This window comes from Fusobacterium sp., from assembly GCF_029258315.1.
In the GTDB taxonomy this organism is placed as follows: Bacteria; Fusobacteriota; Fusobacteriia; order Fusobacteriales; family Fusobacteriaceae; genus Fusobacterium_B.
Genome location: NZ_JARHZE010000008.1, coordinates 1 through 47,418, shown reverse-complemented (window position 1 = coordinate 47,418; position 47,418 = coordinate 1). Strand labels below are relative to the sequence as shown.

At 30.3% G+C, this 47,418-nt stretch carries 42 protein-coding genes and 1 riboswitch; of the genes, 10 read left to right on the top strand and 32 right to left on the bottom strand.

Annotated elements, in window-relative coordinates; all coding sequences use genetic code 11:
- From Q1J48_RS00700 to Q1J48_RS00655, 10 genes are all read right to left on the bottom strand, one after another.
- Positions 1 to 830: carbohydrate ABC transporter permease (locus Q1J48_RS00700; RefSeq protein ID WP_300360611.1), on the bottom strand; the 830-nt coding region annotated here is incomplete at its 3' end.
- A 1-nt stretch (position 831) separates the two neighbouring features.
- Positions 832 to 1,710, bottom strand: coding sequence for a carbohydrate ABC transporter permease (locus Q1J48_RS00695; RefSeq protein WP_300360610.1), 879 nt, complete (start codon positions 1,708 to 1,710; stop codon positions 832 to 834).
- On the bottom strand, positions 1,710 to 2,957 hold the full coding sequence (locus Q1J48_RS00690) for an ABC transporter substrate-binding protein (protein WP_300329682.1): 1,248 nt from the start codon (positions 2,955 to 2,957) through the stop codon (positions 1,710 to 1,712). The genes Q1J48_RS00695 and Q1J48_RS00690 overlap by 1 nt, the downstream gene beginning before the upstream one ends.
- A gap of 163 nt (positions 2,958 to 3,120) precedes the next feature.
- Positions 3,121 to 4,452: an MATE family efflux transporter gene (locus Q1J48_RS00685; protein ID WP_300360609.1), complete on the bottom strand. Its 1,332-nt coding sequence runs from the start codon at positions 4,450 to 4,452 to the stop codon at positions 3,121 to 3,123.
- 279 nt (positions 4,453 to 4,731) lie between these two features.
- Positions 4,732 to 5,874 (bottom strand): pyridoxal phosphate-dependent aminotransferase, encoded by a 1,143-nt coding sequence (locus Q1J48_RS00680; protein WP_300360608.1) that lies wholly within the window; start codon positions 5,872 to 5,874, stop codon positions 4,732 to 4,734.
- 27 nt (positions 5,875 to 5,901) lie between these two features.
- Positions 5,902 to 6,606 carry a 2,3,4,5-tetrahydropyridine-2,6-dicarboxylate N-acetyltransferase gene (dapD, locus tag Q1J48_RS00675; RefSeq protein WP_300330300.1) on the bottom strand — a complete coding sequence of 235 codons (705 nt, stop codon included), beginning with the start codon at positions 6,604 to 6,606 and terminating at the stop codon, positions 5,902 to 5,904.
- A gap of 104 nt (positions 6,607 to 6,710) precedes the next feature.
- Positions 6,711 to 7,415: a 4-hydroxy-tetrahydrodipicolinate reductase gene (gene dapB / locus Q1J48_RS00670; protein ID WP_300330303.1), complete on the bottom strand. Its 705-nt coding sequence runs from the start codon at positions 7,413 to 7,415 to the stop codon at positions 6,711 to 6,713.
- Positions 7,406 to 8,293, bottom strand: a complete 888-nt coding sequence (gene dapA / locus Q1J48_RS00665; RefSeq protein WP_300360607.1) for a 4-hydroxy-tetrahydrodipicolinate synthase — start codon at positions 8,291 to 8,293, stop codon at positions 7,406 to 7,408. Before dapA ends, dapB begins: the two co-directional genes overlap by 10 nt.
- 9 nt (positions 8,294 to 8,302) lie before the next feature.
- On the bottom strand, positions 8,303 to 9,298 hold the full coding sequence (locus Q1J48_RS00660; protein ID WP_300330309.1) for an aspartate-semialdehyde dehydrogenase: 996 nt from the start codon (positions 9,296 to 9,298) through the stop codon (positions 8,303 to 8,305).
- Positions 9,299 to 9,317: 19 nt separating this feature from the next.
- On the bottom strand, positions 9,318 to 10,520 hold the full coding sequence (locus Q1J48_RS00655; protein ID WP_300330313.1) for an aspartate kinase: 1,203 nt from the start codon (positions 10,518 to 10,520) through the stop codon (positions 9,318 to 9,320).
- Positions 10,521 to 10,644: 124 nt separating this feature from the next.
- Positions 10,645 to 10,817: riboswitch (Lysine riboswitch) on the bottom strand.
- A 176-nt stretch (positions 10,818 to 10,993) separates the two neighbouring features.
- Here Q1J48_RS00655 and Q1J48_RS00650 point away from each other — a divergent pair.
- The 6 genes from Q1J48_RS00650 to Q1J48_RS00625 all read left to right on the top strand — a co-directional run bounded on the left by Q1J48_RS00650 (position 10,994) and on the right by Q1J48_RS00625 (position 15,963).
- Positions 10,994 to 12,184, top strand: a complete 1,191-nt coding sequence (locus Q1J48_RS00650) for a M20 metallopeptidase family protein (RefSeq protein ID WP_300360605.1) — start codon at positions 10,994 to 10,996, stop codon at positions 12,182 to 12,184.
- Positions 12,185 to 12,366: 182 nt separating this feature from the next.
- Entirely contained in the window at positions 12,367 to 12,840 is a 474-nt protein-coding gene (locus Q1J48_RS00645) for a hypothetical protein (protein WP_300360603.1), read from the top strand.
- Between the two features lie 30 nt (positions 12,841 to 12,870).
- Entirely contained in the window at positions 12,871 to 14,190 is a 1,320-nt protein-coding gene (locus Q1J48_RS00640; RefSeq protein ID WP_300360601.1) for a toxin-antitoxin system YwqK family antitoxin, read from the top strand.
- 25 nt (positions 14,191 to 14,215) lie between these two features.
- Entirely contained in the window at positions 14,216 to 14,740 is a 525-nt protein-coding gene (locus Q1J48_RS00635; protein ID WP_300360599.1) for a hypothetical protein, read from the top strand.
- Between the two features lie 36 nt (positions 14,741 to 14,776).
- Positions 14,777 to 15,451 (top strand): hypothetical protein, encoded by a 675-nt coding sequence (locus tag Q1J48_RS00630; RefSeq protein WP_300360597.1) that lies wholly within the window; start codon positions 14,777 to 14,779, stop codon positions 15,449 to 15,451.
- Between the two features lie 17 nt (positions 15,452 to 15,468).
- The gene (locus Q1J48_RS00625; protein ID WP_300330331.1) at positions 15,469 to 15,963 is read left to right on the top strand and encodes a hypothetical protein; all 495 of its coding nucleotides are present in this window, start codon (positions 15,469 to 15,471) and stop codon (positions 15,961 to 15,963) included.
- A gap of 111 nt (positions 15,964 to 16,074) precedes the next feature.
- Here Q1J48_RS00625 and Q1J48_RS00620 read toward each other — a convergent pair whose 3' ends face one another.
- On the bottom strand, positions 16,075 to 17,190 hold the full coding sequence (locus Q1J48_RS00620) for an NAD/NADP-dependent octopine/nopaline dehydrogenase family protein (RefSeq protein WP_300330334.1): 1,116 nt from the start codon (positions 17,188 to 17,190) through the stop codon (positions 16,075 to 16,077).
- 61 nt (positions 17,191 to 17,251) lie between these two features.
- Positions 17,252 to 18,718 (bottom strand): YfcC family protein, encoded by a 1,467-nt coding sequence (locus Q1J48_RS00615; RefSeq protein ID WP_300360613.1) that lies wholly within the window; start codon positions 18,716 to 18,718, stop codon positions 17,252 to 17,254.
- A 175-nt stretch (positions 18,719 to 18,893) separates the two neighbouring features.
- Here Q1J48_RS00615 and Q1J48_RS00610 point away from each other — a divergent pair, with 175 nt between their 5' ends.
- The gene (locus tag Q1J48_RS00610) at positions 18,894 to 19,556 is read left to right on the top strand and encodes a response regulator transcription factor (RefSeq protein ID WP_300330337.1); all 663 of its coding nucleotides are present in this window, start codon (positions 18,894 to 18,896) and stop codon (positions 19,554 to 19,556) included.
- The gene (locus tag Q1J48_RS00605; RefSeq protein ID WP_300360596.1) at positions 19,553 to 20,857 is read left to right on the top strand and encodes a sensor histidine kinase; all 1,305 of its coding nucleotides are present in this window, start codon (positions 19,553 to 19,555) and stop codon (positions 20,855 to 20,857) included. Before Q1J48_RS00610 ends, Q1J48_RS00605 begins: the two co-directional genes overlap by 4 nt.
- Positions 20,858 to 21,029: 172 nt before the next feature.
- Here the strand turns inward: Q1J48_RS00605 and Q1J48_RS00600 are convergent, their stop codons facing one another.
- The 20 genes from Q1J48_RS00600 to Q1J48_RS00505 all read right to left on the bottom strand — a co-directional run bounded on the left by Q1J48_RS00600 (position 21,030) and on the right by Q1J48_RS00505 (position 45,218).
- Positions 21,030 to 21,347 carry an energy-coupling factor ABC transporter substrate-binding protein gene (locus tag Q1J48_RS00600; protein WP_300330343.1) on the bottom strand — a complete coding sequence of 106 codons (318 nt, stop codon included), beginning with the start codon at positions 21,345 to 21,347 and terminating at the stop codon, positions 21,030 to 21,032.
- Between the two features lie 9 nt (positions 21,348 to 21,356).
- Positions 21,357 to 22,079, bottom strand: coding sequence for an energy-coupling factor ABC transporter permease (locus Q1J48_RS00595; protein ID WP_300330346.1), 723 nt, complete (start codon positions 22,077 to 22,079; stop codon positions 21,357 to 21,359).
- 10 nt (positions 22,080 to 22,089) lie between these two features.
- Positions 22,090 to 22,917 carry an energy-coupling factor ABC transporter ATP-binding protein gene (locus tag Q1J48_RS00590; protein WP_300360595.1) on the bottom strand — a complete coding sequence of 276 codons (828 nt, stop codon included), beginning with the start codon at positions 22,915 to 22,917 and terminating at the stop codon, positions 22,090 to 22,092.
- A gap of 9 nt (positions 22,918 to 22,926) precedes the next feature.
- Positions 22,927 to 23,778 carry a cobalt ECF transporter T component CbiQ gene (gene cbiQ, locus Q1J48_RS00585; RefSeq protein WP_300360594.1) on the bottom strand — a complete coding sequence of 284 codons (852 nt, stop codon included), beginning with the start codon at positions 23,776 to 23,778 and terminating at the stop codon, positions 22,927 to 22,929.
- Between the two features lie 227 nt (positions 23,779 to 24,005).
- Positions 24,006 to 25,355: a butyryl-CoA:acetate CoA-transferase gene (locus tag Q1J48_RS00580; protein WP_300330354.1), complete on the bottom strand. Its 1,350-nt coding sequence runs from the start codon at positions 25,353 to 25,355 to the stop codon at positions 24,006 to 24,008.
- A 240-nt stretch (positions 25,356 to 25,595) separates the two neighbouring features.
- Positions 25,596 to 27,233 (bottom strand): Na/Pi cotransporter family protein, encoded by a 1,638-nt coding sequence (locus tag Q1J48_RS00575; protein WP_498040958.1) that lies wholly within the window; start codon positions 27,231 to 27,233, stop codon positions 25,596 to 25,598.
- A gap of 37 nt (positions 27,234 to 27,270) precedes the next feature.
- A complete protein-coding gene (locus Q1J48_RS00570; protein ID WP_498040957.1) occupies positions 27,271 to 28,908 on the bottom strand; it encodes a Na/Pi cotransporter family protein in 1,638 nt (545 codons plus the stop codon).
- A gap of 83 nt (positions 28,909 to 28,991) precedes the next feature.
- Positions 28,992 to 31,652 carry a valine--tRNA ligase gene (locus Q1J48_RS00565; RefSeq protein ID WP_300360593.1) on the bottom strand — a complete coding sequence of 887 codons (2,661 nt, stop codon included), beginning with the start codon at positions 31,650 to 31,652 and terminating at the stop codon, positions 28,992 to 28,994.
- A 33-nt stretch (positions 31,653 to 31,685) separates the two neighbouring features.
- Complete coding sequence (gene yihA, locus Q1J48_RS00560; RefSeq protein WP_300360592.1) at positions 31,686 to 32,303, bottom strand: ribosome biogenesis GTP-binding protein YihA/YsxC; 618 nt, start codon at positions 32,301 to 32,303, stop codon at positions 31,686 to 31,688.
- Between the two features lie 23 nt (positions 32,304 to 32,326).
- Positions 32,327 to 34,642 carry an endopeptidase La gene (gene lon, locus Q1J48_RS00555; protein ID WP_300330362.1) on the bottom strand — a complete coding sequence of 772 codons (2,316 nt, stop codon included), beginning with the start codon at positions 34,640 to 34,642 and terminating at the stop codon, positions 32,327 to 32,329.
- Complete coding sequence (gene clpX, locus Q1J48_RS00550) at positions 34,632 to 35,906, bottom strand: ATP-dependent Clp protease ATP-binding subunit ClpX (protein ID WP_300330365.1); 1,275 nt, start codon at positions 35,904 to 35,906, stop codon at positions 34,632 to 34,634. The genes lon and clpX overlap by 11 nt, the downstream gene beginning before the upstream one ends.
- 14 nt (positions 35,907 to 35,920) lie before the next feature.
- Positions 35,921 to 36,532, bottom strand: coding sequence for an ATP-dependent Clp endopeptidase proteolytic subunit ClpP (gene clpP, locus Q1J48_RS00545; RefSeq protein WP_300330402.1), 612 nt, complete (start codon positions 36,530 to 36,532; stop codon positions 35,921 to 35,923).
- Between the two features lie 63 nt (positions 36,533 to 36,595).
- Positions 36,596 to 37,885, bottom strand: coding sequence for a trigger factor (gene tig / locus Q1J48_RS00540; RefSeq protein ID WP_300330367.1), 1,290 nt, complete (start codon positions 37,883 to 37,885; stop codon positions 36,596 to 36,598).
- 29 nt (positions 37,886 to 37,914) lie between these two features.
- Positions 37,915 to 39,603 carry a single-stranded-DNA-specific exonuclease RecJ gene (recJ, locus tag Q1J48_RS00535; protein ID WP_300330370.1) on the bottom strand — a complete coding sequence of 563 codons (1,689 nt, stop codon included), beginning with the start codon at positions 39,601 to 39,603 and terminating at the stop codon, positions 37,915 to 37,917.
- An 11-nt stretch (positions 39,604 to 39,614) separates the two neighbouring features.
- A complete protein-coding gene (gene rbfA / locus Q1J48_RS00530; protein ID WP_300330374.1) occupies positions 39,615 to 39,977 on the bottom strand; it encodes a 30S ribosome-binding factor RbfA in 363 nt (120 codons plus the stop codon).
- A gap of 27 nt (positions 39,978 to 40,004) precedes the next feature.
- Positions 40,005 to 42,119: a translation initiation factor IF-2 gene (gene infB, locus Q1J48_RS00525; RefSeq protein ID WP_300330377.1), complete on the bottom strand. Its 2,115-nt coding sequence runs from the start codon at positions 42,117 to 42,119 to the stop codon at positions 40,005 to 40,007.
- A gap of 17 nt (positions 42,120 to 42,136) precedes the next feature.
- On the bottom strand, positions 42,137 to 42,661 hold the full coding sequence (locus tag Q1J48_RS00520; protein ID WP_300330405.1) for a DUF448 domain-containing protein: 525 nt from the start codon (positions 42,659 to 42,661) through the stop codon (positions 42,137 to 42,139).
- Entirely contained in the window at positions 42,645 to 43,697 is a 1,053-nt protein-coding gene (nusA, locus tag Q1J48_RS00515) for a transcription termination factor NusA (RefSeq protein WP_300330380.1), read from the bottom strand. The genes Q1J48_RS00520 and nusA overlap by 17 nt, the downstream gene beginning before the upstream one ends.
- 26 nt (positions 43,698 to 43,723) lie before the next feature.
- Complete coding sequence (rimP, locus tag Q1J48_RS00510) at positions 43,724 to 44,233, bottom strand: ribosome maturation factor RimP (protein ID WP_300330383.1); 510 nt, start codon at positions 44,231 to 44,233, stop codon at positions 43,724 to 43,726.
- A gap of 214 nt (positions 44,234 to 44,447) precedes the next feature.
- Entirely contained in the window at positions 44,448 to 45,218 is a 771-nt protein-coding gene (locus Q1J48_RS00505; RefSeq protein ID WP_300360590.1) for a YlmH/Sll1252 family protein, read from the bottom strand.
- 197 nt (positions 45,219 to 45,415) lie between these two features.
- On the opposite strand from Q1J48_RS00505, the gene Q1J48_RS00500 reads away from it, so the two are divergent.
- Both Q1J48_RS00500 and Q1J48_RS00495 read left to right on the top strand, forming a co-directional pair.
- Positions 45,416 to 46,669 (top strand): serine/threonine protein kinase, encoded by a 1,254-nt coding sequence (locus Q1J48_RS00500; RefSeq protein ID WP_300360589.1) that lies wholly within the window; start codon positions 45,416 to 45,418, stop codon positions 46,667 to 46,669.
- A gap of 2 nt (positions 46,670 to 46,671) precedes the next feature.
- Positions 46,672 to 47,418: MlaA family lipoprotein (locus Q1J48_RS00495; protein ID WP_300360588.1), on the top strand; the 747-nt coding region annotated here is incomplete at its 3' end.

Below are 47,418 nucleotides of genomic sequence, written 5' to 3'. Positions count from 1 at the left end.
GAACCTTTTGTTAAACCTGAAATTAAATATCTTCTAAATACAAATGAGAATATCATTGGAGGTATTATTGTTAAGATACCAGCTGAGGCTATCTGTCCATAAAGTATCATATCCTTTGAAGAAAATTCTGCAAGTAAGACTGTCAATGGTTTTACATCTCTTGATGCTGCTAAAATCAAAGGAAGTTGGTATTGGTTCCAAGCTTTTAAAAATATTATCAACATTCCTGTTAATATTATAGGATATACATTTGGAATTAAGATATATATCAAAACTTGAAATCTATTACAACCATCAACTAGTGCCATCTCCTCTATTTCAATTGGAAATTCTTTAAAATAATTCATAGATATCCAAGTGATAAGAGGTAGGAATGATGAAATATACACAATAGCCAACCAAAAAATATTATTTAATATTCCATACTCTGAAAATATTGTATATAGAGGTATTATTGTAGTAAAAACAGGTATTATTATTGTGGAAATAAGAAGTCCCATTATTTTTAAAATAATTTTCCCCTTATGTCTTGCAAAAACATAACCAGTTACAACAGCTAGAGGTGTTCCTATTATCACAGTTATCGCACTTGTTATAAAGGAGTTTTTCATAGATAATAGAAAACTACTCCCCTCTTTTGTTGAATATGTTAATAATTTTTTATAATTTGAAAAATCAAATTTTTGAGGCAAGAAAACTGCCTTTCCAGTAAAAATATCTTTCTCTGAACTTAAACTTATAATTATACACCAAACTATTGGAACAAGAACTATTATTAAAAATATTAGAACTCCCAACCAATAAAAAATATTTTCTTTTTTTATCTTCATCTTAAGCAGTTCTCCTCTTTAAAACTTTTATATAAATCAATCCTAGTATTCCACAGATTATTGTTATTGTATAGGATATTGCACTTCCATACCCTATATTAAAAAATGAAAAAGTTTGGTTATAATTATATATCATATATGTTTCACCTAATTTTCTAAATCCTACCAAGGCCACTATCTCATCAAAAACATTTATCCCTGTCAAAACAAGATTTGTTATCACTATTAAAAAAGTAGGAAAAAGTATAGGTATCATTATACTTTTTATCTGTTCAAAAGTTGTAGCTCCATCTACCTCTGCTGCCTCAAAAATATCTTCTGGTATAGCTTTTATATTTGCCAAAAGTAAAATTGTACAAAAAGGTATAGTTCTCCAAGCCACTATCAATCCAATTATTATTAAGGCTCCATATCTAGTATTTAGCCATAAAATTGGTGAGTCTGTTAAATTAAAATAATATAAAATTTTATTTACTAAACCAAATTCTGGATAGAAAATAAATTTCCAAATAACTCCATTAACCACAGGAGGTAAAACCCAAGGAATTATTGCAATGGCTGTTAATATATTTGTTAATTTATTTTGTCTATTTAGTATCAAAGCTGTTAAAAAACTAAATATTATCCCTACTATTAAAATAATTCCTACCACTATTCCTGTATTTATTAATACATCATAAAAGTTTCCGTCCTTTAAAATATCAACATAATTTTGAGTACCTATAAATTTTCTTGCATATGGTTTTGTTAACTGGTATCTTTGAAAACTATACATCAAAGTTAAAAAAACTGGATATAAAACTGTACATATCATAATTAATATTGATGGTAAAATTAAAAAGTATGGAAAACTTCTACTCCCTAACTTTTTTATATTCATTAGTTATTTTTGACCAATTCCTTAATTTTCTTATCAATCTCTTCTAAAGCTAATTCTGGAGTTATATTTCCACTAGCCATTTTGTTTATTGTATTATAAATAGCATTACTCATTTCAGCATAATAAGCTGGTACACCAGTAGGGAATGGTGATTTTATTAATAATGAAGTTTCTTTCATTGCTCCAGAGTTTTTAATCTCTCCTGCATCAATAACCTCAGTAAGAACTGAAGTTCTTGTTGGAATAGTACTCATCTCTTTAAAGAAAGCTCTTTGTGAATTTTTTGAAGTATACCACTCTACAAATTTCTTTGCAGCCTCTTTATTTTTTGAAAGAGAAGAAACACCAACAGCCTCTGTTAATGCCATAGTTTGAGTTGCCTTTCCATCTTTACCCGGAGGTAGGATAACCTCTATCTCTCCTATTACTTTTGATTGTTTTGGATCAACAGCTCTTGCTATAAACGAAGTTGGTCCAACCATAAATCCTGAGTCTTTAGATAATAGCTCTCTATATGTATCTATTGCACTCATTGTTAGGTTTGCTGGATTTATCATTTGAGATTTTACCATCTCATCTATAAATCTTAAAGACTCTAAAGCATTCTCTCTATTTAATGTTCCATCTTCATTGAAAACTTTTCCATCTCTTAAATATGTTAACCAAATAAATGAAGTTGTTGTACCCTCATTGGCATTTAATGGGAAAGTGTATGGGTATTTTAAAATATTTTTTTCTTTTAAAATCTTCATATTCATAACTACATCATCCCAAGTTTTTGGTTCTTCTAATCCAGCTTTTGAGTAGATATCTTTGTTATAATAAGCTATACGGAAGTCGTTTGCATATGGTATAGCTAAAACTTTACCATTTACAATAAAAGTATCCAAACTAGGAATATCTTTTATATCCTCTTCTTTTACATCCAATGGCTCCAACCAATTGGCACTATTAAACTCCCCTATCCAAGACCAGTCAACCTCAAAAACATCTGCTGCTGCTTTTTTCCCACTGGCTGCAATAGCTATTTTATTTCTCATATCATCCCAAGAAACTGTTTCTACATTTACCTTTATTCCACTCTCTTTTTGAAATTCATCAAGCATCTCTTGAGGAGGAACTCCCCAGTCTGGTATCATAAATGATATTTCATTATTTAAATTATTTTTTGTATCTTTCTTCTCTGAACATCCATTAAAAATAATAGTCAATCCAAGTAAAAGTCCTATATATAATCTCTTTTTCAATTTATCCACCTCTCTTCATAAAGTTTTCTCTATTTTAATTATAAATTTTTCTACTATAAAAGTAAAGAATTAAATAAAAAACTTTTTTACTTTTAATAAAAAAAGGAATTTATAAACCATTTTACAAAAATGATTAACCAAATTCCCTTACTTTTATTTTTTATTATACAAATTTTTTATTTTTCCATTTTTTACTTGTCCATCTTATAAACATTGCTATACCTCTTGACCATTCATCAAGAGCATTTGCTAACCATATCCCAACTAAGCCCCAGCCAAGTTTTATTCCTAAAACATATGAGAATGGAACTGCCACTATAAAGATAAATATAATCCCTATAAACATTGGAAATTTTATATCTCCAGCAGCATGAAGTGAGTTTATAATAACTATATTAAACACCCTTCCTACTTCTAATAATATCATCCAAGGGAAAACTTTTAAAGATGCCTCTAATATATAAATATCATTTGTAAACATTCTCATAATAGGAGTTCTAAATAATGCTATTAAAGAGGTTACCACAAAAGATAAAACTATTGAAATTTTTAAGCTTCTTAAACATTTTTTATAAGCATCATCCTCTTCACCAGCTCCAACTAACTGTCCAACTTGAATTGCTGTGGCGTGTCCCAATGATATTGAAAAAGTCATTATGAAGTTTGCAAGTAACATTAAATATGTTCTTGAAGTTATCATAGTTGTACCCATATTATTTATCATTGCCATTATCATAAGCTGTCCTATATTCCAAGCAAAGTTTTCTCCAGCTGTAGGTATCCCTATTGACAAGATATTTTTTACCATATAAACTGGGAAAGGTTTAAAATATTTTTTTCTAAATTTAAATTTGCAGTATCTACTCATAACTATAAATCCAACTATGCAACCAAAGAATCTTGAAACAACTGTTGAAATTCCAACCCCTGTTGGTCCAAGTATAGGTGCTCCAAACCAACCAAAAATAAACATCCCATTTCCAAAAATATTTAAAAGGTTTACCCCTATATTAACATAAAGCATAAGTTTTGGATTTCCATGGCTTTTCATTATAGCTCCACAAGTTAATGTTATAGCCTGAAACACACATAGTCCCCCAACAAGTTGGAAATAGTATTTTACCATGTCTGAAAGCTCTATTGGTAAGTTTATCTTCCTCATAATAAACTCCCAGAATATAAAATAAAGAGCTCCCATTATAACACCAAGTATCAAATTTAGAACTAAGGAAACTGTTATTACCTCTTGAACTTTTTCCTTATTTCTTGCCCCAATAAATTGAGCACAAAGTATAGAAGTTGCCAAGTTGATAAAACCAAAGATAACGTTTTGAATATTTAAAACTTGGCTTATCCCTCCAACTGCTCCAACTGCCTCATCACTATATTGCTTTAACATTATTGTATCTATATTTCCTACTATGGTTATAAGAAGAAGTTCTAGGAAAATAGGTAATGTTAAAGAGATTAAAGATTTTACTTTTATTTTGCTCATCTCTCCCCCTAAATTTTTTCGAAAAAAAATAAGGACATCTATAAATATTTTATAAAATATTTAAAAAGAAATCCTTTTTTAAATTAATATTATTAAAAAATAAATTTTATAAAACATATAAAATTTTATTTTAAGAAATAAACTATTAATTTTTAATCTTCTAATAATTTTAACAAAAAAAACTCTTTTTTTCAAGAAAAATTTTTCTTTTAATCAACTTATTTAAGTAATATAAAATAACCTTAATACTAAAAAGTATCAAGGTCATTTATCTAAAAATTATTTTTTATGATTGTCTAAATATTTTTTCAATCTGTCTGCTGTTTCTCCAAGAGTTGGGATATCAGCTATTAAAGAAATTCTAAAGTATCCCTCATTTCCAAATGAAATTCCTGGAACTAAAGCTACTTGAACCTCTTTTAATACATCCATAGTAAACTCAAACGAATCTAAATCTGAGAACATAGTGTATTTTACAAATAGATAGAAAGCTCCCTTAGGTTTTACAACTTCAAATCCTAAATCTATAAGTCTTTTGTATAAATACTCTGCTCTTTCTTGATAGATTTTTCTTACATGACTTCTATCACTATATTTTGTGATAGCTGACTCTGCTGCTGCTAGAGATACTGCAACTGGAGATCCTAATGTGAATAAAGTAGCATTTACAAATAATTTTCTATACTCTAATGGGAATATAGTATATCCTACTCTCCATCCAGTCATTGAGTGTGATTTTGAGAATCCATTTACTATTATTAATTTATCTTTAATTTTTGGGAAACTTGCAAATGAAGTGAAGTCCACAAAAGATAATTCATTATAAATTTCATCAGCTAAGATAAATATATCCTTATCAGCTACATAATCTACTATTTTCTCGATCTCTTCTCTACTCATTACATTTCCAGAAGGGTTAGATGGGTTACAAATTAAGATTACTTTTGTCTTATCTGTAACATACTGAGCTAATAATTCTGGTGTTATTGTAAAGTTTGTTTTAGAAGTATCAACAAAAACAGGTTTTGCATAAGTCATTGTTATCATTGGTAAATATCCTGGATAATATGGTTTGAATATTATTACCTCGTCACCAATGTTAAGTAGTGTTTTAAAACATGAAGAAATAGCTTCAGAAGCTCCTATATTCATTACTACGTTGTCTGCTACATAAGAACACCCATATTTCTTATTGTAGTAATCAGCGATTATTCCTCTTAACTCAACTCCTCCTCCTGTTGGTGGATAACTTAATTTGTGAGTCATAGCATATTGACATGCGTCTTCTACTATTCCTTTCTCTGTACTTAAGTCTGGCTCTCCAATAGTTAAGTTAATTGAATTGTCATATTTTTTAGCTTCCTCATTTAATACTCTGATTAATGAATATTGAATTTTAGCTACATTCTGGTTTACTTGCATCTTGCCTCCTATTTATTTTTCGACAGCCTATTTTCTCAGGTCGTCAACTAATTGCGTTTTTTCCAAAGTCTTTTCATCCACTGTTTTTATTATTCTTGCTGGGTTTCCAGTTACAACAGCCCCTGCTGGAACATCTTCAATTACAACAGCTCCTGCTCCAACAACAGCTCCTTTTCCTATTCTAACTCCCTCTATAACAACAGCGTTTGCTCCTATTAAAACTCCATCTTCTACTATTACTGGAGTTGCTGAAGGTGGTTCTACTACTCCTGCAAGAACAGCTCCTGCTCCTATATGGCAGTTTTTACCAACAGTGGCTCTTCCTCCAAGAACAGCTCCCATATCGATCATAGTTCCATCTCCTATGATAGCCCCGATATTTATTACAGCTCCCATCATAATAACAGCATTATCTCCGATAGTAACCTTATCTCTTATTATTGCTCCTGGCTCTATTCTAGCATTGATATTTCTCTTATCAAGCATAGGAACTCCAGAGTTTCTTCTATCGTTTTCTATATATACATCTTTTATTGTATCTTTATTTGCTTCTAGTAATTTTTCTACTTCTGATGATTCTCCTATAACTATATAAGATCCGTCACCTTTAAATATTTTTGCTTCTACTTCTGTACTTAGTAATTCACCATTTATATATGCCTTTACTGGTGTACTTTTTTTCGAATTTTTTATAAAAGCTATTATTTCAGTAGCTGTATTTACTCCGTTCATTCTTCCTCCTAGTTAATTGTGGCTTTTGTTGAAAAAATACTTCTTCCCACTCAAACCACCGTGTAAAATTATATCATACAAATTTAAATCTGTCTTGTCATTTTTTATAAATTATTAAATATGTCTTTCATTTCATAAAGTCCTGGTTCTTTATTAACCAAAAATTTTGCAGCTTTTATTGCTCCTATTCCGAATATCTTCTTAGAAAGTGCTGTATGTTTGATCTCTATTATTTCATCATTCCCACAAAATAGAACAGAATGTTCACCAACAATAGTTCCGCCTCTCACTACACTGACACCAATTTCATTTTTTTCTCTTTTTTTAATTCCCTCTCTTCCATAAACTTTTTCCATCTTTTCTGAGCAACCTTTTTCGATCACATCTAAGATTGTTTTTGCAGTTCCACTTGGAGAATCTACTTTTTTATTATGGTGTTTTTCTATAAGTTCTATATCATAATTTCCATATAAAATAGGAACTATTTTTTCTAATATATCTTGCATAAGATTTACACCTAGAGACATATTAGAAGATAATAAGATTGGAATATTTTTAGAAACTTCTACTATCTTATTATATATTTCATCTGTATATCCTGTTGTTGCTATTACAAGAGGAATTTTTTTCTCATTTGCATAGTCAAGAAGAGTGTTTAATCTTGAAAAATGTGAAAAGTCTATTATAACATCTCCCTCTTCATTTGTTAACTCATCAGCAAAACCAGTTACTTTTATATCAGTGTCTTCAGTAGCTAATTCTCTTACAACACTTCCCATAGCTCCTGTTCCGTGTATAATTATTTCCATTTTTTTACCTCGTGTCTATCAATTATTGAATGTAATTTTTCTATATTTTCTTGATACATTTCTCCTAGTGGTAGTCTACATCCTCCAACTTCATAACCTAAATAGTTCATAGCCTCTTTAACAGGAACTGGATTTGTTTCTATAAACATACCATTTGAAAGTTCATTATATCCAAGTTGTAATCTACAAGCCTCTTTTGAATCTCCATTTAAGAAACTCATTACCATATTATGAATAACTTCTGGAATAATGTTAGCTGAAACTGATATTACACCTTTTCCACCTAAAGATAGAATAGGAACTGTCATATCATCATTTCCTGAATAGATATCAAGTTCAGGAACTTGTCTTGCTATCTCAGCTGCATAAGATATATTTCCACTTGCCTCTTTTATAGCCACTATATTTTTAAATTTAGCTAATTCTTTAACTAAAGATACTGATAAGTTTACCCCTGTTCTTCCTGGAACATTATATAAAATTATTGGAAGTTCAACACTTTCAGCTATCTCTTTATAGTGTCCATAAATTCCTCTTTCATTTCCTTTATTATAGTAAGGAGTCACCACTAAAAGTCCGTCTACACCTAAAACTTCAACTTTTTTACTAAACTCCACTGCTATCTCTGTTGAGTTAGAACCTGTTCCAGCTATTACAGGTATTCTTTTGGCTATTTTATCCACAGTAAATTTTATAACATTTAATCTTTCAGACTCTGTCATTGTAGATGCTTCTCCAGTTGTCCCAGATATTACAATAGCATCAGTTTTATTTTCTACATGATACTCTAAAAGTTCTCCTAATTTTTTATAATTTACTTGATTGTTTTCATCAAATGGAGTTACAAGTGCTACTCCTGAACCAACAAATATTGACATTTTTACCTCCTAAGCCAATTTATTTTTTATATCTCTAAATAATTCTGCTATCTGTACAGCATTTGTTGCTGCACCTTTTCTTATATTATCAGCTACTGTCCAAAGGTTTACACTATTTTCTGTACTGAAGTCTCTTCTGATTCTTCCTACTAGTACTTTATCTTGACCAGTGGCATCACTTGCTAAAGGATACTCATTATTTTTAGGATTATCCACTAAAATAATTCCCTCATATTCTCCTATAACTTTTTTTACATCTTCTATATCAAATTCTTTTTCTAGCTCTGCTGTTATTGAAACTGAGTGAGAGTTTATTACTGGAACTCTTACACAAGTAGCTGTTACTGGTAGATTTGGCAATCCTAAAATTTTTCTTGTTTCATTTATCATTTTTATCTCTTCTTTAGTATATCCATTATCTAAGAAACTATCTATATGAGGTAAACAGTTGTTAACTATTTGATGTGGATATACTTTTGGCTCAAGACCTTTTAATCCATTTTCTAAGTCTTGAACACCTTTTTGTCCTGTTCCTGATACAGCTTGATATGTATTATAGATTACTCTTTTAAGTCCATATTTATCTGCTAGAGCTTTAAGTGGTGCCATACATTGAATTGTTGAACAGTTTGGATTTGCTATTATTCCGTGATTTCCAAAAGCTGCATCTTTATTTACCTCTGGTACTACTAATGGAACTTCGGGATCCATTCTCCAAGCTGAAGAGTTATCCACTACAAGACAACCTTTAGAAGCTGCTATTGGAGCAAATTTTTTACTAACATCTCCACCAGCTGAGAAAAGTGCTATATCGATCCCTCTGTCAAAACTTGTTTCTGTTAATTCCTCTACTGTATATTCTTTTCCTCTGAAAATTATTTTTTTACCAGCACTTCTTGCTGAAGCAAATAAAAATAATTCTGTTATTCCTAAATCTCTTTCTTCTAAAACTTTTAAAAATGTACTTCCTACTAATCCTGTTACTCCTACAATTGCTACTCTCATTATTATATCCTCCCAAAAATTATAAATTAAATTCTCTCGCTACTCTTTCAACTGCTACATTTATATCTTTTCTATTTATACTACAAGAAACGCTTATCTCTGATGTTGTTACTTGATAGAAATCAACTCCAGCCATACTTAAAGCTTTAAAGAATTTTCCTGATACACCAGAGTTATTTATCATTCCTACACCAACTATTGAAATCATAGCCATATTATCTTGATAATCCAATTCACAATTTATATCCTCTTTTATTCTTGAGATTGCTTGTTCTAGTAAGTATCTCTCTCCCTCAACACAACTAAATGAAATTTTTGCCATTCCATCATTAGTTACATTTTGAGAAATCATATTTATATTTAATCCAACTTCATTTATTATAGAAAATATTTTTGCTATTCTCTCACTAGAATATTCTATTTTTGAAAGTGTTGTTACTATTATCTCCCTTGTTACGCTTATTCCTGTTACTAATTTATCCTCTAAAATATCGTTCATATCCATTATCCAAGTTCCTCCTGTTTCGCTTAAAGTTTTTCCAACAAATATAGGTATATTATATTTTTTACCAATTTCAACTGCTCTTGTTTCCATTATTCCAGCACCTAAATTGGCCATTTCCATCATCTCTTCATAAGAAATTTTATCTAAAAATTTTGCCTCACTATATAATCTAGGATCTACACTATAAATTCCCTCTACATCTGTGTAGATTTTACATTCACAATTTAAAGATACTGCTAATGCCACAGCACTTGTATCAGATCCCCCTCTTCCTAGTGTAGTAATATCACCATTATCGTTTATCCCTTGGAATCCTGCCACTATTACTACATTATCATCTTTTAGATATTCCTCTATTCTTTCAGTATCAATTTTTTTTATCTTACTTTTTGTATGAACTCCCACTGTTTTTACATTGGCTTGATACCCAGTAAGTGATACTGCTTTTTGTCCCATAGAATTAATTGCCATAGAAAGCAGAGATACAGTTTGCTGTTCTCCTGTTGAAAGAAGTGAGTCAAGCTCTCTTTGACTTGGAGTTTCACTTATCTCTTTTGCCATAGCTATTAAAGCATTTGTTGTTTTTCCCATTGCAGAAGCTACAACTATCACTTCATCATATTTAGTTTTTTTCAAGTTAACTATATATTCAGCTATTGCTTTTATCTTTTCGATAGTTGCCACACTTGATCCACCATATTTTAGTACTACTCTCATAAAAATATCTCCTTTTTACTTTTTTAAATAAAAAAACCAACAGACCGATCTGTTGGTTAATATTTTCATAATTTTTACTAAAATATATAAATATACTTAAGATTTAAAAGAATGAATAAATTACTCAACAGAAAGCACAACATTGAAATTCAATGACAGTTTTATGAATATTTTCCATAAACCCAACTTAGCTAAGTACCCAACTCAACTAAATTTCGGCGATTTACCCTTTTATTATATATCATAGCTAGGTAACTCCATATAATTACTCTTGTCAATCGCTCCTCAATCCGTTTTTGTTCTATTGTTGTAATTCTATAACAAAACTTTCAAAAATAAAAATATATATTTTATATACATTCTCTTAATTTGATATATATACACTATTTTTTAACTTTATTTTAAATTTATTTGTTTTAAAAAATTTTTTTTGCTATAATTTTTAATAATCAACTTTTCAGGAGGAAATTTTTATGATAAATAATATTTTAGAAAATATTGATAAATATAATACTTGGTTTATAAATAACAGAAGGGAATTGCATAAAATCCCTGAACTTGATTTTGATTTACCTGAAACTACAAAATACATCACTTCTATTTTAACTGAACTTGGTGTCAATTACAAGACAAATATAGGAAAAAGTGGAATTATAGCAAATTTTTATGGAAAAGATAATTCTATAACAATAGCCTTAAGAGCTGATATTGATGCTCTTCCTATTTTAGAAACTTCTGACTGCCCGTATAAATCTCAACACGAAGGAAAGATGCACGCCTGTGGACATGATGTCCATTGTTCTATTCTTCTTGGAGTTGCTAAAATTCTCTCTGAAATAAAAGATGATTTGCCTTGCAATGTGAGACTTATATTCCAACCAGCTGAGGAAACTACTGGGGGAGCTTTACCTATGATAGAAGATGGGGCTCTTGAAGGAGTAGATGCTATTTTTGGTATCCATGTAGATCCTTTTATAAATTCTGGAGAGATTGGAATTAAATATGGACCAATGTTTGCTGCCTCAACAACTTTCAAAATAAATATTCTTGGAAAAAGCACTCACGGAGCCTTCCCACATAATGGAATTGATGCCATTGTAACTGCTAGCCAAGTTATAAGTTCTATCCAATCTATTATCTCAAGAAATACTGATGCAAGAGATTCAGCAGTTATAACTTTTGGAACTATTAACGGAGGAACAAAAGAAAATATTGTAGCTGATGAAGTTTCTTTAACTGGTATCATTCGTACTCTTTCTCAAGAGATGAGAACTTTTATTAAAGAAAGAGTTAAAGATATGAGTGAATTTGTATGTAAAGGATATGGAGCAAAAGCTGAAGTATTATTTAAAGATAGTTACAATGCTTTGATTAATCACGAAGAGTATGTTGACATTGTGAAAAAAAGTGGTATAGAGTTACTCGGTAAAGAAAAAATTATCACTAGAAAATATTCTGAAATGGGAGCCGAAGATTTTGCTTATTATTTAGAAAAAGTTCCCGGAGCTTTTTTCTTTTTAGGAATTAGAAACGAAGATATTGGAGCTATTGAGCCACTACATAATGATAAATTTATGGTTGATGAAAGTTCTATTATTGTTGGAATAAAAATGCAAATCTTAAATATTTTCAATGCCTATGAACATCTAAAAGCTAGTAAGTAACAGTTGATTTTTAATATTTTTTATAGTATAATTATAAAAAATATTTACATATCAAAATTAAATATTTGACTTTATATTTAAAATACTTCTTTAACTTAATTTAAGGAGATGATGCTTATGACTTAATTATTTATTCCTATAAATAATTTTGTTATGAGCATTTTTTTATTTGAGGTGATAGAATGCTAAGAATAATTGGAATTATACTTATTTTTATAGGATGTTTTAATCTTTACCAATATAATAAAACTATGAAAGAAAATTTTTATACAAAGGGAACTCTTACTGAATTTTATTATTCCCCATCTAGAAATAGACATTATCCTATATTTAGATATGTAGTTAATGGAGTCACTTATAATGAAGAGTACAGAGGAAAGTACACAAACAAGGAAAAAATAGATGAGTTAAAAAATATAAATCCTGATGAAGTTCCAGAAAAAACTAAAAAATTTATAAAAAAATTAAAAAATATAAATTTTATTGAATATGAAATAGGAAAAGAGTATAAATTAGTTGTAAATAAAAATAATCCTAAAGAATTTTGGATAGCTGATGATGGAGCTAATAAAGGAAGAGAATATATTTTAATAATAATAGGAAGTATATTTTTAGTAATATCCTTTCTTTCCAAAGCTATCAAAATAATATTTTAAAACTCTTTATAAAATTGATTGGAGGAAAATATGAAAATAAAAATAATTTTAGGAACTATATTATTTCTTTGTGTTACTTCTGGAACCTATATTTATTATAATAGATATTCATTTTTTAAATATCTTCCTGCTATTGAAGATAATGAAAAAGTGAGAAATATAAATGGTAAACTTTCTGTTGAAGATGGAAAACCTTTTACTGGAAGACTAAAAAAAACAAATGATGAGTATATGGACATCTATTCATATAAAGATGGTGAACTTAATGGATTAAATGTTATATATTTTAAAAATCAGATAAAAGAGATTGGACATTGGAAAGATGGAAAACAAAATGGAAATTTTAAACTATATACAGAAGAGGGAGTTTTAGTTGATAATACCAATTTTAAAGATGGTGAAAGAGATGGGGTTACAGAACACTATTATAATGATAACGGAAATTTAAGACTAAAAACTAATTTTAAAAATGGGGTTATTGAGGGAGAATATATTGCTTACTATCCTAATGGAAAAATTTTATCTAAAACAACTTATAAAAAAGGTAATCCAATAGGTGAATATAAAGAATACTATGATAATGGAAATTTAAAGCTAGAAGGTAGTTTTAATGAATCTGGACAAAACGGCTGTTGGAAATTTTATTCTGAAAATAAAATCCTAAAAAATATAGCTAATTTTAAAGATGGAGCTCTTAATGGTATAAAAGAAGATTACTATGACAATGGAAATTTATGGACAAGAAAAGAGTTTAAAAATAATATCGAAGAGGGAATTTATGAAGTTTACTATGAAGATGGTACTCTTCAATCTAAAGGAAAAATAAAAAATGGGCAGGTGATAGAAGAAGAAAGAGATAATAAAAATAGTGATGATATGATTAGTATAAAAGAGATCTCAGAAGATGAAGAAGTAGACAAACAACTTGAAAAAGGAATGGAGGAGTTAGGAAAAACTATGGGTGAAGCTCTTAACTCTATGGTAGAAACTGCTTTAATTTCAAATCTTGTCTATATGAATCTTTTAAATGCTGAAAACCTTGCAACATCTGAGGATAAAATAACCATAGATGAAAATATTGATATTTCATTTAAAACTAATTTTAAAAATGGAGTTTATAGTATAAATGTTCCTTTTAAAAATGACTATCTATGGATTGAAATGAAAGAAAATAAAAAAGGAAAACATAGTTTAAAAACTACTGATTATGAAAAATTTAGAAAAACTAATAAAAATATGAAAATAGATCTTAAAGAGATAATCTACCCTACAATAGATGATTTCTATGAGGAAAATAATAAAAAACCTAAGTTCTTTGATGTAACTATTTCTATAAAAAATCATTCTTAAAATTTCTATATAACGAGGTGATAAAATGAAAAAATTTATTTTTGTTTTAAGTTTACTTTTATCTGCTCTATCTTATTCAGAAGAGAAATCTCCTATAACTAAAGCTGTATCGTCTGTGGTATCTGAAACAGTGTCCACAGGAAAAAATATCTTAAAAGGGGTAAAAGATGGTATAGATTCTGGAAGAAAAGAGGGAGAAAGTTTAGATGAGGCTTTAATCATTTACAATAAAGAACTTTTTGAAAAATATGTAAAGGTTTCAGTTCTATCAGTAAAAAAAGATGAAACAGGATACAAGGTAACAGTTGGATTAAGAAATGAAACAGATAAAATGATAAGGCTAACAAATCTTCACGAGAAAAAAACTCTTCAACTTTTAGACACTGAGGGATTTGCAGTTTTTGCTCTAGGTCCATTTGATGATATTAATATTCCAACTAAAACAGCAGTTAAAAATACTTTCTGTTTTCCAGCTGATGGAGTACCAAAAATTATAAAAATATATGAAAGTGAAATTCAAATAAATGACAGTGTAATTGATATAAAATAGATAGAAAATAAAATTTTAATATAGAGGTGAGGATAGATGAAAAAAATTTTTATTCTTATAATCTGTTTTTTAATATCTTTTTCTGTAATCTATTCTAAAGAGGGTGAAAATAAAATGTCTAAGGATAATTCTAAATTTGAAATTCAAGTTAATGATATATCTTTCACTATTCCAAACACTCTAAAAAAATTTCTAAATGATGGTTGGAATATCACCGATAAAAAGCCGTATTTTTTAAATCCTTTGGTTGGAGAGGACTACTATGATATACGTACTGATTGGTCTCTGTCCAAAGATGGTAAAAGTATTATTAAAGGGGGATCTATCATCAGACTTTTAGAAAAAAATGGTATCCTTTTGGAAGTTACAATAAAAAATCCTGATATACCTGAAGAAAGTGAAAATTATAAAAAGATAGAAGAGGGGATAGTAAATTCTATTATTGTTTTTTATGATAAATCACATTCTAATATTAAATTAAACAATAAGGAGGTCAGTAGCTTATCACAAGAGAACTTAATAAAAGATTATCCTCAAAGTGATGGCTGGATACACGTCCCTACAAATTATAGAAATCACCCTGAATTTAATGTCTCAACAGAGTATACTATTGTTAAAAGTGTCAATGATTTTGAAAAAAATATCACTGTTTATTTTGATTTAGAAGATAAACCTTTCAAAATAAGTATATCTGATGAAACATTTTTTTAAATTTAAAAGGAGAAAAAATGAAAAAATACTTACTACTGATATTTTTATTACTATCTTCCATTTCATTTGCTAAATGGGAAATTGAAAGAAATGAAAATAATAAAAATATAATAGTTACCTCATCTATTAATTCTGAACCAAAACAGAGTGGAAAAATTTATATATCAAAGAATAGTTTGAAGGGTTCTCTTACTTATTATTCTATGACTTTACTTGTGGATAAATGCAAACCATCTCCTATTGAAAATAATCAAGATGATTCTTTGGAAAAAATAAAAGTAAATGTAAAGATAGGATATTTGGATGAAGTAGAATACCCGGGACTTGTAAATAAAAATAAACCTTATGAAATATATTTAATTTTTATAAGTAATGAAATGGAATTATTAAAAGGGTCTAAAACTTTAAGGATTAATTATGAAGGGGAAAACTCCACTTCTTGTTGGCTTGATTTTGATTTATCTGGTTTAGATGAGGCTTCTAAATCTTTAAAAACTAGACTAATATTTTAATGGGCAGTTAAAACTGCCTATTTTTTTATGCAATATAAAAAGCGCCCTCAAAAATTTGAAGACACTTTTTATTATTACTATCGGGAAGTTAAACTTTATTATTATAATTTATTAAAAGCTTTTTAGCATTTCTACAAATTCATCATGTTTTACATTAGCAAATCCCATTTTTTCAAGAGTACGTCCCTCTTTGAAATAGTCAACATCATTATAAGCTGATGCTATTTTTATACAAGATTCAACAACTGGTACATCTATTCCTGAAAGTTTAGCTAATTCATAGCAAGGAACTAATAAGTAAGCAACATCTTCAGTTATGTATCTTGAGCTAGAACTATTTGGGGAATTGTTTATTTTTCCGTGGGTAGTGGAATCTCTGTTGAAAGCATATACTGTTTCATACTCAGTTCCATAAAGGGCATTCATTGCATCTAGTTCTGTTCTTAAAGATAATCCTAAAGCTTGTCCAACACTTAAACGTTCCTTGTCCATTTTGGCAGCTGCTCTAGATGTAGCTGGACTGCAACAATCTCTATAATAGTTGAAGTTTCCATTGAAGTTCTCTAGTAATCCCATATTTAGAGTTGTTAATAGTGGATGTCCACCGAAGTTTATATTTTCTAGTCCAGCAGTTATTGGGTTTGATAATACCTCTACTGGTATTGGTAAAACCTCTGCTAATTTTTTCTCTATTAATGATTTATCTTCTGTATTAGCCATTATACTTAATGGAAGGAATTTTTTTATTCCCATTATTGTTATTACTCCTGGTGTAACTATTCTACAAGCCCAAGGAATTGATATTGCATCAGCAAAGTTTATTCTTACATCTTTTTTGTCGCTCTCTCTTAACATTTTTGAAAGAACTAAACTTCCATAGTTTCCTGGCATTAATAATATTGTTTGTCCATCTTTTAAATAAGGTATCATTGATTCAAATAATTTCTCTTGTGCAAATGAAGGACATACCATAACAAATATATCTGCAAATTCCATTGCTTTCTTTATTTCAGTAGTTGCTAGTTGAATATTAGCAAATCCAGAACATAACATATTACATCCGTGTGATTCATTTAAAGCTTTTATTCCTCCAGCTTCTTGTATAGCTTTTATTTGTTTATCAAATTTAGGGTCATCATATATACATACGTCGTGTCCTAATTTTGTGAAATGATATGCTGCTGTTACTCCCCCGTTTCCTGCTCCAATTACTGTTACTCTACTCATAATAACCTCCTGATTTTATATTATCTTTTTTATTTTTATTTGTAATTCTTGTTTCCTAAGTTTATAGCATATTGCTTATTGTTAATATTGTGATTGTTATTACAATTATTCCTACGAAGAATGGAATTATATGTTTTAGCCATCTTTCATATGGAACATTTGTTAAAGTTAAAGCCCCCATTAAAACTGCTTGTGTTGGAGAAATGAAATTCATTGTTTCAGCTCCAGCTTGACAAGCCATTACTACATACTCTCTACTTATTCCCATAAAATCCCCAAGAGGTGCTAATATTGGAATTGTTGCTGTTTGTAGTCCTGATGATGATGGTATAAGTAATGATACTGGTATATATAAAAGATATGTTATTGCTGGGAAAATCTCTGCTTTTAAGTTTAAAAGTACGCCCTCTCCATAATTAAGAATTGTATCTATTATCAATCCATTTTTCATAACTACTGAAAGTCCTTTTGCTACTCCTAGAATTAACGCAACGCTTAAAATATCTTTTGCTCCTGCTACAAATAAACTAACTATTTTCTTTTCTTCATATCCGTAAAGTTTTCCTATTAAGGCAGCCCCTACCATAAATAGCATTGTCATCTCTGAAAAATGCCAAGTTCCTAAAGGTTTACTAAATCCTATAAGTGCTTTGATGATTTTTGAACTCATTAAAAGGTTGTGGAAATCTTCAAAGATATAAATATTAAATTTATCAGCCCAAGGAATAATAGAGATTATCATTATCACAAACATTGTTATAAAAACTGTCATTACTCTTTTACGTTTAGAGTCAAACTCTAAAACTTCTGAAGAGTCTTTTCTAAATTTGCTTTCTGTTACATCCTTAATATCATAAACTATTGATTTTTTAGGATCTTTTCTCACTCTCTCTGCATATCTCATTGTAAATGCTATTGCAAATATCAGATATGTTAAGAATAAAGCAAATCTAACAAAAATTCCGTCGCCCAAAGATATTCCTGCAAGGTTAGAACCGATTCCAACTGAGAATGGATTTATTATCCCTCCTGCTATTCCGATTCCTGCTCCCAAGAATATTACCATAATCCCCGTTACAACATCATATCCAGCTGCTAACAAAACTGGTAAAATTATTGGATAAAAAGCTATTGTTTCTTCTGCCATTCCATATGTAGTCCCCCCGAAAGCACATATGGTCATTATCACTGGTATTATTACTTTTTCTCTACCTTTTAATCTACCTGTTATTTTTGATAAAGAGGCATCTATCGCTCTTGTTTCAAATAAAACTCCTAAACACCCTCCAAGTACAAGTACAAAAAGAATAATATCTATCGCACTACTGAAACCTTTTATTGGTGCCATTAAAATATCCCATAGCCCTTGAGTATTTGATGCTACCACTTTGTAAGTTCCTGCCACTGGAGTACCATTTACATATTCATACTGCCCTGCTGGAATTACAAAGGTTAATAATGCAACGATACCTGTCAGTAAAAATAAAATTGTAAATGACGTCGGCATCTTAAAACCTTTTTTCTTCATTTCCACTTCACCCCTCCCTTTGATTTGTCTATATGATACAAAATCAATGTATAAAAAATATAACAACAATCTAGAAAAAAAAGTTTTTTTGTGTTAGAATGTATAAAAATTGTATCGAACTTTAATACAATATTTAATTTTTTTACAGAAACAATTGAACAAGAAGGGATTTACTATGAATGAAGAAATTTGCTTAGTTGAAGATGAAAAAGATTTAAATCAAATGTTGACATTTTATCTTAAAAACTCCAACTATAATGTTACATCTTGTAAAAATATGCAAGAAGCTTTAAATGTAATTGATAAAAAATTCAAACTATGGATTTTAGATATTATGCTACCTGATGGGAATGGTCTAGAACTTATGAAGATGTTAAAACAGAAGTCTCAAGATAACCTTGTAATAATAATCTCTGCTAAAGGGGATTGTTTTGACAGGGTTACTGGGTTTGAAATCGGTTGCGATGATTATATCTCCAAACCTTTTTTACCTACTGAATTGATTTACAGAGTTAAAAATCTAATAAAACAAAATCGAACTGTTGAGTCTGATGAGATTGTTTTCATTGATCCATACACTATCAACTTTACAAAGAGAACTATAAATGAAAGTGAAAATTATATTGAAATTACAAGTAGGGAGTTTGAAATTATAAATTTCTTTATTAAAAATAAAGGTAAGGCTATTTCAAGAGAAACTTTATTAAATGAAATTTGGGGCAATGATTACTTTGGAAGTGATAGAACTGTTGATAATTATATAAAAAATATTAGAAAAAAATTACCAAAATTAAAAATTGAAACTATCTATGGATTTGGATATAGGTATAATATATGAAAAAACTAAAAAATATCAGAACTAGAATAATATTTTTTACTACTATTTTTATAGTTTTTATATCAATCACTTCTATCTCTATTGTTTATTACTGGTCATTTGTGCATTTCAGTAAAATTTTTGAGGACAGAGTTATATCTAATTATGCACTTAATCAAAAAAAAGATCTTGGAATTGAAAATGAATGGATACTAGGAGTCACTACAAATAGTATTGATGTAGTTCAGAGTATTCACGGAGAAAAAGTTGCTGATATTATAGAAAATAATGCAAAATCTCAAAAAGAGATAAGCAAACTTTATAAAGATAAAATAGATGGAAAACATCTTCTTTATACTATTGAGTTAGAATTAAAAAATGGGGAAACTATCTATGAATATTCTGTTGTAAAAAATATTTATGCTGATATTTTTCCAAAAATTTGCCTTTGGTTTTTAGGATTTATACTATTCTTAGTAGGTGTATCTATTTGCTATACTTATTTTGTAAGTAAAGAGCTTTATATGGATATAAAAAAACTTAGAGAGTATACTAAGAAAATAACAGAGGGAAAAAAGGTTAAAGATATACCTATAAAGACAACAGATTTAGAGTTTCAACACCTTATATCTGATTTAAAAATTATGAAAGAGACTTTGGATAAAGAAAGTGCTTTGAGACAAACAACCTTACAATATATATCCCACGAGATGAAAACACCTCTTATGATAATAGAAGGTTACACTACATCTGCTATGGATAATCTTTATCCTAAGGGGGATTTAAATTCTACTCTTGAAACTATTATCACCCAAACTCATAGAATGAAACAAAAAGTTCAGGACTTAATAACTATTATCCATTTGGAGTTTGCTAATAATTTTGATGAAAATATAGAGGAATTTAATTTTTCAGAGGTTGTTTTAAAAGTTTTAGATCTTTTGGCTGTGAAAGAAAGTTCTAAAAAATTTAGTTTAGCTATTGATAAAAATATAACTTTCAAAACGAATAAAGAAAAAGTGAAAATTTTAGTAGAAAATTTAATAACTAACCAATTAAAATATTCTGAAAGTTTTTTCTCAATTTCAACTAAAACAGTTGGAGAAAATTTATACCTTTATTTTTATAATGATGGTACTTCTGTTCCTGAAAAAGAAAGAGAATTTTTATTCTCTCCTTTTATAAAAGGGTATAATGGGGGAAGTGGACTTGGACTTTCTATCTGTAAATCTATTGTTGAATACTTAGAAGGGGATATTTATCTTGCTGAAACTAAAACAGGTACTCTGTTTGTTATAAAACTTCCTAATAAAATTAACTAATAGTATCTTGCACCTAAAATCTTTAAAATTAGATTGAGGGTGCATTTTTTATAAAATTATTTTCTAAAAAATAGATTATAATTTCATCAATAATAAAAAAAGCTAAAGAAATAAAAAATTTCTCTAGCAATTTTTAAAATTTATTTTTTTATTTTTATAATCTCAAAATATTTTATAAATCTTCGTCCTCTTTACCTAATCTCTTTCTCTCTACCATACGCCCCATATAGAAAGCTATTATTCCAACACCTATAGCAGTTTGTAGACAGAAAAATAAACTTTCAACCTCTCCAGGTAACTCTCCACCTATTGCTTTTTCAAGGATTGGTTCAAACCAAGGCTCATATCCTTCGTGTATACTCTCTATCATAACACTTCCAGCGTCATCAGATCCACCAAACTCTGCATCTTTTAATAAAAATATTGGAGATATTGCCATAAGCATTACTACCAACAATAAACTTACCACTAATTTTTTATCTTTACTCATCTTTTCCTCCTAAAATTTTATATTTCTTAACTCTTTTCTAGCATATTTTTCTAAACCGATTATTATAATAACTGTTAATATTCCCTCGATAATTGAAAGAGGTAGTTGTGTTGGTGCAAAAACTCCTAAGAATTTTACAGCTGATACTAAAACTCCACCATTTTCTGAAGGGAAAGCCATTGCAAGTTGTAAACTTGTTACACAGTAAGTTGCTAGATCTCCTAACATAGCCCCTAAAAATATAGCAATTCTTTTATTTACTTTCATTCTTAAACATAGTTTATAGATGATAAAAGTTATTATTGGTCCTGCTATACTCATAGAAAAAGTGTTAGCTCCTATTGTAGTTATTCCTCCGTGAGCTAATAAAAGAGCTTGGAAAAGTAAAACTATAAGTCCAAGAACTGCCACTATTGAGGGTCCAAAAAGTATTGCCCCAAGTCCTGTTCCTGTCATATGAGAACAACTTCCTGTTACAGAAGGGATTTTTAAAGATGAGATAACAAATATAAAGGCCCCTGCCATAGCTATTAAAGTTATATTTCTTGGGTTTTCATTCAATCTACTTTTTATAGATTTCATTCCATATAAAACAAAAGGTAGGGATACAACTATCCAAAGTAAACTGTATTTTACAGGTAGGTATCCTTCCATTATATGCATTGCATTTGCACTAGAAAATATTAATACCATAAATGCTGGTAATAAATTTTTTAAACTTAATTTTTTCATTTCTTCTCCTTTAAATTAATTTTTTTAATTCTTCAATATCCTTTGGTAAAATTTCTTGAGGCTTTATTATATTTTTTCTAACTAACTCCTCATAGATTTCAAAAACAATCGGCTTTTTTAAATTTGCTTTTTTTAAAAGTTCATCATTTGAAAATATCTCTTTAGGTGTTCCATCCCCAATTATATTTCCATCAGAAAAAATTACCACTCTATCTGCAAACTTAAAAGCAAAATCTATATCGTGAGTTGATAGAAGTATTGTTTTATTTTCTTTTTTCAATCCATCTAAAATATCCTCCAATATCCTTATATTAAATTGATCAAGCTCAGCTGTTGGCTCATCAAAAATAAATATATCTGGTTTCATAGCCACAATATCAGCTATACAAAGTCTTTTTTTCTCTCCACCACTCAAGTAGTGTGAAGGGGTGTCCAAATATTTTTTTAAGTCCATCTTTTCAGCTATCTCCTCTATCCTACTTAGCACCTCTTTTTTATCAAGTCCTAAGTTTATAAGTCCAAAGGATAGTTCATCAAATACAGTAGCTCCTATTATTTGATTATCTGGATTTTGGAAAACTATTCCAATCTTTTTTCTAAGATAATTTAAATCCTCTTTCTTTTTACCAATCTCTCTTTCTCTCAAATAAATTCTTCCACTATCAAATAAATAAACCCCGTTTAAATTCATAAAAAAGGTTGTTTTACCTGATCCATTATTCCCTAAAACTGCTATCTTTTCACCAGAAAATATCTTAAGGTTTATCCCTTTTAAGATCTCCCTCTCTTCATTATATGAAAATCTTAGATCTTCAACTCTTATTACTTCATCTTTCATAATTTTTTATCACCTAACTACCAAACAAATTCCTATCAAATAAATAATAGATAACACCATTCCAATAAAAACTTTTTTATTAATTTCTTTATCTCTCTCTAAAAATTTTATCTCCCCTCTATAACCTCTTGACTCCATAGAATCATAAAACATCTCTGCTTTTTTTAAAGAGATCAATAAAAGATTTGAAATAATCTTTCCAAAAGAAAATAATGAGGTTCTATAATTTATAAATCCAAGTCTTGACTCAATGGATTTTCTCATCTCCCTTTGAGTGTCTGTCAAAATAAAAATAAATCTATAAATTAGATACATCAACTCAACAATCACCTTTGGACACTTTGATTTTTTCATAACCAATATTATCTCATTTATAGGGGTTGATAGGGCTAGTAGATACATAGCAGATATTCCACCAAAAGATCTAAAGAATAAAACTATACTCTTTTCTATATTTTTATCTGTTGTATAGATAAAAAAATCGTTTATTCTTAAGTAATATCCCTCTGCTATCTCCCTTGAAAAATTTAGATTTATAGCTATTATACTGATTATTAAAAAGAACATTGGTATTTTTAAAAATTTCAGATATTTTTTTAGTGGGATTTTTCCTAAAAAGATTGTTATAAATCCACCTATCAATATCACTGAAATTGATAAAAAAATATTTGATGTACTGATACATAAAATTAATAATATCATTGAATAATATACTTTTAGATAAGGATTCCAATTATTTATTTTTGAGTTATAGCTATAATATTCTAAATTTTTTTCATTATCTTTTTTATAGATCTCATTTTTTTTCTTTAAATAAAAAATTAATAAAAAAATTGTTATTATTATAATTAATTTTTCCATAAATCTCTCCAAAATAAAATGCACACAACCTATAAAGAATTGTGTGCACTATAAAAATTTCATATTTAAATACTATTTCAAATATGATAATTTCCACATTTCCCCACCCAAAAATATGGTTAATATTATGCGACCTGACTTAATATAGATTGCTCTATAAACACAGTAGGGGTAAGCCTGTACTGGATTTTCACCAGTTTCCACATCTTCTAATCTTTAAATTTTAATTATTTTTTGTTTGATTTTCTCCAGATTTTCATTTTTTCAGCTTCTTTTATAAGCTCTTCTCTGAAATCTGGGTGAGCAATGTTGATTAAAGCCTCAGCTCTTTGCCAAGTTGTTTTACCTTTTAGGTTAGCTTTACCATACTCAGTTACTACAAAGTGAGTATTTGCTCTTGTGTCTGTTACTATTGTTCCCTCAGTTAAAGTTGGACGAATTCTTGATTGAAGTTTTCCATCTTTTCCCATAAATGATGATGAACAACAGATGAAAGATTTTCCACCTTTTGATAAGTAAGCTCCTAGAACGAAGTCTAATTGTCCTCCAGCTCCACTTATATGTTTTGTTCCTGCTGATTCAGCATTTACTTGTCCAAATAAGTCTAAGTCAACAGCGTTATTTATTGATATAAAATTGTCTATTTGAGATACTACTCTTACATCATTTACATAATCAACTGGTGCTGCCATTATTTCAGGGTTATCATTTAAATATTCATATAACTCTTCTCCTCCAGCAGCGAATGCAAATGTTTGTCTAAATCTATCTATATTTTTCTTAGATCCTGTTATTTTTCCAGCTTTTGCCATTTCAACGAAAGAGTCAACATACATTTCTGAGTGAACTCCTAGATCTTTTAAATCAGATTTTGCTATTAAAGATCCTACTGCTGTTGGCATTCCACCGATTCCTAATTGGATACAAGATCCGTCTTCTAACTCTTCAACTATTAATTTTGCAACTGCATTGTCTACATCTGTTGCTTCTCCAGGTCCTGGAAGTATTGATACTTTTGGATTATCTCCCTCTACTATCATATCTACTTGAGATACATGGATAGCATTCTCATATCCTCCTTGACAAACTGGTAAGTTTTTATTTACTTCAACTATAACAACTTTTGCGTTTTCACACACAGCCATAGAGTGGCTTGGGCTTACGCTGAAATTAAAATATCCAAATTTATCCATTGGTGTAACTTGTAATATAGCTACATCTATTTTTTGGAATCCTTTTCTATAAAATCCAGGTACTTCTGAGTATCTGATTGGTGAATAAAATCCTTGTCCAGCTCCTATTCTTTTTCTTTCAATTCCACTTGCGTGCCAAGAGTTCCAAGTGAAGTGATTTTCTCCACCTTCGACTTTAAATATTTCAGGTTGTTTTAATAAAACTCCTCCGAAAATATTTACATCTTCTACCTCTGTAATTCTTTTTGCAAACTCTCTGTCTACTGCATCTGTTGTAGTTCCACACCACCCATAATCAACGAAATCTCCTGATTTGATTACTCTAGCAGCTTCTTCAGCAGAAACTAATTTGCTTTTGTACTCATTTTCATAATTTGTTAACAAGATGATACCCTCCTTAAAAACTTTTTGTATTTTAATTTCTTCTATAACATTTTAACATAAATATTGATATAATACAATTTTTAATTAATAAAATATTTTTTGTATTTTTTTCAAATACTTTTAGTTAAATTAATTTTTAAAATAAAAATATTTGTTAAATTTTAAATACCATTTATTTAGTAAAAAAGAAAAAGACCTTACAAACTGAGATTAAAATCATTAGTTTGTAAAGTCTATTCATTAATTATTAGTTTCTCTTAAATATAATTCTATTATATTAGAAATATGATCTCTTAGCCTTCTGTAATAATTTAATAAATCAAGATATCCTATACTTTGAGTTACTGATATATCCAATGTTGAAATTTTTTCCAAATGTAAATCCTTAGCTGCTCTATATTCTTCTAGTATCACACTACATTTTTCGTTTGCTATTGCAAATATAGTCTTATCTTTATTTTTAAATCCTACATTTATTAATTCATATAAGTCTACTATGTGGCTGTTTAAAGTTTTTAATTTTACTCTTTCAACCTCTGTTAATTTTATTTCAGATTCTGCAAATCTATTTAAAATCTTTCCTATTCTAACTCCATAGTCACTTATTGTTTCGTATTCATCACTTATCTCTATATTTTTTCTAGTGTCATCTTTCATCTCTGAACTGATATCCACTGATAATATACTGTAACCTATATCTGTTATCTCTTTTTGGAATAAATCCATTCTCTCTTCAATCTCATATAATCTCTTTAATTTATCATCTGATAAAAATTCTTTACCCTCTAAATAGAAGTTAAGTAAGATATCTAACATCTCTTTTATCTCGCCATTCATATGTATAACTTCTTGTTTAGATTGTTCTATTACAACAGTAGGAGTCTGTATCATCAATTTATCAAGTTGAGTTACTTTTTCTACACCTTTTCCGTCATCTTTTACAACCTTATACAAAAATTTACCTAAATATCCAACAAATGGCGTGAATAAAATTACGTTGATTATATTAAACATTGTATGAGCTGTGGCTATTCCAAAAGCTAGGTTCTCTTGTGGATTAGCTACAATATCCAATATTTTTAAATAAATAGGGAATATTGATATTGCCCATATCACCCCAACTATATTTATAATTGAGTGTGCATAAGCTGCTCTCTTAGCATTTGGATTTGCTCCTATTGAAGCTAAGAAAGCTGTTATTGTTGTACCTACATTTTCACCTAGTACAAGTGCTACTGCTGTCGGATAAGTTATCAATCCTTGTGATGCTAAAGTTATTGTAATTCCTAGAGTAGCTGCTGATGATTGAACTAAGGCTGTTATAAAAGCTCCAACTAATGCAGCTTTAAAAGCACCAAAATATGAGTCTGCTGTAAATAAACTAAATAAATTTACAAACTCTGGCATTGATCTTATTGGTTTTAAACCTGTACTCATAAGTTCAAGTCCAAAGAAAATAAGTCCAAGTCCCAATACTGTTGAAGCTTTTACTTTAGTCTTTTCGTTTTTACTAAACATATAAGCTATTGCTGCAACTCCTGCTATTGGTAAACCAAACTTTCCTATATTAAGTGCTAACAACCAACCTGTAACTGTTGTCCCTATGTTTGCCCCTAGTATTAAACCTAAAGCTTGATTTAAGCTTAATAGAGAAGCATTTACGAATCCAACTGCCATTACTGTACTCACTGAAGAAGATTGAACTAACATTGTGATAAATATCCCTGCCATTATAGCAAAGATTCTATTTTTTGTTAAAACAGTCAATATCTTCTTTAATTTCTTTCCAGCAATTTTTTGCATTCCACTGGACATATTATCCATTCCATAAAGGAACAGCCCCAGACCACCAACAACCTTCATTAAAATTTCTAACATTATACCCTCCCAAGTATTTAACCATTAAATTTTTTAGCTATTCATCATCTTCTACTAAATATAACTCAATTATGTTAAATATGTGATCTCTTAATCTTCTATAATAATTTAATAGATCAAGATATCCTATACTTTGAGTTACTGTTATATCTAATGTCGAAATTTTTTCTAGGTGTAATTCTTTTGCGGCTCTATATTCTGCTAGTATCATATTGCATTTTTCATTTGCTATTGCAAATATAGTCTTATCTTTATTTTTGAATCCTACATTTATTAGTTCATATAAATCAACTATATGACTGTTAAGATTTTTTAATTTTTCTCTTTCTACACTTGTAAGTTTTATTTCTGATTCTGCAAATTTATTTAAGATTTTTCCTATTCTGACTCCGTAATCACTTATTGTTTCATACTCATCACTGATCTCTATATTTTTTCTAGTATCATTTTTCATCTCAGAACTGATGTCAACTGATAATATGCTGTAACCTATATCTGTTATCTCCTTTTGATATAAGTCCATTCTCTCCTCTATAACATTCAATCTTTTTAATTTATCATCTGATAAAAATTCTTGTCCTTCCATATAAAAGTCAAGTAAGATTTCTAACATCTCTTTTATCTCGCCATTCATATTTATGACCTCTTGTTTAGATTGCTCTATTACAACAGTAGGAGTTTTTACCATCAACTTATCAAGTTTTGTAACTTTTAAAGTTCCTTTTCCATCATCTTTTACTATTTTACATAAAAATTTACCCAAGTATCCAACAAATGGTGTAAATAAAATTACGTTGATTATGTTGAACATTGTATGAGCTGTGGCTATGGCAAAAGCTAAGTTCTTCTGTGGATTAGCAACACTATTTAAAAATTTTAAGTAAAGAGGGAATATAGCTAAAGCCCAACAAACCCCCAATATACTTATTATAGAGTTAGCATAAGCTGCTCTCTTAGCATTTGGATTTGCTCCAAGAGATGCTAAGAAAGCTGTTATTGTTGTACCTATGTTTTCTCCTAACACAAGAGCTACTGCTGTTGGATAAGTTATCAATCCTTGTGATGCTAAAGTTATAGTGATTCCTAAAGTAGCTGCTGATGATTGTACTATTGCTGTTATGAATACCCCAACCAATGCTGCTTTTATAGCTCCTAAATATGAGTCAGCTGTAAATAAACTAAATAAACTTACAAATTCTGGCATTGATCTAATTGGTTCTAACCCTTTACTCATAAGTTCAAGTCCAAAGAAAATAAGTCCAAGTCCTAATACTGTTGAAGCTTTCATCTTTGTTTTCTCATCTTTTGAGAACATTCTAAAGATTGCTGCCATACCAGCTATTGGTAAACCAAATTTTCCTATATTAAGTGCTAATAACCAACCTGTAACTGTTGTACCTATCTTTGCTCCAAGTATTAAACCTAAAGCTTGGTTTAAGCTTAATAATGAGGCATTAACAAATCCAACTGCCATTACCGTACTTACTGATGAAGATTGAACTAATACTGTAATAAATACTCCAGCTATTATAGCAAAAAGTCTATTTTTTGTTAAAATAGTTAAAATCTTTTTTAATCTTTTTCCTGCAATTTTTTGCATTCCACCAGACATATTTTCCATCCCATAAAGAAACAGACCTAGTCCACCTACGACCTTCATTAAAATTTCTAACATTATACCTCCCAAGTATTTTGCATTTATCCCTTTAACTAGAAATTATCTTGTGTGTTCATAAAACATATCAAAGCCTAAGTTGATTACTCCCCTTTTAACTCTTTTATATTTTCCATTATTTTGTCATATTTGTCTTGATATTCTTTTTGTATTCTTCTGTCTCTCTCTAATATGTGTGCTGGTGCTTTTGATGTAAATTTCTCATTAGATAGTTTTGCATTCATCTTTTCTAATTCTTTTGAAACTTTTTCTAATTGAGCTTCTAATTTTTTAACCTCAGCATCAATATCTAAAAGTCCTGTAAGAACCATATAAACTTCTGAATCTTTTGCAACTCTAAATCCGCTTTGTGCTGGTTTCTCTACATCTTTACCATATTCGATTTCTTCTAAATTACATAATTTTGTTATGAATTTATAGTTTTCTTCTATTGTTTTTAATTCATTTTCATTTGATGATTTAATAACAACTTTTGCAAATTTAGCTGGAGAAATTCCTGCCTCTGCTCTTATATTTCTTAAAGATGATACTATCTCTTGAATATATGCAAATGATTTTTCAACTTCAAGATCTAATACTTTCTCATCACATACAGGATATTCTTGTAACATTACAGTTTCTCCTGATGTTTTTATTATTTGCCAAATCTCTTCTGTGATAAATGGCATGAATGGATGTAAAAGTCTCATTCCAGCTTCTAATATTGTCCATAGAACATATTGAGCTGTTGTTTTAGAATCCTCATCTTCTGAGTTGTATAATCTAATTTTTGCTAACTCTACATACCAGTCACAGAAATCCCCTCTTAAGAATTCATAAACTGATTTTGCAGCTTCGTCTAATTGGAATCTGTCTAACTCATCAGCTACATTTTTAGCTGTTTCGTTTAATCTTGAGAATATCCATTTATCAACAAGTTCATATTTTAATTTAGATTTATCTACTTTTGTTACATCAAAACCTTCTAGGTTCATAATAACAAATCTTGATACGTTCCACATCTTGTTAGCGAAGTTTCTTCCCATCTCTAACAATTTTTCAGAGAAGTGAACGTCTTGTCCTTGAGATGTGTTGTAAAGCATTGTAAATCTTATAGCGTCAGCTCCATATTTTTCGATTAGATCTAATGGATCTGGAGAGTTTCCTAAAGATTTAGACATCTTTCTTCCTAAGTCATCTCTAACTATTCCATGAAGATATACATTGCTAAATGGTTTTTCACCTTGAGTGTACTCTCCAAACATTATCATTCTAGCTACCCAGAAGAATAATATATCTGCTCCTGTTACTAATGTTGAAGTTGGATAGAACATCTCTAACTCTTTAGTTTTTTGTGGCCAACCTAAAGTTGAGAAAGGCCAAAGTGCTGATGAGAACCAAGTATCTAATACGTCTTGCTCTTGTTCTAATTCAACGTCTTTTCCATAGAATGCTTTTGCTTGTTCGTGAGCTTCCTCTTCGTTATGAGCTACAAACATCTTCTTATCTGGTCCATACCAAGCTGGGATTCTGTGTCCCCACCAAATTTGTCTTGAGATACACCAGTCTCTTATATTTTCTAACCAGTTGTAGTAAACTTTTTCCCATCTCTTAGGCATTATTTTTACTTCACCGTTTCTAACTACTTCAAGAGCTTTTTCAGCAAGTGGTTTCATTTTTACAAACCATTGTTTAGATACTCTTGGTTCGATAGCTGTATGACATCTATAACAAGTTCCTACATTATGAGAGTATGACTCAAATTTTACTAAGAATCCTTGCTCTTTTAAATCTTCAGCTATTGCTTTTCTAGCCTCGAATCTGTCAAGTCCAGAATATTTTCCGTATCCCTCTACTATTTTAGCATCTCCTGTGAATACGTTTATTATTGGAAGATTGAATTTGTTTCCGATTTCAAAGTCGTTAGGGTCGTGAGCTGGAGTTATTTTTAAAGCTCCTGTTCCAAATTCCATATCAACATATTTATCAGCAACTATATCTATCTCTCTACCAACTAATGGAAGTATTGCTTTTTTACCTATGAATTTTTGATATCTTTCATCATCAGGGTGAACTGCTATTGCAACGTCCCCTAACATTGTTTCAGGTCTTGTAGTAGCGATTATTAAATACTCGTCACTATCTTTTATTTGGTATCTGATATGCCAGAATCCTCCAGCTTGATCTTCAAACTCTACCTCGTCATCTGCTAGAGCTGTACCACATCTTGGACACCAGTTTACCATATATTCACCTTGGTAAATTAATCCGTCGTTGTATAATTTTACAAATATATCTCTAACTGCTTGAGAAAGTCCTTCGTCCATAGTAAATCTTTCTCTATCCCAGTCAAGTGATGCTCCTATTTTTCTAAGTTGAGATGTTATAATTCCACCGTGTTTTTCTTTCCATTTCCAAGTTTCTTCGATGAACTTATCTCTTCCTAAATCCTCTTTTGTTAAACCTTCTTCAGCTAATTTTTTCTCTACTTTGTTTTGAGTAGCTATTCCAGCGTGGTCCATTCCAGGCATCCATAAAGTGTTGTACCCTGACATTCTCTTATATCTGATTAAAGTATCTTGGATACTGTTATTTAAGATATGTCCCATATGTAGTATTCCTGTAACATTTGGAGGAGGGATCATTATTGAGTAATTCTTTTTCCCTTCATCCATTGTAGCACCAAAGTACTTTGATTCTTCCCAGTGTTTATACCATTTTTTTTCTATTTCACTAGGAGAATATATTTTTTCTAGCTCCTTCATTAAATAGCCTCCTGTATTTAAATTTTTTATATACTATTTTTCTATTTCAACTGTTTCCTCTTCCTTGTTCTCTCCTAATACCTCTCCGATAAATTCTAAAACTTTATCTTTACCAGTATTTTTTAGAGATGAATGGAAGAATACATCTTCATTTGAAAAATCTAATTTTGTTCTTATCTCTTTTAAACATTTAAATTTTTCATTATTTGAAACCTTATCCATCTTAGTAAATATAATTTTAAATGGAACATTGTAGTGGTCTAACCACTCTAACATCTCTATATCTTCCCCACTTGGTACTCTTCTTATATCCAAAAGAACAAAAACCAATTTTTTTCTATTACTTGCTAGGTATCTCTCCATAGTTTGTCCCCACTCAGCCTTCATAGCCTTTGGTACCTTAGCAAATCCATATCCAGGAAGGTCTACAAAGAAGACCTCCCTATTGATAAGGAAATAGTTTATAAGTTGTGTTCTACCTGGAGTCTTACTTGTTCTAGCAAGTTTATTTCTTCCAGTGATACTATTTATAAGAGATGATTTTCCAACGTTTGATCTTCCAACAAAGGCAAACTCTATATTTCCAATCTCCTCTGGATAATCTTTTTCAAATACAGCTGATTTTACAAATTCCGCTTGTTTTACTATCATCTTCTCTCCTATAATTTAAATAATTAGTCCTTTTTGAAAACTAATTTCTCAACATCATCATAAGTTTTAGCATAGTGAATTGTAATATCTTTTTTTACTTCTGCTGGAATTTCATCAGTGTCCACTCTGTTATCTTCAGGTAGGATTACCTCTCTTATTCCTGCTCTGTAAGCTCCTATTACTTTTTCTTTTACTCCACCGATTGCTAATACTTCACCAGTTATTGTAATTTCCCCAGTCATAGCTATATCCTGTCTTATCTCTCTTCCTGTAAGAACTGATAAGATTGCAGTAGTGATAGTTATTCCTGCTGAAGGTCCATCTTTTGGAGTTGCTCCCTCTGGGAAGTGTAAGTGAATATTTTTATTTTCTAAGAAATCTTTTTCATTTATATTATATTTTTTGAAATTAGATTTTACATAAGTGAAAGCTACCTCTCCAGACTCTTTCATTACATTTCCAAGAGTTCCTGTAAGAGTTAACTGTCCTTTTCCTGGGATCAATACACCTTGTACCTCTAGTGTAACCCCTCCTACTGCTGTCCAAGCAAGTCCATTAACAATACCTACTTTGTACTCTCTCTCTTTTAATTTTTCAGGTCTGAATTTTGCTTTTCCTAGATATTTTTCTAGGTTTGTTGTGCTTATAGTCAACTTATCTATATTTTCTTTAACAACTTTTCTAGCTATCTTTCTAAATAGATTGTTTATCTCTCTCTTTAGATTTCTAACTCCAGCCTCTCTAGTATATTCGTTGATTATTTTTAAAACTACCTTGTCTGAAATATTTATTTTAACATCATTCAATCCATTTTCAGCTTGGATTTGTTTGATTAAATATTTTTTAGCAATGTGTAATTTTTCATATTCTGTATACGAAGATAGGCTTATGATTTCCATTCTGTCAATTAAAGGCTCTGGAATATTTCTTAAGTCATTAGCTGTACCTAAGAAAAATGCCTCTGATAAATCAAAAGGAACATCTACATAGTGGTCTTCAAAGTGGATATTTTGCTCTGGGTCTAGTACCTCAAGCATTGCTGATGCTGGATCCCCTTTAAAGTCACTTGCCATTTTGTCAAGCTCATCTAATAATATAAATGGGTTTTTAGTTCCAGCAAGTTTCATTGCCTTCATTATTCTTCCTGGCATAGAACCAATATATGTTCTTCTGTGTCCTCTTATCTCAGCCTCATCTCTAACTCCACCAAGGGAAACTCTTACAAATTTTCTTCCCATAGCATCAGCTATTGATTTTGCAATAGATGTTTTTCCTACTCCCGGAGGTCCAACAAGACAGATTATTGTTCCCTTCATTTTTGGATTAAGTTTTTTAACTGCTAGGTAGTCAAGTATTCTATCCTTTACCTCTTTTAATCCATAGTGATCTCTATCTAAGATTTCACTTGCCTTCTCTATATCTAAATCATCTTTAGTCATTTTCTTCCAAGGTAAATCTAAAAGTACATCTATATAGTTTCTTGAAACAGATGCCTCAGCTGAGAATGGAGGCATTTTGCTCATCTTTCTTAGCTCTTCGTCCACTTTTTTCTTTACTTCTGCTGGAAGTTTTGCCTTTTCAATCTTTTCTTTTAAGTCAGAATTATCATCTTCAGGGGTGAAATCTTGAATCTCATCCTTCATAGCGTTGATTTTTTCTCTGATGTAGTAAGCTTTTTGAGCCTCGTTCATCTTAGTTCTAACTTTATCTTCTACTTTTTTCTCAATCTCATTTATCTCTATCTCTTTTGATAAGATATCTAAAATTAAATATCCTCTCTCTTTACTGTCAAAAGTCTCAAGTATTCTTTGTTTTTCTTGAGTGTCGATATAAAGATTGTTTGCTATAATATCTAAAGCGTTGTTTATATCCTTAGTAGATTTTAAACTTATTAATAGTTCTGGTAATATTTTACCACCAAGTTTACTATATCTTTCAAAGTACTCTAATACTTTTCTGTAAACAGCTTGAGTTTCTTTGTTATCTTGGTTCACACAGTCGATAACTGTATACTCTGCCTCGTACTCCCCATCTACCTCTCTAGGATTTATTATTGTTACTCTGCTCTCAGCCTCAACTAATAATTTTATTGTGTTGTTAGGCATCTTAACAGTTTGAAGTATATTAACTAATACTCCCACTTCATAGATGTCTTTTGGTAGCTCAGGGTTCTCTATTAAAGAATCCTTTTGCATTCCAAATAACATTTTATTTTCTTCGCTATCCATAACTCTCTCAAGAGTTTTTATACTTTTATCTCTCCCAACATATACAGGAGTAACCACTCCAGGGAAGATAACTAAATCCCTAGTTGGTAAAAATGACAATTTATTGCTCAATAGTTTCTCCTCCTCTTTTTATCAACTTAACTTTTTTATAGTCATCTAATCCGTCTATGTCTACAACAACTTTTTCAATATCTTTCATTGAAGGAATCTCAAACATAAGCTCCATCATTGTATTTTCTAAGATAGCTCTTAAACCTCTAGCTCCAATTTTTCTAGCTAGTGCTCTTCTTGCCACCTCTTTTAGAGCCTCCTCTGTTATTTCAAGTTCTATATTTTCCATTTCAAAGAATTTTTTATATTGTTTTACTATGGCATTTTTTGGTTCAACTAATATCTTAAGTAAGATCTCCTCACTTAGATTTTCTAAGGTAGTGATCAAAGGTAATCTTCCTACAAGTTCAGGAATAATTCCTCTTTTTACTAAGTCCTCTGGAGTAACTTTAGCAAATACTCTTCCCTCTTCTCCAGCCTTTTCCTTAGTTACATCTCCACCAAATCCCATATTTTTATTTAAAGTTCTTTTATTTATAACCTTCTCAAGCCCTTCAAAAGCTCCACCAACTATAAATAAAATATTCTTTGTATCAATCTCAATAAGAGGTTGGTTAGGGTGTTTTCTTCCACCTTGTGGAGGAACTTGTGCCTTTGTACCCTCTATTATTTTTAATAGAGCCTGTTGAACTCCCTCTCCTGAAACATCTCTTGTTATTGACATATTTTCAGATTTTCTTGCTATCTTATCTATCTCATCTATAAAAATTATACCTTTTTCAGCTGACTCAACATCATAGTTTGCAGCTTGTAAAAGTCTTACTAAAACATTCTCTACGTCGTCCCCTACATATCCAGCTTCTGTAAGTGTAGTGGCGTCTGCTATTGCAAATGGAAGATTTAATATCTTAGCAAGAGTTTGAGCCATTAAAGTTTTACCAGAACCTGTTGGTCCTATTATTAAAACATTTGACTTTTGTAACTCTAGATCCTTTGTATCTCCCTTTTCTAAATTTTTTATTCTCTTATAATGGTTGTACACAGCAACAGATAAAACTTTTTTAGTTTCCTCCTGTCCTATTACATACTCATCTAACTTAGCTTTTATATCTTTTGGTGTCATAGTTTCAGTTTTAATACCTGAATCTTTTTTATACCCGTTGTCTATGTTATCTAACTCATCGTCTAAGTCATCTTCTGGAAAAAGTAGATCATAACAAGCCTCTACACATCTATCACAAATATAAACTCCGTCTTTTCCAGCAAACATCTGCTCAACTTCATTTTGAGGTCTTCCACAAAAAGAACATTTTGTCTCCTTCATTATACCACCTCTTTCTATCTTCTAGTAAATACTTTATCAATAATTCCATACTCTAAAGCTTCATCTGCTGTCATAAAATTATCTCTCTCAGTATCTCTTAACACTTCTTCTTTTGTTTTTCCACAGTTTTGAGCTAAAATCTCACTCAATTTATCTTTTATTTTTAATATCTCTTTTGCTTGTATCTCTATATCAGTAGCTTGTCCTTGAGCTCCTCCCAAAGGTTGATGTATCATTACTCTTGAATTTGGTAAAGCAAATCTTTTTCCCTTTGTTCCTGCTGATAATAAAAAGGCTCCCATACTAGCAGCTTGTCCTATACAAACAGTTTGAACATCTGGTTTTATATAATTCATTGTATCATATATTGCCATTCCTGAAGTAACAACTCCACCAGGGCTATTGATATACATTGTGATATCTTTCTCTGGATCTTCAGCCTCTAAGAATAAAAGTTGTGCCACTATTGCATTAGCAACACTGTCATTTATCTCTGTTCCTAAAAATATTATTCTATCTTTAAGAAGTCTTGAATATATGTCATATGATCTTTCACCATAACTTGTATTTTCAATAACTATTGGATTATACATTTTAACCTCCTTTTTTTGCTTTAAACAAGTGATAAAAAATATTTTATCATTTATTTAAAGGGACATTGGAGCATTCCAATGTCCTCAATAATAAAATTATTTTGCGTTAGCAACGATAAAGTCTATTGCTTTATTTAAAACGATTTCGTTTTTAACGTTTATTTCAAAGTTCTCATAATTTTTATTTTTTGTTAACTCTTCTTTTAAAGTTTCAGCTGTCATTCCGTACATTTTAGCGATGTCTTCCATTTTAGCTTTTACTTCATCTTCAGTAGCTTCGATTTTTTCAATTTCAGCTATTTTGTCAAGGATTATATCCATTTTAACTTTGCTTTCGCTCATAGGTGCTAATTGGTTGAATACATCTTCTTGAGACATTCCAGTCATAGCTAGGTAAGATTTTAGATCCATTCCTTGTGCCATTAATTGTTGCTCAAGTTCTGCTAATCTTCCTTCAACTTCTCTATAAACTAGAGATCTAGGGATTTCGATTTCAGTTCCTTCAACTACTTTTTTAAGTAAAGCTCCTCTGTATTGGTTTTTAGCGTTTTCAGTTTCTCTTTTTTCAACTGCTTCTCTTGTTTTAGCTCTCATATCTTCAACAGATTCAAAGTTTAAAGATTTAGCAAATTCGTCGTTTAACTCAGGAGTTTTGTCGAATTTTATAGCTTTTACTTTTACTTTAAATACAGCAGGTTTTCCAGCTAATTCTTGAGAGTGGTATTGCTCAGGGAAAGTTACGTTAACTTCTCCTTCTTGTCCTACTACATATCCTACTAATTGATCTTCAAAAGTATCGATGAAAGAGTGGCTTCCTAATTGTAACATATGAGTGTCAGCTTTTCCTCCTTCAAATGGAACTCCGTCGATGAATCCTTCAAATGATAATTCAACAGTGTCTCCCATTTCAGCTTTGTGTCCTTCTTCACAATCAGTTAAAGTAGATTTTCTTTTGATTATGTTTTGGATCTCTTCTTCTAATTTTTCATCAGTCATTTGGAATTCAACTTTTTCAGCTTCTAATCCTTTGTATTGTCCTAATTCAAATTCAGGGAAGATGTCAACGTTTACTACTAAAGTTGCTCCTTCTTCTCCAGAAGTTAATTTTCCATTGTATAATGGGCTAACTGGTCTTAATTCTTCAGCTTTTATTACTTCACCAAAGTATCTTTTTACGATTTCGTCGCAAACTTCATCTTCAGTTTCTTTAGCAAATTTAGCTTTTATTTGATCTAATGGAGCGTGTCCTTTTCTGAATCCAGGGATCTCTACTGTTTTTTGAGCTTTTGCTAAGATAGCTCCTTCGATAGGATTAAATTCTTCTTTAGTTAAAGTTATAGTAACTTCTAAAGCTGATTTTTCAAGTTTTTTAATTTCGTGTTTCATTTTTCCTCCTTAGTTTTGTATTTGAAAATTTATTGTCTAATGCTTTTTATCCTGATATTATATCTGTCTTTTCCTTTGACATTTATCTTCTCTGGATAATACACAATTTCAACATTTTTATCAAAATCTATTTTTGTAGCTTCGTTGGATAGGTTGAAAGCTATAAAAGAGAATTCTCTCCCGTCTTTTTCTAACATACCATTAAAATGTCTGTCCTCAACTCCGAATTTTTCTATCCATTTTATCTTTATATCTTTATCTAGGAATAAAGGTTGTAAGTTCTCAAGTCCATAAGGGGATAATTTTTTCATATCGTTTATAAGCTCCTCATTTATAGAGGTAACTGACAACTCCATATCAACATCAATTATCTTTTCATCTTTCTCCTTGTCTATAATATCAACCTCTTGAGAGAATAGCCTTTCGATCTCTGGAAGATCCTCTACCCTAGCAATAAATCCAGCTGCTAGATCGTGACCTCCATATCTTACTAATTTTTCCTTTATTCTAGTGAATATATTAAATATATTTATCCCTGCTACACTTCTACAAGATGCCTTTCCGACACCGTTATTTGTAGCTACCAACACAACAGGAACTCCATATTTTATCGAAAGTCTTGAGGATACAACACCTATTACCCCAGGGTGCCACTCCTCTGAAGAAAGGAATATATATTTAAGCTCCTCTTCCTTAGATTTTTTCTCTATGACTTCGAAAGCCTCATCATATATCTTTTTCTCCAACTTTCTTCTGATCTTATTCATCTTTTTCATCTCTTCTATTATATTATATATCTTAAACTCATCATCTTCAATAAAAAAATCTGCTCCAACTTTTGAAACACCTATTCTTCCAAGAGAATTAATAAGTGGTGATATAAAATAACTTACATCTGTCGTAGTTATATTTTTATTTTGGAATTTAAGATACTTTAAAAGATAAGTAAGACCTTTTACGTTGGTATCTTTTAGGACTTTTAATCCATTGCTTATTATTATTCTATTTTCATCAATCATAGGCACAACGTCTGCCACTGTACCTATCATAACTATATCTAAATATTTATAAAGTATATCTTCTGACTTTCCTAGTTTTTTTAGTAGAGCTTGGGCTAGTTTTAAAGCTACTCCAGCACCAGATAGATATTTAAACTTATAATTTTCACTAAGCTTAGGATTGATCATAATATACTCCTCATCACCCTTCTCCTTTACAGATTTGTGATGATCGGTAACTATTATGTCAACTCCTATACTTCTTGCATATCTTATATCTTCGATAGAGTTGGCTCCAGTATCAACTGTTATAACCAACCTACCATTTCTTCTTTTTATATAATCCGCTGCTTTTTTATCAAAACCATAAGTTTCTTCCATTCGACTAGGAATATAATAACCAGTATCAATTCCTATTTCTCTAAAAACTTTTACCAGAAAAGAGGCTGCACTTATCCCGTCTACATCATAGTCTCCATAGATGTAAACCTTTTGATTGTTCCTTCTCTTATCTATGATTTTATCAACAGCTTCTTCCATTTTTTCAAAATCAAAAGGATCTTTCAATAATGCCATTCCTGAATTTATAAATTTTTCGACATCCTCTTTCCTAAAAATATTTTTATTTAGTAAAAGTCTGGTTAAAATTTTTGATGTTTTCCATTCTTTTGATTTTTCTTCTATGATAGAATCTGATACTTCGCTTACCTTCCATATCATCTTCTATCTACCTACTTCTGTTGAATTTTTAAATCATCTAATAATTTAGAAATCTTTACTGCATATTCTATTGAATCGTCTATTTTTACTCTAATTTCTGGAACATATCTAAGTGCTAATTCCTCAGAGATTTTTTTTCTTAAAAATCCTTTTATTTCGTTTAGTCCCTCTTCTACTTTTTCTTTATTTACTCTGTTGTTTTCATCTTCATAAATAGTAAAGTATAAGTCTGCAAATTTTAAATCTTCTGTTACTCTAACCTTTACTAAAGAAACAATCCCTTTTACTTTAGGGTTTTTCACATCCTCTAGTAAAGTTTTAGATATAACTCTCAATACTTCTTTTTCTATAGCTGCTAATCTTTGTCTTCTCATAAGTTAATCTCCTTTACTAGGTTCTTTTTATTTTGTAAGAGTTCTTTTTATTTCAACCATATCGAATGCTTCTACTATATCTCCATCTTTAATGTCGTTAAAGTTTTCGATACCAAGTCCACACTCTTGTCCTGCAACAACCTCTTTAGCGTCGTCCTTAAATCTCTTAAGTGATGCTAGTTTTCCTTCGTAAACAATAGTTCCGTTTCTAACTATTCTTATATTAGAATCTCTTCTAACTTTTCCGTCTACAACAACACAACCAGCAACGTTTCCAACTTTTGCCACTCTGAATATTTGTTTAATCTCTATTCTTCCTAAGTATTGCTCTTTAAATTCTGGTTTTAACATACCTGTTAGAGCTTTTTCAACGTCCTCTATGATCTCATAGATGATTGAAGAAGTTCTTATTTCTATTCCAGAAGTTTCAGCTTCTTTTATAGCTTTAGTTGTAGGTCTTACGTTAAATCCAATTATGATAGCTTGAGAAACTTCAGCAAGTTTGATGTCGCTTTCTGTGATTGCTCCTGGAGCTGATTGAATAATATTAACTGCTACTTCATTATTATTTAATTTCATTAATGAATCTTTTAATGCTTGAGCTGAACCTTTAGAGTCTGCTCTTACAACTAAGTTAAGTTCTCTAACCTCTTGGTTCTCTAAGCTTTCAGATAATGACTCAAGAGTTATTGTTCTCTTAGATTGCTCTCCAAGTCTTCTTTCTTTTGCCATCTCTTCAACTATTCTTTTAGCGTGTTGCTCATTTTGAATTACATAAACAGTATCTCCTGCATCTGGTACAGTATTAAATCCAATGATCTCAACTGGTTGAGACATCTCTCCTCTGTTTATCTTCTTACCTTTGTCATCTATAATAGCTCTTACCTTACCATAAGATTCTCCAGCTACTATAACGTCTCCAATTTTTATATTTCCTTCTTGAATTAAGATGTCAGCCACTGGTCCAACTTTAGAATCAAGTTTTGACTCAAGAACAACAGCTTTTCCTCTTTTCTTAGGGTTAGCTTTTAATTCAAGAATTTCTGCTGTAAGTAATATTGTTTCAAGTAAAGAATCTAGGTTTATCTTAGCTTTAGCTGAAACTTCAACAAACTCTACGTCTCCTCCCCATTCAACTGAAACAAGTTCGTGTTCCATTAACTCTTGTTTTACTCTCATTGGGTTAGCTTCTGGTTTGTCTATTTTGTTTATTGCAACAATGATAGGTACATTTGCTGCTTTGGCGTGAGATATAGCTTCTATTGTTTGAGGCATTACTCCGTCGTCTGCTGCTACAACTAGTATAGCTATGTCAGTAACTTGTGCTCCTCTTGCTCTCATATCTGTGAAAGCCTCGTGTCCAGGAGTGTCTACAAATGTTATCTTCTTACCATCTTTAACTACTTGGTAGGCTCCAATCTTTTGAGTGATTCCTCCAGCCTCTCCCTCAACAACTTGAGTACTTCTTATTGCGTCTAGTAAAGATGTTTTTCCGTGGTCAACGTGTCCCATTATTGTTATAACTGGAGCTCTCTCTTCAAGATCAGACTCTTTGTCCTCTATCTCAAGGTCGAATTTATCTCCAAATGCTAATTCCTCTTCAACCTCTTCCTCAACTAATACATCATAGTCAGCTGCGATCTCCTCTGCTAACTCTATGCTTAATGGGCTGTTTATAGTAAACATTTTACCTTTCATAAATAATTTTTTGATTATCTCTGAACTGTTTACTTTTAATTTCTCAGCAAAATCACCTAAAGTCATTTCACCTTTCATTTTTATTATTTTGATTCCATCTTCTTCGATAACTTTTCCAGCTTCAGATTCAACTTTTTTTACAACAAAGTCTGTTCTTCTACCTTTTTTCTTTTTTCTATTTTTTTCTTTTTTATCGTCGATTTCATCATTCTTTTTATTTTTTAACATATTTTTATTTTTAGATTTTTTCTTTTTCTTTCCGTCTTTAGTGTCGTCATCTTCTTGTTCTTCTTTAACAAAATGATTTTTTATTCTATCCACTTGTTCCTCAGAAAGTCCTGCTAAATGAGATGAAACCTCTATTCCTAAATCTTGAAGTAAGTTTAAAAAATCTTTATTTCCCATCTCATATTTTTTGGCTAATTCGTGAACTCTTACTACCATTTATACCTCCCTACTTATTATTCAATAAGTCCGCGAGCTACCTTTTTATTTTTTATCGCTATAACATTTATCTCATCTTTTCCAAATACCTCTCCTAATTGTCTCTTCTCTCCATAGTGAACAAAAGGTATATTTTTTTCTCTAGCTTTCTCTATAAGCTTTTGATTATTTTTCTCACTTATATCATTGGCTATAACTATAAAATGTATTTTTTCAATCTCATCAAATATCATATTAATTCCAAAAGAAAGTTCTCCTGAATTTTTCATTGCTTTAAAAATCTTTAGGTAATCTTTGGACTCTTTTTTCAACAAATTAAGCATCTTAAGAAGTTCTTCAAAAGATACTTTTAACTTCTTATGCTTAGAAAGTCTTTGGATACAGTTATGCTCCTTACAAACATACTGACCTCTAGCCTGTATAGTTTGCTTTTCATCAAGGACATACTCTCCATCTTTCTCAGCTATTCTAAATAACTGTGATTTTAATTTTTTTGACTTACATATAACACAAGTTCTCTCTGGACTATGCATCTTTTTCAGCAACCTTTATGTCTACTCTCATTCCTGTAAGTTTAGCTGCAAGTCTTGCATTTTGTCCACTCTTACCGATAGCTAATGAAAGTTGAGAAGGATCAACTATTACTCTTGCAGTAGTTCCATCTTCTAATATTTCAACGCTATTTACTTTAGCTGGACTTAATACTGCTGATACGAACTCTTCTGGTGACTCTTTCCATTCAACAATATCAATTTTTTCTCCGTTTAATTCATCAACTATATTTTTTATTCTAAGTCCTTTTTGTCCGATACAAGCTCCAATTGTATCAATGTTTTTATCTTTAGAATATACAGCTATCTTAGCTCTTGATCCAGCCTCTCTAGCCACAGATTTTATTTCGATTAGTCCCTCTGCTATCTCAGGGATCTCTAATTCAAATAATTTCTTTAATAACCCTTCATTTTTTCTAGAGATTACAACTTTAGGGAATTTATTAGTTTTTTCAACTTCAGCTACATAAACTTTTATTCTGTCTCCAACTCTGTAAACATCAGCTGGTGATTGCTCTGCAGTTGGTAAGAAAGCCTCTGTACCGTCGAACTCGATGAAGATACTTCTTTTCTCATCTATTCTTCTTATGATTCCAGACATAAGATCAAATTCTTTAGCTTTGAATTTTTCAAATATATTTGTTCTCTCTGCCTCTCTTACTTTTTGGATAACTATTTGTTTTCCATTTTGTATAGCATTTCTTCTGAACTCCTCACAGTTTACTGGGATTCTTGCTATATCTCCAATTTTATAACTTCTCTTAGTAGCCTCTTTCGCATCTTCTGGTGTGATCTCTAATGCTGCATCATATACATCATCAACTACTGTTTTTACCTCATAAACTACTATTTCTCCATTGTCTCTATTGATTGCTACCTCAACATTTTCTTCTTCACCAAAATGTTTTTTATAAGCAGCTAATAGAGCTTGCTCAACTGTTTCTAATAAACTTTCTTTGCTTATTCCTTTTTCCTTTTCTAAAGCAGTTAACGCGTCAAGAAATATTTTTCCATCTTTACCTTTCATTTTTTTCCTCCTAAAGTAGACTCAATTTAAATATTTTTAAAGTCATAAACTAAATTAGCTTTTCTTACTTCTTTAAATGGTATTTCTAATTTTTCTTTTCCAGTATCTAAGAACACTGTATCGTTTTCAAATTTCTCCAACATTCCTTCGAAATTTTTACTTTCATTTAACTTATGTTTTAAACTAACTTTTATTTTACTTCCAGTAAATCTTACATAATCTTTTTCTTTCTTTAATGGCCTTTCTACTCCAGGAGAAGAAATTTCTAAGAAAAACTTCTCATCAATGATCTTATCTATATCATCTTCAACAGCCATACTAACTTTTGCACAATCATCTAGTGAAACCTCTTTATCTAAGAACTCAATATAAATTCTTACATAAAAATATCCACCTTCTTGAAGATACTCAACATCAACTAATTCTAATCCTAATTTTTCCAATGTAGGTAGAACTATTTTTTCAATTTTTCCTATTATTTCATTTGTATTTTCTTTTGACAAAACTGTCATCACCTCACTTTCATTTTTAGCCATAAATAAAGAGTGGGTTGCCCCACTCTTCCACAAGCCAGTATAATCAATTCTTTACCATTATAACATATTTTATCAAAAAAATCAAATCATTCCTAAGCTTTTTTATTTTTTTAGAAGTTTTAAAATCCTTTTTTGTCAGGCTTTTTTCATAGCTATTTTATTAATCTTAGACATTTTTTTTAGAAAATTTGTCGCTGTCCTCAAAAAATTTTTTTTAAATAAATTGTTTTAATAAAATTTTTATCTTACCTTTTTTGTTCTCACCTAGAACCTTTTCAAATATAAACTTACCAAGTTTTTTAACTGTGATGACATCCCCCTCTTTCACCTCGTAGGACTTAGATTTTTGAACTACATAGTTTACCATCACAACCCCCTCTTCTATAAGGGTAGTTGATTTTTGTCTTGAGCTATTGGCAATCTCTCCTACAACACTATCAAGTCTTGGTGAGGGTACAGTTATTTGGATCTCTTTAAACTCACTCTGTGGCACTTCCCCCTCTGTTATCTCGGAGATTTTAACAGGGAGATTACCAACCTTATCCAAATCTCTAATTATATGAAATTTTTCTCTGTGTATCACACCATAAGCTATATTGTCCTTAACTATTAAGTCCCCAAGTACCTCTCTTTTTATACCAAGGCTCATTATTGTACCTAAGAAATCCTTATGCCCCAAAGTCTTAAATTTATTTGTCCCGTCTATTTTAAAGAACACCAACTGAAACTCTGGCTCTTCCCCTGAATAATCTCTTGGCAAAATAATTATATTCTTTTTTTCACTCTCATTTGTCAAACCTTTTAATAGAAATCTCATTCCATTTATATTTGTTTTCTCCAAAATATCCCAGATATTTGGTGGAAAAAACTCCTCTGTGGAAATATAATAATCTATACTGCTACTTAGCTCCATATCCTCCCAAAGTTTTACAACTATCTGCTCATCTTCAACCTTGAAAAGATTTAAAAATCCTTTTTTATCCATCTCGTTCTCCTATTATTATTTCTATTATTATACCATAATTTTTTTGCTAATTTCAGCTATTTTTAATGAAATTTATCTTTTATAAATCAATCGATTGTGATACTATATAATAAATAAATTTATTCTTTTTTATCTCTGTATAACCCTTTTTTTGTTTTAAGTGTTGTATGGAGTTAAAATTTTTTTGAGGTGAGAAAATGAAAAAAATAATGACGCTTTTATTTATCCTTATAGGGATCAATCTATTTTCATATGATTTCCCTTTAAAAGATCCATATATAGCCACTGTTTTTGGTTCTTCCACTCTTATGACAAAGGGGATAGATAAAAAAATACCTATCAAATACTATACAACTAACTTTGTCAACACAAGAGAGGTGCCAGAGATACTTGAGTATCAAGAGGACTATAAATTTACTATGGCTCTTCAGGAGAAAGAGGCTCCCTTGGTGTTTATCCTTTCTGGTACAGGATCAAGTGCTAGTTCTTTAAAGACTGAAAACTTCCAAAAAATATTCTATACTGCTGGTTACCACGTTGTCGGTATATCTTCTATTATGAATACCAACTCTTTGGTGTCACTTTCTTTTGAGAAGATGCCCGGAAACCTTATGAATGACGGAATGGATATTTATAGAGCTTTGGAGCATATAAAACCATTTATTGAAAAAAAGGCTAAGGTTGAAAGCTATAACCTTATGGGATACAGTCTAGGTGGTACTCATTCGGCTGTTGTTTCTTTTATCGATAGCAACAATAAAACTTTTAATTTTAAAAATGTATTTATGGTAAACCCAGCTGTTAATCTTTTGGATTCAGCCACTATACTTGATAAGATGTTTAACGACTCAATAAATAATAATATTGATAATTTCTTCTTAAAGGTTAATCAAATTATAACTAACCTTTCTTATTCTCAAGATACTGATTTAAATAATTTCACAAGAAATCCAGAGAAGATTTTAAAATCTCTTAAGATTGATAGAAATGATTTGAAAATGGGGATAGGTTTAATCTTCCGTCTTTGTGCCATTGATGTAAACTTCTTAAGTGATTATACTAACAATATGAAGGTTTATTCTGATACAAAAATAGATAAGTACGACAACCTTGGAAAATATTTTGAAAAAGTTAATTTTGCTGACTTTGAGGACTACTTAAACAAGGTGGCTCTTCCATTCTATAAAGAGAGATATAGAGAGGATATGACTATAAAAGATTTGGGAAAACTTGCTGACTTAAAAATTATTGATAACTATTTAAGAAATGCTAAAAATATAAATGTTGTCACTAACCAAGATGAGTTAATCCTTACTAAAGGAAATCTAAATTATTTAAAGAAAACATTTAAAAATAGACTTCGTATCTACCCTACTGGTGGACACTGTGGAAATATGTTCTATCAAGAAAATGTTGACTATATGTTAAAAACTATGAAGGGGGATAGATAGTTATGAAAAAAATTAAAATCGCTATTGTGCTTTTATTCTCCCTATTTGTAATGGGATGTAGCTCTGTTGAGAAAAAAGAAAATATTGACGGGAAAACTTTTGTAGAGTTGCAAGTCCAAGAGGATAAGGATATATTATTTGGGAAAAAAGATCCTTTAGGGGCTGTCAATAGAAGAGTCTACGCTTTCAATGCCCTTGCTGATAGAAAAGTTTTAAAACCTACTATCAGAACATATAGCTACTACACTCCTCAATTTGTTCAAGATAGAATTTACTATTTCTTTGAAAACTTTTCTGAGATAAAAACTGCTGGTAACCTTGTTTTACAGGGTAGAATACCTGAAACTTTAGAAACTGTTTTTAGATTTGGTATCAACTCAAGTATCGGACTTCTTGGAACTTTTGACGTGGCTAGTAAAATGGGATTCCCTAAATATAAGGAAACACTTGGAAATACTTTGGCTTACTACGGTGTAGGGGAAGGGGCTTACTTGGTAGCTCCTCTTTTAGGTCCTACTACTATTAGAGATATATCTGGACTTGGTATCGAGTCCTATGGAATTAATAAGCTTGATCCTTATGATCCTATCCATATTGATGTGGGATCTATATACTTCACTGTCCTTTTTGGATTGCAAACTAAAAAGAATGCTGGTATCTACTTCGGTGAAAGCGATTATATATTCGAGTACGAATATATACAATACCTTTCTAAAAAACTTAGAGAGTATAATCTAGAAAAGATTAAA

Excerpts from the sequence above, each read along its gene's own strand:
- Q1J48_RS00695 (WP_300360610.1), bottom strand. The coding sequence starts at position 1,710 with ATGAATATAAAAAAGTTAGGGAGTAGAAGTTTTCCATACTTTTTAATT.
- Q1J48_RS00685 (WP_300360609.1), bottom strand. The coding sequence starts at position 4,452 with ATGAGCAAAATAAAAGTAAAATCTTTAATCTCTTTAACATTACCTATT.
- Q1J48_RS00680 (WP_300360608.1), bottom strand. The coding sequence starts at position 5,874 with ATGCAAGTAAACCAGAATGTAGCTAAAATTCAATATTCATTAATCAGA.
- dapD (WP_300330300.1), bottom strand. The coding sequence starts at position 6,606 with ATGAACGGAGTAAATACAGCTACTGAAATAATAGCTTTTATAAAAAAT.
- dapB (WP_300330303.1), bottom strand. The coding sequence starts at position 7,415 with ATGGAAATAATTATACACGGAACAGGAGCTATGGGAAGTGTTGTAAGA.
- dapA (WP_300360607.1), bottom strand. The coding sequence starts at position 8,293 with ATGTCAATATTTGTTGGTTCAGGAGTAGCACTTGTAACTCCATTTGAT.
- Q1J48_RS00660 (WP_300330309.1), bottom strand. The coding sequence starts at position 9,298 with ATGAGAGTAGCAATTGTAGGAGTAACAGGATTAGTAGGAAGTACATTT.
- Q1J48_RS00655 (WP_300330313.1), bottom strand. The coding sequence starts at position 10,520 with ATGAGAGTAGTACTAAAATATGGTGGATCAAGTGTGGCAACTATCGAA.
- Q1J48_RS00650 (WP_300360605.1), top strand. The coding sequence starts at position 10,994 with ATGATAAATAATATTTTAGAAAATATTGATAAATATAATACTTGGTTT.
- Q1J48_RS00645 (WP_300360603.1), top strand. The coding sequence starts at position 12,367 with ATGCTAAGAATAATTGGAATTATACTTATTTTTATAGGATGTTTTAAT.
- Q1J48_RS00640 (WP_300360601.1), top strand. The coding sequence starts at position 12,871 with ATGAAAATAAAAATAATTTTAGGAACTATATTATTTCTTTGTGTTACT.
- Q1J48_RS00635 (WP_300360599.1), top strand. The coding sequence starts at position 14,216 with ATGAAAAAATTTATTTTTGTTTTAAGTTTACTTTTATCTGCTCTATCT.
- Q1J48_RS00630 (WP_300360597.1), top strand. The coding sequence starts at position 14,777 with ATGAAAAAAATTTTTATTCTTATAATCTGTTTTTTAATATCTTTTTCT.
- Q1J48_RS00625 (WP_300330331.1), top strand. The coding sequence starts at position 15,469 with ATGAAAAAATACTTACTACTGATATTTTTATTACTATCTTCCATTTCA.
- Q1J48_RS00620 (WP_300330334.1), bottom strand. The coding sequence starts at position 17,190 with ATGAGTAGAGTAACAGTAATTGGAGCAGGAAACGGGGGAGTAACAGCA.
- Q1J48_RS00615 (WP_300360613.1), bottom strand. The coding sequence starts at position 18,718 with ATGAAGAAAAAAGGTTTTAAGATGCCGACGTCATTTACAATTTTATTT.
- Q1J48_RS00610 (WP_300330337.1), top strand. The coding sequence starts at position 18,894 with ATGAATGAAGAAATTTGCTTAGTTGAAGATGAAAAAGATTTAAATCAA.
- Q1J48_RS00605 (WP_300360596.1), top strand. The coding sequence starts at position 19,553 with ATGAAAAAACTAAAAAATATCAGAACTAGAATAATATTTTTTACTACT.
- Q1J48_RS00600 (WP_300330343.1), bottom strand. The coding sequence starts at position 21,347 with ATGAGTAAAGATAAAAAATTAGTGGTAAGTTTATTGTTGGTAGTAATG.
- Q1J48_RS00595 (WP_300330346.1), bottom strand. The coding sequence starts at position 22,079 with ATGAAAAAATTAAGTTTAAAAAATTTATTACCAGCATTTATGGTATTA.
- Q1J48_RS00590 (WP_300360595.1), bottom strand. The coding sequence starts at position 22,917 with ATGAAAGATGAAGTAATAAGAGTTGAAGATCTAAGATTTTCATATAAT.
- cbiQ (WP_300360594.1), bottom strand. The coding sequence starts at position 23,778 with ATGGAAAAATTAATTATAATAATAACAATTTTTTTATTAATTTTTTAT.
- Q1J48_RS00575 (WP_498040958.1), bottom strand. The coding sequence starts at position 27,233 with ATGTTAGAAATTTTAATGAAGGTTGTTGGTGGTCTGGGGCTGTTCCTT.
- Q1J48_RS00570 (WP_498040957.1), bottom strand. The coding sequence starts at position 28,908 with ATGTTAGAAATTTTAATGAAGGTCGTAGGTGGACTAGGTCTGTTTCTT.
- Q1J48_RS00565 (WP_300360593.1), bottom strand. The coding sequence starts at position 31,652 with ATGAAGGAGCTAGAAAAAATATATTCTCCTAGTGAAATAGAAAAAAAA.
- yihA (WP_300360592.1), bottom strand. The coding sequence starts at position 32,303 with ATGATAGTAAAACAAGCGGAATTTGTAAAATCAGCTGTATTTGAAAAA.
- clpX (WP_300330365.1), bottom strand. The coding sequence starts at position 35,906 with ATGAAGGAGACAAAATGTTCTTTTTGTGGAAGACCTCAAAATGAAGTT.
- tig (WP_300330367.1), bottom strand. The coding sequence starts at position 37,885 with ATGAAACACGAAATTAAAAAACTTGAAAAATCAGCTTTAGAAGTTACT.
- recJ (WP_300330370.1), bottom strand. The coding sequence starts at position 39,603 with ATGATATGGAAGGTAAGCGAAGTATCAGATTCTATCATAGAAGAAAAA.
- rbfA (WP_300330374.1), bottom strand. The coding sequence starts at position 39,977 with ATGAGAAGACAAAGATTAGCAGCTATAGAAAAAGAAGTATTGAGAGTT.
- infB (WP_300330377.1), bottom strand. The coding sequence starts at position 42,119 with ATGGTAGTAAGAGTTCACGAATTAGCCAAAAAATATGAGATGGGAAAT.
- nusA (WP_300330380.1), bottom strand. The coding sequence starts at position 43,697 with ATGAAAGGTAAAGATGGAAAAATATTTCTTGACGCGTTAACTGCTTTA.
- rimP (WP_300330383.1), bottom strand. The coding sequence starts at position 44,233 with ATGGCTAAAAATGAAAGTGAGGTGATGACAGTTTTGTCAAAAGAAAAT.
- Q1J48_RS00505 (WP_300360590.1), bottom strand. The coding sequence starts at position 45,218 with ATGGATAAAAAAGGATTTTTAAATCTTTTCAAGGTTGAAGATGAGCAG.
- Q1J48_RS00500 (WP_300360589.1), top strand. The coding sequence starts at position 45,416 with ATGAAAAAAATAATGACGCTTTTATTTATCCTTATAGGGATCAATCTA.